Origin of the sequence: Arenicella sp. 4NH20-0111 (genome assembly GCF_040366405.1) — a bacterium.
Lineage (GTDB): Bacteria > Pseudomonadota > Gammaproteobacteria > Arenicellales > Arenicellaceae > Arenicella.
On sequence record NZ_BAABWF010000007.1, the window covers coordinates 172394 to 230064 of the forward strand.

A 57671-nucleotide genomic window follows, 5' to 3' on the forward strand; every position below is an offset into this window, starting at 1 on the left:
CATGCATTGCAACGTGATCAACGATCGGCCTTCAAACGGTACTCAGCTGATCGGGCATGCCCGGTTAGCGATTCGCCTCTGGCTAACACCGACGCCTGCTTGCCGATTGTTTGGGCTCCGGCTTGGGATATTTGAATGATGCTGGTTCGCTTTTGAAAGTCGTAGACTCCTAATGGCGAGGTAAATCTTGCCGTCCCTGACGTGGGCAGAACATGGTTGGGGCCCGCACAATAGTCACCCAAAGATTCCGCGCTGTACGGACCGATAAAGATAGCGCCAGCATTGGTGATTTTTTGCGCCAATAGTTCTGCATTCTCGGTGAAGATCTCCAAGTGCTCAGCCGCGATCACGTCGGCTATTTCGACAACCTCATTGGCGTCTTTTGCAATGATCACCGCGCCATTATTGTTGAGCGATTGAGCAATAATCTCTGCACGCTCCATCGTGGGCAAAAGTTTTTGTATAGAGGCTATTACGCTCCCTGCCACCTTTTCACTTGTGGTTAATAATATAGACTGCGCAATTTCATCATGCTCAGCCTGGGCAAATAAATCCATGGCAACCCAATCCGGGTCGACGGAGTCATCAGCGATCACTAACACTTCAGAAGGACCCGCGATCATATCGATTCCTACGCGGCCAAATACCTGCTTCTTGGCCGTCGCAACGTAGATATTCCCAGGGCCCGTGATCTTGTCCACAGCAGGAATGGTTTCCGTGCCATGGGCAAGCGCAGCGACGGCTTGCGCACCTCCAACCCTAAACACGCGGTCAACGCCAGCAATACTGGCGGCGGCCAGCACCATGTCATTAAATTCACCTTTTGGCGTTGGAGAAGTCATCACCAATTCACCCACACCTGCTACTTTAGCCGGTATGGCGTTCATGATGACTGACGATGGGTACGTAGCCTTGCCACCGGGCACATACAGCCCAACACGTTTGATAGGCGTTACTTTTTGCCCTAGCTTAGTCCCATCCTCTTCCGTGTAACTCCAAGAGTCTTGAAGCTGCTTTTGGTGGTAAATACGCACTCGATTTGCGGCATACTCAAGCGCCTCGCGCTGCGCAACAGGAATCGCGTCCAGAGCTTGCTTAATGCGCCATTGAGGCACCTCTAAACCGCGCGCCTCGGCATCAAAACCGTCAAACTTTTTGGTGTAGTTAAACAGTGCTTCATCACCGTATTTGGCGACACTATTTATTACTTCACTAACAATTTCATCGATGCCTGAAACTTGGTCAGAATCTCGATTCAGCAATTGCTTTAGTAAGGAATCAAAGTCGTCCGATTCAGTGGAGAGAATTTTGGGGAGACCGGTCATTTGAGATTAGTAGAATAATGAATGGTTAATCTGTTTGGGCAACCACTTCTTCAAGCCGATTTACCAAGGGGGAGATTAATTGGTGTTTAACGCGCATCGATGCGGCATTTGCAATCAGACGACAGGAGATATCTGCGATCAATTCTTGTGCAACCAGGTTGTTTGCCTTGAGCGTGCTTCCAGTCTCGACTAGGTCGACGATTTCGTCAGCTAGGCCGACCAATGGTGCCAACTCCATCGCTCCGTACAACTTGATAATTTCGGCTTGAATATGTTTGGACTCATAATACTGTCTGGCCGCCTTAACGTATTTGCTTGCCACTCTAATTCGCTTTTGATCTCGCGGCCGATCAACATCCTGAGCGCGAACTGCCGTCATTAATTGACACTTAGCTATTTTTAAATCAAGCAATTCACACAGACCACCACCTTCGTGCTCCATTAAGCCATCTTTGCCCACGATGCCCAGATCGGCGGCACCAAACTGAACGTAAGTGGGCACATCAGTCGCTCTGATGACGACGCACTGCACATCCTCGCGGTTTGTTGCAAAGATAAGCTTACGACTGGTAAATGGGTCATCCAGCAATTCAATCCCAACTTCTTTTAACAGAGGCAAGGTTTGCTTGAGAATGCGACCTTTAGATAATGCGAGAGTAATCATAATTTCTGCCAACCAATATGGCGAATTTGCGTGGATCTAAATTACTTAACCAGAGCTTGTAAGTCCGGCGAACGATCCCAAACGTGACCTGGTACACGGCGAATATTAGCACCTAATCGTGACAGCTTTTCTTCGATGCTCTCATAGCCACGATCGATGTGATAAATACGGTCTATGACCGTTGGTTTATCCGCTACCAGACCAGCCAACACCAAACTCGCCGAAGCTCGTAAATCGGTTGCCATCACGGGCGCACCACGCAATTTATTGCGCCCTTTTATGAAGGCTGTGTTGCCTTCCAAATCAATTTGGGCACCCATACGCTGCAACTCTTGGACGTGCATAAATCGATTTTCAAAAATATTCTCCACCACTTTGCTGGTGCCGTCTGCAACCGAATTCATGGTTACAAATTGCGCCTGCATATCCGTTGGAAAGGCAGGATGAGGGGCGGTATGGATATCAACCGCCTTTGGTTGATTACCGTGCATGTTTAACTCAATGCTGTCACCGTCAATCGTCAGGTCGGCACCGGCCTCAACAAGCTTGTCCAACACCGCATCCAAAAAGGTTGCGTCGGTGGCTCTGGCTTTCACGCGCCCTCGTGTAACCGCTCCCGCAATAAGATACGTGCCAGTTTCAATTCGATCAGAAATTACCGAATGGCTCGCGTCATGCAAACTATCAACGCCTTCAATGACAAGTTCGGAAGTTCCAGCACCAGACACTTTTGCGCCCATTGCGTTCAAGCAATTAGCCAAATCAACGATTTCAGGTTCACGCGCTGCGTTTTCGATGACGGTTGTTCCTTGAGCCAACGACGCGGCCATCATTAAATTTTCTGTACCGGTTACCGACACCATGTCCATGAAGATTCGTGCGCCCTTTAAACGATCACACGAAGCTTTGATATAACCATCTTCAATAACGACCGTAGCGCCCATTGCCTCAAGCCCTTTAATGTGCAAATTCACGGGTCTCGAGCCAATCGCGCAACCGCCAGGCAAAGACACTTCAGCGTGCCCCATGCGAGCCAATATAGGGCCAAGCACTAAGATGCTGGCACGCATTGTTTTGACTAAATCGTACGGTGCTCTGGTTTCATTAAGCTTGCTACCATCGGCGCAAATATTCATTCGCTCATCCACTTCCAGCTCCACACCAAGATAACCCAAAAGGCTCATGGTCGTAGTGATGTCTTGTAAATGAGGCACATTACTTAACGTAAGCTTGCCATCAACGAGCAATGATGAAATGAGAATCGGCAAAGCAGCATTTTTCGCACCCGAAATAATGACTTCACCATCGAGCGGCCCAGCGCCGGTGACAATTAACTTATCCACGTAATTCCTAATTATGTAATGGCTTAAAACTATGCAGTCAGGGCGTCTTTTAATTCGCCACTTTCGTACATTTCGGTCATGATGTCTGAGCCGCCAATAAATTCGCCCTTCACGTACAGCTGAGGAATGGTTGGCCAATTTGAATAGTCTTTGATGCCTTGACGAACCGCATCGTTACTTAACACATCAACCGTCACAAATTCAGTCTCCAACGATTGAAGAATTTGAACTGCACGTCCAGAAAATCCGCATTGAGGGAAATTAGCATTTCCTTTCATAAACAAAACCACCGCATTATCTACGACCGTTTGTTTAATTTGTTCTTGCATACTGACTTCAGTGGTTTCTGGAGTATTATTTTGTTCACTCATAATTTCACCTTTAAAGGTTTATCAAAACAGCCCTATTCGGATTCTGCTGGTGTTAATGTCTTCATCGAAAGCGCGTGTACTTCGGCTTTCATTTTATCGCCCAAGGCGGCGTAAACGAGTTGATGTCGTTGAATTCGTGACTTACCCTCAAATTCTTCCGCGACAATTACAGCCTCAAAGTGATGGCCGTCGCCGTCGACCGACACTTGAGGGTTTTTAAAGCCTGTTTCAATCCAAGTCTTCAATTGCTCTGGCGTTACCATGGTAATAGCTCTCGGTTAATAGTCGTCGTTGTTAATTAATTCGGTGCCTTGTTTCATGCGCTCAAGCCGCGTAAAACAAGGCCGTGTAGGATACCTGAAAGGATTGTCGCCAGCTAGTTTACGATTGGTAATTTACCCTCCATTTACGGCTTAAGGCTCAATATTCTATGCGTCGCGCAGTTTATATCCCTTACTCAACATACGAACGCATACAATCGTCAACACCAAAGCCGCCGACATCATGATCATTGCACTCAATAATACAGGCTGGTCTGATTGCCCAAAAAAACCATACCGAAAGCCATCGATCATGTAGAAAAATGGGTTGGCGTAAGACATTGCAGCCCAAAAGTCGGGCAATGACTTGATTGAATAGAAAACCCCACTCAAAAAAGTGAGGGGCACTATTAAAAAGCTCTGGAAAGCGGCAATTTGATCAAACTTCTCGGCCCACATTCCAGCAATCAAGCCAAGTGCGCCCATTACGTAGCTACCCAAAAAGGCAAACAACAGAACCACAAACATATTATCTATAGGCACCTTGACGTAAAACCAAGCAACCATGAACACGCCGACGCCCACGGCGAGACCGCGAAGAACCGCCGCGCCGATGTACGCCAGAAACATCTCAAGTGCTGAAAATGGCGGCAACAATACAAATATGATGCTGCCCATCACCTTGGACTGAATAAGGCTTGATGACGTGTTAGCAAACGCATTTTGTATGACGCTCATCATTAACAGACCGGGGATCAAAAAAGCCGCGTAGCTGACGCCCGGAAAAACCTCGACGCGGCCTTCAAGCACGTGCCCAAAAACGGCCAAATACAACAACGCGGTTACCACTGGAGCCAACACCGTTTGCAGCCATACTTTTCGCCAGCGTTTAACTTCCTTCAACAGCAGTGTGTAAGTTGCTATCCAATTCATTTAGCTTCTCCTTCAGATGAGCCCGTCATTCGCACAAAGACATCTTCCAAACTGTCGTTTATAACGCTCACAAACTCTATGTCCACACCAGAATCGCGCAACGTGTCCAAAATTTGCATTACTGAATCGGAATCCCGATTTAACGCTAGCTCCAACTCGCAACCATCGAGCCTAACAACCTTAGACTGAAATTCCTGTGGCAATTCACCAAGCACATCTTTAGATCTAACCATCAATTTGGAACCAAGACCTCTAGCAAGTAAATCCTCTTTGGTTTCAAGTGCAATCACTTCCCCTTTATTGATGATGGCAATTCGATCACATAACTCTTCAGCCTCTTCTAGGTAGTGCGTTGTCAAAACAATGGTATGTCCCTCACGGTGCAGGCGGCGAACAAAGCGCCACATTGACTGACGTAACTCGACGTCAACTCCGGCCGTTGGCTCATCCAAAACGAGCACTTGCGGCTTATGAACCAAGGCTTGAGCGATAAGCACTCTTCGCTTCATACCGCCTGAGAGTTGCCGCATATTGCTGTCGGCTTTGTCGGACAAACCGAGCTGCAACAAAAGCTCATCAATCCACTCACCATTGTTACGGATACCATAGTAACCGGATTGAAATTCAAGGGTTTCGCGGACGGTAAAAAAAGGGTCCATCACAATTTCTTGCGGAACCACCCCCAATGCCTGACGTGCTAGGCGATAATCATCACCCACATCGTGCCCCATGATTGAAAGCTGGCCCGAATCGGTTTTCAACAAGCCTGCCAACGCACTGATCAGCGTCGACTTTCCAGCGCCATTTGGCCCTAACAGACCAAAAAACTCACCTTGCTGAATTTCAAAACTGACATTATTTAAGGCTTGTAAATCGCCGTACCGTTTGCTTACACCGCTTATTTTGATAGCGTCAATCACGACACCCCCTGCTGCTAATTTCTATCTGGGCATGACACACAAACTGGGCCACAACGTGAAAGAGCTTTCCGAAGAAAGCTCCCTAAATAATACTTAAAGGACTGATTCCGCTAAGAAGATTTGCGCCTCAAATCAGCGATCAACCCTTGAATGCCTTTTTGATCCAACACAGGCTTAAAGGTAGACCGGTAATTTCGGACAAAATTAACGCCGGCGACTTCAATGTTAAATGCTCGCCACCTCGTATCTTTACGATTGCTCATGTAAAGATTAATCGGATAAGACTCACCCGCTGCCGACACCAGTTCTGCTTCAACCTTTACGATGTCAGCCCCGGGTTTTAAATTAATCGGCTTGTAATTGACCTTTTCTTTTCCGGTGGCACTCAACAAACCTGAAGCATAGGTGGTTAATATGAAGTCTTTAAACACCTCAGCGAACTCGGCTTTTTGTGCTGCTGTCGAGCTTCGAGCGTAGGTTTTCCCTAGAATTTGATTCGCCATCCGAGACATATGTATTGAAGGAATTAAGGTATCTTCCAACATTTTATACAATTTAGTCTCGTCGGCTTTGTATGCGTCACGGTTGGCCTGAATCTTGGCAACCATGGTATCAACCGTGGATCGAACAACTTGATCAGGCGATTGCATTGCCGAGACCGTAGCCGCTGAGGTCGCGACGAGCGCAACGACCAACACTTGAAACATTGAAAATAGCTTACTTTTCAAAGGCGTAACAACACCGCTAAGGGGTCGTTTAACAATTATCGGATTCATAAATAAGGATCTCCTGGGAGCATGTAACCGCGTATTCTGAGTTCATATTATAGCTGGTGGGCACCATAGCACACCAAGCTGAACCGAAAGTTAATTGAACGTAGTGTCAAAACCTTCTTATTCAAGACCGGTATAATGGTTTTTTCTATTACATTGTTTGAGTTGCATTTTGAGTTCGAAACCAAGACACTAGCCGTTTTCGATGAACCTTATTGGCCAGACGAGCTATAATCTGGCGCTGATTTCAATCTCATTTCACCTAAATAACCACGTCTCTTTCTTCCTATGAGTATATTTGTTGCCGTAGCCTTGGTACTGGTCGGCTTTGTTTTATTAATCTGGAGTGCGGATGTCTTAGTCGACAACGCGTCAGAACTCGCCAGTAACTTAGGCGTCTCCACCTTTCTAATTGGCATTGTCATCGTCGGTTTTGGCACGTCTGCTCCAGAACTGTTTGTGTCAGCAATGGCCGCGATGGAAGATAAAGGGAACTTAGCTCTAGGAAACGCCTTGGGCTCCAACATCACAAATATAGGCCTCGTTCTGGGCGCAGCAGCCGTGGTTGGGTTTCTTAGCGTGGATAAGATCGTAGCAAAACGTGATATTCCAATGGTCATTGTCGCCGGCATAGTCTCAGTCGCGCTGCTAATTGATGGCACTTTGAGTGGAATCGATGGACTAGTGCTGCTGGCGCTCTTGGTTGCTTACCTTGTCTACTCGGCCAAGGCGGCTGGCGGTAGCACAGAAGAAGTGATACCCGAAAAAAGCACGGCCTTGAGTGCCGCTTGGACCATCGGCAGCATTATTGTATTAATGGGAGCCTCTCGAATTTTGGTTGAGGGCGCCGTGACCATTGCGACATTCTTTAATGTTAGTGAGTTGCTTATTGGCCTTACTATTGTGGCTATCGGCACCAGCCTGCCAGAACTCGCGGCCGCCATCGCAGCTGCGAAAAAAGGCGTACACGAAATGATTATCGGCAACATAATCGGTTCCAACGTATTCAACACTCTTGGTGTGCTCGGATTGACTGGCGCTCTAAGAGAAACGGGCATTGATACGGGCGTGCTTTGGCGAGATTTCCCCGTCATGTTCGCATTTACTATTTTCATGCTCATCGTTGGCCTTTATAAGGGCGGCTTTGGTCGACGAGAAGGCATCCTTCTGCTGATTGGTTACTTCAGCTACCTTGGGTTCTTAATAATCAGTGCTACATAAACTGATAAGAACCATTTTAACTCGTGCCACTTATAACTCGTACCACTTACTTCATCTGTTTGGTTTACTAAAATTATGACGAAAACTGAGAAAATGAACGATTTTATCGCTTCGGCCCACAAAGTTCTCCAAGTAGAAGCGGATGCTATCAGCTCGCAAATCAAACACGTCGATCAATCATTTATCGATGCCTGTGAAAAGATTTTAGATTGCGACGGTAGAATCGTGGTTACAGGAATGGGGAAATCAGGGCACATAGCGAACAAAATAGCCGCCACCCTGGCCAGCACCGGCACACCAGCCTTTTTTGTGCACCCAGGTGAAGCAAGTCATGGCGATTTAGGCATGATTACACCGAAAGATTTAGTATTGGCAATCTCCAACTCAGGTGAAACAGCGGAAGTGTTGTCCATTCTACCAATTATTAAACGTATGGGCGTTCCATTAATAGGCCTTGCTAGCGCTCCTGAATCAACACTGGCAAGACTGTCGTCGGTCTATATCAACATACCCGTAACTCAAGAAGCTTGCCCAATGAACTTAGCGCCGACAGCCAGCACCACGGCCACACTGGCAATTGGTGACGCGTTAGCGATTGCGGTGTTAAACGCACGTGACTTTGATGAAAAAGACTTCGCGCGATCACATCCTGGAGGATCCCTTGGCCGCCGCTTACTTCTGTACGTCGAGGACATTATGCACAAGGGCGACAGTATCCCGCTGGTAACAGAATCAGCGACGTTATCCGATGCTTTGGTTGAAATGACCACAAAAGGCCTTGGTATGACCGGCATCATCGACAGCGAAGGCAAATTGAGCGGTATCTATACCGACGGAGATTTACGCCGCACACTTGCTGACCGCGTCAGTGTAGACATTCCAATTACCGAAATCATGACCAAGGCCCCTGTCACCGCTAAAGCAGATATACTGGCTGCCGAACTTGTTACGATCATGAAAGCAAAGCGCATTGGCGCATTGATTGTTACCGACGACGCTGGCGTGGTTGGTGCTCTGAATATGCAGGACCTCTTGAAGGCAGGTGTTTTATGAACCAACTCCCTCCACTTCCCTACGATGTGCCAGACCAAGCGTTCAAAAAAGCCGCCCAAATAAAGCTGGCGCTTTTTGACGTTGATGGTGTCTTAACCGATGGCAAGCTACACTACAGTAAAAAGGGAGAACAATTAAAAGTTTTCCATGCCCTAGATGGTCACGGCCTAAAAATGTTACAAATGGCTGGGATAGATGTAGGGGTAATCTCCGCTCGAAAATCTAAGGCATTGCAAACAAGGCTCAGTGATTTAGGCATTAAACATTGCCACCTTGGAGTGAATGACAAGTTAAGCGTTTTTGAACAATTACGAACAACACTGGGTCTGAAGCCTGAGCACTGCGCTTTTACGGGCGACGATGTAATTGATCTAGCCGTGATGCAAGCCTGTGGCTTGAAATTTTCCGTGGAGAACGGTCATTTTATTGTTAAGCACCTAGCCGATTGGGTGGCCCCGTTACTCGGCGGGAACGGCGCAGTAAGAGCTATCTGCGATGTTCTTTTATACAGCCAAAATAACTACCCATTAGGTTCTAACCAGTTAGGCCAATAAGTGGCACAGCATTTAGCAAACGAAACTAATAAGACGCAATGAAGCAACTCGAAACAATTCTATACATCGCTGTTTTGGGCCTAATAGGTTTGTTTGGCATCTATTTGCAAAGCACCATGCTCGAAGAGGACGTGGTTGAAGAAAACATATCCGAACGTCACGACCCAGACTATTACGTACTTAATTTTATAGCGACAGGCCTCGATAAAAACGGACAACGTCGATATGTGCTGAAGGCCGACCGCATGGTTCATTTTCCTGATGATGACACGGCTGTGTTTGATAACCCTCATGTCATCGAGTACGAAGAGGGCTTAGCCCCCAGACACACCAAAGCCGACTCGGGCTGGATGAATTCCACAGGGGACGAAATACTAATGACAGGAAATGTCGTTGTAACAGCCGAAGCTGACGAACGCGGCCCGGGTGTCACGCTCAAGTCTAACCGAATGCGAATACTGTTAGACAAGTCAAAAAAAGGTGACATTCTTTAGCCATAAGTGACGCCTCGTTCAGCCTACGCTCAGCTACTGTGGTATATTTTGTTGCTGAACATGGGTCAGCTCAAAAGCCACCTAAGCCTCAATACGAAATACAATAAAAATCATGAAATCACTTAAAAATCGATTATTTTCGTCTCGACCTAACCGTTTTCTAGGGTTAATGGCATCAGTGATGGCCTTGCTGATATCGAGTTCGGCTTTGGCACTTAAATCTGACCGCGACCAACCTGCCGATATTGAAGCCGAAGACACCCTATTTGACTTCAAAACAGGAAAACGCACCTTTACTGGCAATGTGATTGTCATACAAGGCACGTTGCGCATCAAAGCCGACAAGGTAGTAGCAAACTACAAAGACGGGGAACTGCAAAATGCCACCGCCTGGGGTAAACCAGCTCGTTTCAAACAGCGCCCAGATGGTAAGCCAGACGATGTTGAAGGCAGGGCTAGAAAAATATACGTCAACTCTCTGGCAAACACTTTGCTACTTACAACAAGAGCAAACCTGACGCAGGGTGGTACCAGCGTAAACGGCGAGTCCATCTTATATAACATGGCCAATGACACACTTAAAGTTCAGGGCTCGGACAATAAGCCTTCAAGTATTGGAACCGGTGGAAAATCTGGTAAAGCACGACCGCAGCGTAAACTTGAAGACCCATTCAAAGATGACCCGCTGCCTAGCACCAAGAAAACCAAAAAGAAGAAATCTAAGAAATCAACTCAGTCAAAGAAAGGCATGACTGACGCAGAAGACGCAGTGGAAGCCACGGTTGAAGACACCGCTCCACCCGTACCTGTTGGGCGCTCACGATTAATCATACAGCCGAAACCAAAGCCTAAACCTGAAGTCGATAGCAAGAAAAAGAACAAAGACGACGATGCTGAAGAAACCACTAACGAAGACGATAGCAAATAACACGAATGAGTATTCTTGAGACCAAAGATCTCTGTAAGAGCTATCGCGGCTTAGAGGTAGTAAAGAAGATCAACATTTCCGTTGAAAGCGGCCAAGTCGTTGGATTACTTGGCCCAAATGGAGCAGGTAAAACGACCAGTTTCTATATGGTGGTGGGCTTAGTCCGTAGCGACAGTGGGCGTATTTCGCTTAACGGCCAGGATATCAGCCACTTACCTATGCACTCTCGCGCAAAGTTGGGCATCGGTTATTTACCTCAAGAGCCATCAATTTTTCGAAAACTCACGGTTGCTGAAAACCTCATGGCGGTGCTTGAAACTGACAAGAGCCTATCGCCTCAGCAACGCGGTTTGCGAGTCGAACAGTTGCTGGAGGAGTTTAACATTGGTCACAAGCGAGACACGCTGGGCATATCATTGTCTGGCGGTGAACGGCGTCGAGCGGAAATCGCACGATGCATCGCACTTAAACCGTATTTCATTTTGCTCGACGAACCATTCGCAGGTATCGACCCTATTTCGGTAGGAGACATTCAGCAAATTATCGACTATTTACGAAACTCAGGCATTGGCATAATCATTACAGACCACAATGTGCGCGAAACCTTAGATATTTGTGACCATTCTTACATCTTGACCGAAGGCAAGGTCTTGACTGAGGGCACTGCCAAACAAATATTAAGTCATCAAGGTGTCCGAGATGTTTACCTAGGATCGAAGTTTAAGATTTAAGTATTGAGAAGTTTTGACACTCGTACACGACAACACCATTAAGAGACTAAAGAAAAACGCCCTACACAAGCACAAACTACTGAGATTTGCATGATTACCAAAATTTGATGGTAAAGAAATCTCGATAAGCATAGAATGATCCCATGATTGTGATGGTTTGCGGCTTGTTTTTTTCTATTCCATACCCAACTTCTTATTATGGAGTTAGTCAAATCAGTACTCACATCACAGACGTCAAATCTCAGCCAAATAGCGCGCATAATGCCCTATTTTCGATGGTGATATGAAGCAGTCCTTGCATCTAAAGCTGTCTCAGCAGCTCACTCTTACGCCGCAGTTGAAGCAATCGCTGAAGCTGCTACAACTCCCATCGCTGGACTTAGAGAATGAGATTCAAATTGCACTGGACAATAACCCCTTATTAGAACGTGTTGAATCCGAAACCATTGAAAATGAGCAAATACAAACGGTCAGCCTTGCGCAAGACAATGGCATTCCGCAGCCAATAGCCGAGTCATCCGATCCTGGCTACGAAATGGAGCGGACAGATAATCTCGCCCCAGAACAGGACTTGTCGGCAAATTGGGATGAATCCTTTGAACCTCAACGGGCCTCACAGGTAGTCAACCACAGTGGCGCCAACGACAGCGAATTCACTCAATTTGCGGTCAAACAAGAATCGCTGTTCGAACACGTTGAATGGCAGGTTAAAATGACCTCTCTTTCTGATAAGGATCAGCTGATTGCAACAACAATTTTACATTGCCTAAATGACGACGGCTATGTAACCGCGGAAACCGAGGATATCGCCAGATTACTTCCTGCTGGAATGGAAATTGAAGCGGATGAGGTAAACGCCGTTTTAAGTCTAATTAAGACACTTGACCCACTCGGCGTCGGGGCAAGAAACCTCCAAGAACGACTATTAATATTACTGAACAGCCTTAACGCCGACGCCGCAGCCCTTGAATTGGCAAAGCAAATAGTAAGCCATCATTTGGATCTGGTTGGTAGCCACAACCTTGCGAAGTTAAAAAAGTCTCTAGGGGTCTCAGGTGATGAACTGTCGCAGTCCCTCGCCTTAATTACGTCACTAAACCCCGTGATTGCACCACAGTTTTCATCCGACAATGAGAATTACGTAATCCCAGACGTGGTCGTTAAGAAGATCGGAGACACTTGGTTAGCACAACTAAACTCTGAAAATCACTCGAAGCTTAGAGTTAATGACACTTACGCTGAGCTACTGCACTCGTCGTCCAAACTGGATAAAGAAGGCAACGACTATATTCAACACAATCTAAATGAAGCGAAAAACTTTATCAAAGGACTAATGAGTCGGTACGACACATTAATTCTTGTTTCACAAGAAATAGTAAAACGCCAGCAACGGTTTTTTGAAGAGGGCGAGACGGGAATGCAACCTATGGTCCTTCACGATATAGCCAATGCACTGGAAATGCATGAATCGACAATATCGCGAGCCACCTCTGGTAAATACCTGCATTCACCTAAGGGGGTTTTCGAACTCAAATACTTTTTTTCGAGCGCCGTCAGCAATACCGACGGCGCCACCTCTAGTTCAACAGCCATTAGGTCACTGATACGAACAATGGTGGAAGCTGAATCAAAAGCAAAACCATTAAGTGACAATAAAATTGCTAAGGAACTGGAGAAACAAGGGCACATTGTTGCCAGACGCACCGTGGCTAAATACCGCGAAAGCATGCAGATAGCACCTTCTAGCCAACGAAAATCGTTGGTGGGTTAATGGTCTCATTGAAAATCACCCTTACCACACGATGAAACCATTCCGCACGCAAGCCGTATTAGACGCACGGCGCCCTAACAATGCGCTAAAGTTAACGACGCAAACCGACTTCCACGCGTCATTTACAGGAGACAACTATGCAGTTAACCATCTCAGGACATCAAATCGATCTAACTGACTCAATGAAACACTATATTGGTGAAAAGATGCAGCGTATTGAACGCCACTTTGATCACGTAAACAGTATCGATGTGGTCCTGCATGTTGAAAAAATTCATCATAAGGCTGAGGCCACGGTTAATGCGAAAGGAATCACCATGCACGCGCACGCGGACTCTGAAAATATGTATGCCACAATTGATACCTTAGCTGATAAACTCGACTCACAAGTGAGAAAACACAAAGAAAAGATCACCAATCACCACCGAGCCGGTGGGGCATTGAAAGATCAGAACTTTGAGTCAGATATTCCGGAATAATCAGCGCTTTCTAAGTTTGCACTGAGAAATTCCCGTTCAAGTAACCACACTAAATCAGTCCACCGCTACTCACGTAGCGGTGGATTTTTTAATCAAATGAATTCAACCAATTTTTTATTCGCCAGCCTCGATAGAGAACGAATCCAAGTTCAAAGCGAGGTCAGTAGTAGCAAACGTCTACTCCAAGCCATGTCACACTTATTGATGACAGGCCTTGATGAAGAAGCTAAAGAAAAAGACGTTTATCACCTTCTCCTAGAACGAGAAAAGATCGGCAATACTGGTGTTGGAAATGGCGTGGCCATCCCTCATTCGCGCTGTGATTTCACTGATGAGGCCGTAGTGGCAATCATGACCATGGAAAACGCAGTCGACTATGATAGCTTGGATAAACAGCCTGTTGACATTGCATTTGGTTTACTCGTACCCACTGAAGCGACGCAAAACCACTTAAATCTGCTGGCAGACATAGCCAAACTTATGTCAAATGATAGTCACAAAAAAACGTTAGCATCAGCAAAAACAAGCGACGAAGTTCTCAACCTTATTAACCACTGGACCACAACCTGACCTTCTCATCATGAGCACACCAAAGTTCTTTATCATCAGTGGTACCTCTGGCTCTGGGAAGACTATTGCCCTACAAGTGTTAGAAGACTTGGGCTTTTACTGCATCGATAACTTACCCGCCTCACTGGTCCCAGAGATGGCCGCACGGGTGTTGGGCAATAACACCAAAGACCATAACTGTGCATTCAGCATTGATTCACGCAACCAGGATATCATTGGTGACTTAGAAGACAGCTTTAATAGTTTGAAAGCGTTCAATATCGAAACAAGGATTATTTTTCTTGATGCAGACGACGACACACTGCTAAAGCGATACAGTGAAACTCGGCGCAAACACCCATTGAGTGACGAAAATACATCACTCAGCGAAGCCATTCATAAAGAACGAGACTTATTAAAGTACCTTCAACGTTCAGCAGATTGCCGTATCGACACAGCCTCGACCACCCCACATGAACTGCGCAAGCTAATCAAAGATGAAACAGCGGTTATTAGCGAACGTGGTTTAACATTGCTGTTTCAATCATTTGGCTTTAAGTACGGCGGCCCCACCGATGCCGATTTCATTTTTGATGTGCGCTGCCTGCCTAACCCTCATTGGCAACCGGAACTTAAGGCATTAACTGGATTGGATAGACCAGTCGCTGACTTTTTGGACACCCAACCGTTGTGTACTGACATGTATCTTGACATAAAGAATTTTGTGGAAACTTGGCTTCCCCACTTCATTCAAGACAATAGAAATTACATTACCGTTGGGATTGGTTGTACTGGCGGCCAGCATAGATCGGTATACCTAACTCAAAAACTCAAGCAACATTTTGCCAACAACGAAGCCATACACACCCTGGCTCGACACCGCGAGATGAGCGTCTAAGAAACATGATTGAAGAACACCTTTCTATTATAAATAAGCTCGGTTTGCACGCGCGCGCGTCCGCAAAATTGGTAAATACGGCCAGTAAGTTTGAAAGCCGCGTCGAAATCGACTTCGCAGGGCAAACCGCCGACGCCAAAAGTATCATGCAAGTCATGATGCTGGCTGCATCGATAGGCAGTAACATGACGGTCCGAACTGATGGCGCTGATGAAACGGCCGCGTTGAAGGCCGTGTCAGATCTAATAAATAACTATTTCGACGAAGAGGAATGATTAGATGCTGAGTGTTTTTGGGTCTGGAATTGGGCGTGGAATTGCAATTGGCAAGGCCTATGTATTGCGTCAAAGCGACATTCAAACACCTCACTATCAGATTGATAAAAAGGACATCACTAAAGAAGCTACCAGACTCAGAAATGCCGTTTTAGACACCAAATCCAAGTACAAAAGTCTACTCAAGAGTTTACCGAGTTCGGCACCTAAAGAAAGTGCGGCATTTATCGATGCTCACATGATGATGTTAAGCGATCCATTGCTCATCGACGAGTCCATTAAAATCATCAAGTCCGAGTTCATCAACGCCGAACACGCCCTTATGCAGCAATCAGGGAATCTGGTCAAAGTTTTCGAACAGATGCAAGACCCCTATTTGAGAGCAAAAAAGACCGACGTTGAGCACGTCACTAACCGCCTTTTACGAAGCTTGATGGGCATTGTTTCGCACAGCTTAGATGAGTTCAATGATGAAGACCTAAAGGGTAAAATTGTCATCAGCAAGGACCTGACTCCCGCTGAAACGATGTTTGTCAAAGAGAGAAAAATTGTTTCGTTTGTTACCGACCTAGGATCGCAAATATCACATACAGCGATCGTTGCACGGAGCCTTAAAATGCCGGCCGTAGTAGGGCTTCATGGCGCAACGAAGTACATCAGTGATGATGACCTGCTGGTGGTTGATGGATTGAGAGGAACCATACTCATCAACCCAAGTGAAGGCGTTTTAAAAGAATACAAACAACGTTTAAGCAAAATCCGACTGCGCGAAAAACAGCTTTCAACATTAACCAAAAAAACCAGTAAAACCGTCGATGGTAAACGCATTCAATTGATGGCTAATGTGGAAACATCTAAAGAGCTTCCGGCGGTTAAAAAATCCAACGCCGCAGGCATAGGGCTGTACCGAACAGAATACTTGTTCATGAACCGCAGCAAAGCTCCCACTGAACAAGAACAGTTCAGAGCATACAAACGAATCGTTACGGCCGTCGAACGACCCGTAATAATCCGCACCTTGGATATCGGGGGTGACAAACGGCTTGATTTTAACTACCCCAATAAGAAATCAAGCGAGTCGCCACTCGGGCTCAGGGCAGTGCGGCTTTGCCTTAACCACGTTGAAGTTTTCAAACCTCAATTGCGGGCAATTCTTAGGGCATCCGCGTTTGGGAAAGTGTCAATTATGATTCCCATGATCAGTAATATTGATGAAGTTGATCAGGTGCTCAGTCTAATTAAGCAGACTAAAGCAGAACTTCGCTCAGAGAATATTGACTACGACAGCCGTGTGAAAGTCGGAGGAATGATTGAGGTGCCAGCCGCCGCAATCATGTCTGATATTTTGGCTAAAAAATTGGATTTTTTATCTATCGGCACCAACGATCTGATTCAGTACACTCTGGCGATAGATCGCGTGGACGATGCCGTAAATTACTTGTACGACCCAATACACCCCGCTGTATTGCAACTGATCAGGCTTGTAATAAAGGCTGGGAACCGAGCACAAATACCTGTTTCGTTATGCGGAGAAATGGCCGGTAATGTGAAATACACGCGATTACTACTGGCGCTGGGCTTACGCAACTTCAGTATGGACGCAAACTATGTTTTGGATGTAAAAGAACAAATCATGGGCGTTAATACCGATGACCTAAAAGGACTGGCCAAAAAAGTCATTTCAGCAAATTCGCCCATCGAAGCCAAAGAACGGCTCGCGGTACTAAACGGGGCAATGCGGGTTAACTAGGTTCGCTGTTTGACCCTAGGCAACCTTGGCGCTTAGTTAACTCATAAAGCACTTACAGTCAGCGTTTTACCACCTGCTTTAGGGGCGTTTCTAAAGGCACTGGGCGTTACGTCCATGTATTTTTTAAAGGCACTATTAAACGATGATTTTGAGCTAAAGCCGCATTCAAAGGCAATGTCCAACACGGTTGTCTCCGGCTTTGCCATCAATAACTCAGAAGCTAACTGGACGCGACGACGGTTGATCATGTCATAAAAGTTGCCGTACTCGCTCTCATTGATTACCTGAGACAGCGCGTGTGGTCCTACGTCAACGTATTCACAGAGTTCGCGCAAACTCAAACTTGCCCGTTGATAAATCTTGTCCTGATCTACCGCGCGATTAAGCTTTTCCACTATTTCTTTATATCGAGCTCTCGAAATGGGGGAATGGCCATACTTCGCTTTTTGCGCACCACCTGCCTCATCATTACCAAACACAGCTTCTCTGAAATGTTCCAAGCCCATTCGTTGAGAATTGATATGCCAAACAATCAGCAAACAAAACCAAACTACCCACGCACTTTGAAAAAGCGAAATCATCATATTCACGAATCCGAATTCATCAAACAAAGCGCAATAAACGACTCTTATCAACGAAATGGCCGCACAAACCAAAACAGCCACCAATAATAGCCGCAGCAGCTCGACCCCTCGGTCTGAAGACGTCGATAAGAGCACTCTATTCTGCGACATCCTTTCCTGCAAAAAGCGTTTACAAGTAGAGTACACCCACCATGTCTGCAGCAGAAAAACGCCGACCGACAATAACATGCTTGTATGCACAATTAACGTGAAGCTCTCTGACAACGTACCACTGGCGAAGGCTAATCTAAGACTCTCATCAACCGTGACAGCTAACGGAATCAGTAAAACCCATCCGATCAATACCAACAGCACGTGGCCTCGGACATTTATCTCCGCTCCTTTCAATCCAATGGATTTGGCGAGCACCAATGCACTTGGCGCCACACACAACGACATCATCATCAGCAATAGCAACCAAAACGATCTGGCGGGAGCAAACGGATTGGTCATCAACCATTCGCAGGCAAACAAACAGGCCAGCAAAGATAAAAAACACACGATGAATGGATAGGAATTTTGGTTCTTATGGGGCACCAGCGCAATGGCCGTAAAACAACATAAACCCACGTTTAGCGCAAACAGTGACAATTGAAATTCGAGCATCATTAAATACCGTCAGAAGTAACAACATGATTCAAGTGCAAACCAACGCCTGAGTAGATCATCTGCAAGCACTTTAAATCCCAAATATTGATCAAAAATAATACACCGCTGACGGCCAGTCATTCGTCCAATCCTATCGGTTTGCACCAATGGTTTTAGGTCTATGTCATGACGGTATGGGCAACCTATGATCTATTTCTACTTCGCTTAATATGATGGTTGACTCTATCGTCTTCACGTTAGGTATGTCGGCCAGTTCACCTTTAATCAACTTTTCATAGTCACGCAGGTCGCGGGCTACCACGCGCAAAACATAATCAAACCTTCCAGCCATGACGAAACACCCTTGAATACGCTCGATACCCCGAATTGATTTTTCAAACAACTCTGCGTTAGCCGTACTATTAAGAGTTAGCTGGACGAACACCAAAGCTGAAATAGCCAGCCCGACTTGATCAAGATCCAAGCGTGTTAAGTATCCGCGAATCATACCTTGGTCTTCAAGACGTCGTACACGCCGCAAACAGGGGGTTGGCGATAAACTGACCTTTTCCGCCAATTCAGCGTTGGTGATTCGAGCATTACCTTGAAGCTCGCTCAAAATTGCTCGATCTACTTTATCCATTACCATAAACTTAATTTAAATATCAAAATTGAAACCTATATTAGCAGAATATATCAATTTAGATTCTGAACATGACTAATTTGGCCAATTACACTCCCAAAGCTCTGTTACAGTTAATTTCGTCAATAACACTAAATCCCTTAAAGATAACGCAATGAGCACAGTCAAAGCTGAAAACTTAGACCACTGGATCCGAAACGGGTTCAGAGATCTAAATACGGATCTCGAAGCGCTTTATAACCAACAACCCAACCCAAACGCGGTTGTTGGCATTGGCCACGAACTCAAGAGGCAGCTTGTCCGCGACGGGACGAAGTTAGTCAGCGACTTATTAAACGAGGGTAACACCGACGAAGGATTCGACAATGGGTTTAATCTCCTAGGAAATGTGGGCTTTTTCATGGCGGCTTGTCGACGCCACGAGGTGTCTGAACTTAATTTACCTGACATTGATGCCGCTTTAAAGAAAGCCGCCGCGCTCTCTCTTCAATTAGGCGCGTCGCTTGGCGTGGTGCCACGTTTCGCCTCGGCGCATTTGGAGACGCATAATCAGGCGATCAACGGTATTAGTAAGTCGTTTACTCATTTAGCCGATGAATCACTTTTTATTGAATACAATACTCGCGGGGTCTTGGCGTTTATCCGAGCCTCCGAGGCGCTGCTTAATATTCTTCCCTTGGGCGTATCGCACCCCATAACGCACGACTTACTGGTTGTTGCTAAAAGAGCTCTGGATGACGTTGTCAAAAACAATCAAGCTTTGTTCGATCAATTAGACACTGATCGGTTTTTCTTCAACATTAGGCCATATTACAAGCCTCACTATGTTGGTTTACGCGAATACAGGGGCGCAAACGCAGGCGATTTTTCTGGAATTAACGTGATCGACTTGCTGCTTGGCCTTTGCAGGGCAGATGACGCTTACTACTCTCAACTTTTAGTGGATAAATTCCTTTTTATGCGACCTGAGGATCAACTGGTTCTTCGTGATTGCATGCGCCGAACGAGCCTCTTAGATGAGTTTCTAGTGAGCCTAAATGAAGGAAAAAGTGATACCGATTGGTATCAACGCAACCTATCGGAGTTCCTAAAGGTTTGTAAAGCACACGGAGATACAGCCATTCAGCACCACACCATGCTTATTGAAAAATTCATTGAAAAACCGGCGGAAAAAGCCTCTCTCACAGACCAGCAAGACCTCACAGCAAGCGGCCCTCCTCTGCCGATCATGCTTAAAGGTCTAAAAAAGCTTTGCGATCTCCGGTCTGCCGCCAACGTGGATGGCTTGAATACACGTCATGATGACCTCATGACCCTGCAACGGAGTATTGAGGAGCGGAACTATGCACGGTAATATTTCCACTCTCTTCCACAAGCCAGCGGATAGTCACTACTTTTTAACCCACTCAATTGGGTTGCAGCCAAAACAAACATCATCCGAACTGCAGAACCAATATTTACATCCTTGGCAAACCGGGTCAGAAGATATTTGGCCACAATGGTTGGAGACTATCGACGCGTTTAAAGCCGCGCTTGCTAAACTCCTGAATACGTCAGCGCATTTACTTTGTCCACAAACTAATGTCTCAAGTGGATTATCGAAAATTGTATCTTCCCTCCCGAAAAAACCGGGAAAGTCAGTGATCGTCGCGAGCGAAACCGACTTCCCTTCTACCGGTTTCGTTTTAAAGCAAGCTGAAAAAATGGGGTATACGCTACGAATTATAAGCAAAGATCAAGACTTACAAAGCCCTGAAGTGTGGTCTGAACACTTGAGAGGCGACACAATCATGGCATTGATAACACACGCCCAATACAGCTCTAATCGCCTAAACCCCATCTCGGAAATAGGATCGCTCTGCCGTGAAAAAGACATTATCAGTGTGGTCGACGCGGCTCAATCGATCGGGATTTCAAACATCGATTTAACGTCATTGAAAATCGATGTTTTACTTGGCTCATCAATCAAATGGTTATGCGGTGGCCCTGGCGCTGGATTCTTATGGGTCAATCAATCCACTTTAGAGCGATTAGAACCGTCAGATGTTGGCTGGTTTTCTCATCTCAATCCATTCGAATTCGATATAAACAGCTTTATCTACGCTGACGATGCATCGCGGTTCTGGGGTGGCACGCCATCAATTGCTCCGTATATCTGCGCAACCACCAGCCTAAATCTACTATTAAAGTTAGGCCTCGACCACATCATCGATCACAATAGGCAGCTCTGCCAAACAATAATGGATAATGTTCCTGCACGCTTCATCGCCAGCCCACTAGACCTTAGCAAGAAAGGTGGCACCGTCGTATTATCACTGCCCGACAGCAACGCGTTTCAAGAGCGCCTATCTAATCGGAAAATTCTGCATGATTGCCGTGAATATGGTGTCCGAGTATCGCCGCATATCTATACCACATCGGCCGATATTGAACGCTTGCTGAATTGCGTTTAGCCAATTTTCTTTCCAAAGCGCTCCCCACAATTCAGGCGAGCGCATTGCCCTAGCGCCCATACTGATAGCCGCATCTGATGCCGCTTAAGCGCCTCCATGGATTGGAGGTAAGCAGATCTCAGAATGTCACCCATGTGAGTATTCAAAATAAAAGACACACAAGTTTGCATTGATATGAGTCAGCGAGTCTAGCATTTAACATCGCGTATCAATTCGGCCACAGTGTTTAACAATTTCCTCCTCGCCTCCTCCCTATACTGCGTGTACCACTTCACCAACACGTGAGAACACTATGAATCAAATGTTACAGACGATCCAAGATGCGCTAGGCCCCGTGGCCTCCAGCACACTTGGGCACGCCTTGATAGGCGTTGCAATTCTGCTTATCGGACTCTTTGTGGTCAAATTGATTACAGGAGTATTCGAAAAACTATTGACTAGCGTTGCGTTTTTCAAAGAACACAACTTGCTAGGACCAATAGTGTCGTTAGCAAGAGCGATACTGACCATCTTTGTACTCATGGCCGTACTTCAACATTTTGGCCTGACGGACGTGTTATCGCCGTTAAAGAATATGGTTGATCAATTCTTAGCCGCGGTACCTCGTATCATCGGTGCGTCAGTCGTCGCCTATGCCGGTTGGGTCATCGCCAAGATTGTTTCTGAACTTGTTGGCGTTGGTCTTTCTCGAGTCGATGAGCAACTTGCCTTGAAGTCAGGCAACGAAGATCTGAAGGTTTCAGGGTTCGGCAGCGCATTTATCTTCGGCGGCATACTATTGCCCATTATCGTAGCGGCGCTCGGTGTTCTTAATATCCCGTCAATCACGGTACCTGCCAGTGGCATGATCAACGAATTAATGGCAGCGGTACCGAACATTGTTGGTGCAGGAATCATCCTACTGGTCACCTATTTCGTTGCCAAATTCGTTGTCTACATGCTCACCGGTTTACTCGACGGAATGGGGGTTAACGAACTGCCATCGAAGATGGGTATAGACAGCCTGTTCTCTGACACATTTACCGCCAATAAACTGGTAGGGTCATCGGTCATGTTCTTTTCAATGTTGACTGCGACAACCGCGGCCATCAACACACTTGGCATCGAAGTTATCTCCAACATCTTCGCCAAAGTACTCGAATTTGGTGGCGGAATCTTGGTCGGTGGCGTGATTTTGGTTATCGGCAACTTCCTCAGTAATCTTGCCCACCAAAAGCTCACTGAATCAGGGAGCGCTGGAATTGCAAACATTGCCAGAGTTGCGATTTTAGGATTGGTACTTGCCATGGGACTAAGATCCATGGGCCTCGCCGATAACATAGTCAATATGGCGTTCGGATTTACCATTGGCGCTGTTGCCGTCGCCACGGCCCTAGCTTTTGGCCTTGGTGGTCGTGATGCCGCTAAGTCGGTGGCCGACAACTGGGCGTCAAAGATCACAAAAAAATAGACTGAAACTCTCGAGCGCGTGCGCAAAATCGGGCGCGCTTGCATTTAAATTTATCTCAATAGGGGAAAAAATATGATTGAACTCATTATTTCATTGGCTAGTGGAGCTTTAGGCGGAAACGTTGCAGGCAAGGTACTAAGCAAGTTTGACCAAGGCACGTTACTCAACTCGATTTTAGGAATTCTAGGGGGCGGCGTTGGCGGCAGCATCCTGTCTTCATTAACCGGCGGCGCAGTGGATGCTGGCAGCGCAGCAAGCATTGGTGGAATATTAAGTAGTATTGCCTCTGGTGGCGTGGGCGGCGGTGTTCTGATCGCAATCGTTGGCGTCATTAGGAACGCCTTAGGAAAATAATAGTTTAAGACCTGAAGCCGTGTTGAGTAGCCTGCGGTTATTCAACACGGTGCTGTTACCCCCCCCTCCTTCGTCTGACTTAAAACTCAGAGTAATTCTTTAACTCGGGTTTTTAGCGCCGGAAGCACCTCTTTATCAAACCAAGGGTTTCGACTAAGCCAACGATTGTTTCGAGGGCTTGGATGTGGGAGCGGCATATTTTCTGGCCAATGGTCTCGCCAACCTTCGACGATGGATGTTAGGGTTTGATTCTTCAAGGTCGGCAAATGCCATTTCATCGCATATTGCCCAATGATTAGCGTCAATTGAATGTTAGGCATCCGCGCTAACACGTCAGTTCGCCATTGATCCGCGCACTCCGCTCTCGGAGCTAAATCGCCCGATCTGCCTTTTCCAGGATAACAAAACCCCATAGGCAAAATCGCGATCTGTTGAGGGTCATAAAACACCTCCTTAGTCACCCCAAGCCAATCCCTTAATCGCTCTCCACTCGGGTCATCAAATGGAATTCCGGTACGATGGACCTTAGACCCTGGTGCTTGACCAGCAATCAAAATTCTTGCGTTCTTTCCTACCTGCAGAACCGGGCGAACACCATGGTCCAATTGATCAGCACAAATATCACATTTTCTCACGCGCTGAAGCAATGCTTGTGTGCTTAAGTTAGCTAGATCGCTCATTACGGACTTCCTCTCTGTATTTTTTCGGTGGCATACCAAACCTACCTTGAAACGCTCGAGTGAACGAGGACGGAGACCGATAACCCGCTAGGTTGGCTACTTGTTGAATCGAACACTGAGTATCGCCCACTAATGCCAGCGCCTTTTGCAAACGCCATTCTGACAAATACAGCATTGGCGACTTACCAACCAACCCTTTAAACCGCTCGGCAAAACGGCTTCTGGACATCGCCACCTCACTGGCCAATGCATCGAGAGACCAGGGATACTCAGGGCTAGAATGGATTAAGCTCAACGCACGCCCTACACTCCGGTCATTTAATGCATGAATAAGCGATTTTTTCGGCCCGTTTTCGTCAATCCCTAGGCGCAACAGCTCAATGAACACCACCTCAGATAATCGCTTGATGGCGGCATTAGATCCAATCGATGATTCATACGTAATCCGACTGATCATCCGTAAAGCATTATCTAACAACGGATTTTGAGCTCGCATACCGGACCGCACCACCACGTAACTTGGGAGTGCGTTTATCAACGGATGTTCAGCTTTCGAGCGAAAGTTAAAGTGTCCGCACACCATCTGGGTGCTGTGATCCTGACGCCCATTTCCGAGCACCAGCACACCCTCACCTCGATAGCCGCTATCCGTCAACACGGTTTCTAATGCGGGCGCTTTTTCTTTAGGGCTGTCCGCAATCACGTGGGAACTCCCATAGGGAATCAGGATTAAATCGCCCGCATTTAACTCAACCTTATGGTGTGAATCGACGCAAATAAAACTTTGACCTTGAATCACAAAATGGAACCTGGCGGCTTGACTGTGCTTTGGCACAGTAACCGCCCACGGCGCTGAAAATTCAGTACGAAAATACAAACTACCTTTGAGGTCAATCGTATCTAAAATATCATCCAATATATCCATCCAGCCCTCAATCCAAACTGTCAGTTAATGAGCCTTTTTCCTATCGCGAGCTCACGCTCGTTGACAAAACGAAGACAACCCTAGCTAGACAACACTTAAACCAGCAAATCGACCAATAAGAAAAATTGCACAAACAATATCCAGTATAAATCACCGCTAAATCAACGTGCTCAGCACGACAGAACACGTAATACCTACTCTAACATTAACCATGTAAAACAGTTTCAAACGCATGAGCATAGCGCTTAAAGTTTAACAAGGTATTGGCGTCTCCAACAGTGGGTAGCATGCACACAGCGTAGTTGACATGCCACCCAGAGGCCTATCGCCAAGCGGCGACTGAATACTTATTGACGAAACACTGGCTCTCTAATTTAAACCAAGATTCGCTTGATTCCGATAGAATGTAAACAATCGATTACTAGAGCTCAGACACAGCCGTGTGTTTGATTTTAGACCAGTTTTTCTCCGCTTTTTGTATGGTTCCGGCCACGTCTTTCTGAAATGCATTAAAAATATCTTCGTTGAGAAAAACGTAAAGCTTGTTATCTATAACTGCCGAAAATTTAGGATCTCCATCGAACTTTTTACCAACCGAGGTACCGTACGTGCAAAAGCCGCCGTATTGAGGAATAAACGCCTCAGGGTTTTTCTTAAATAACTTCGCGTTAGCCTTTGAAGAGAAATAATAGGCCACCCCGTCGTGGACTTCGGTAAATTCGGCACGCCCTAGCGCGCGATTGCCAATGATATTGAACGCCACGGGATCCACACCATGTAAACCCAAAGGCTTTCCAGCGGCCGTTAATCCAGTTGACGCATTGTATTCATCGGCAGCTCCAACTAAAGCAGGAGAACTCGCCAAACTAATCGCAGTGCAAAGTGAGGCTAAATTTTGTTGAAACAATGTCATATTGATACCCTAGAATGTATTTAGTTATATGTTTGCCCAAGTGACAAACACAACTCCATTTTGGTTTTCTTGGGATGTTATGACAATAGCCTGACAGTGAGACCGGATCTAGTGCACGAAACTTGGGACGATACGCATAAATTTGAATTAAAGAACGCTTTTTCTAGAGCTCTCGATAAAGCGACGCTAACCGTTGCTTAACTTTGAAGAGTTCTTTTCCAACCATAATATGGTTTCGATGTATCCAGTAAAACGACGAAGATATTGTGGCGAAAGATCTCGCATCTGAATCAACGATTTTATCGCCAACATCTTAGGGTTATGAGGACCAGGATTTTCCGGGCTATCATTGATCGCTTTGTCGATAATTTGATCAACATTGAAGTACTTCATAGATTCACGAAAATACTTCATTGATTGTAATTCTAGTTGCTCTCCACTTCCGTCTGTTTTCGTCGGCAAATCAAATCCTGAATCTTTCCTAATTTTTAGCTCTTGCTCATCAAGAAGTTCGTCAAACGTAAGGCTTTTATGCGTGCTCTCACTTTTTTCCAAACGCGCATTCATTTGGTTTTTCAGTTGCGCAAGCGCGTGAACGTGTCTCAATCCTTTTCGACGCTCCTCCAGGCGTAAGCCCATCAGCGAAAGCTGATTGAATTTACACTCATCAAACAATATTTTTGCTGACTCCTGATGATCTGGAAAGTCGTCGGCTATCTCTGAGAGGATCTTTTGAGCTGACTTTCGGCAAGTGCTTAAGTCTTCTCTATACGCCTCGATCTTGCATTTTAGTGTTTCAAACTCCACCGATTGAGACGCACTTGAATCCGATTCCAATCGCCTACGCAAACGTGAGATCGCGGCAAACCGAATGGGGGCAAAGTTGTCGGCTGACTGCGAGAGCAAGTCGGTCATAGCTTCATCTAATACGGATATGTTCATTGCCTAATCGACGTCTTAAGATCCCCGTCGGTCAACACAGGTTCGTTGGCGCCCGTTTTGTTTTTTGGTACTGGCGCCATCTCCACACGCCTGTTTCTGGAACGCCCCATTTCATCGGCATTATCTGCTACGGGGCTCTGCGCACCAAAGGCCGCCGCAAACACCATATCAGCCGGCATACCCTCGTCGATCAATGCTCGAGTCACGGTTAATGCCCGTTGCGCTGAGAGCTCCCAATTATCCGAAAACGCGCGATTACTGCCACGTATTGGGCGATCATCAGTGAATCCACTCACCATTAGCATTTGCTCTCTATCTCCTAAAAATACCTGTAAGGGATCAACCAAACTACCCAGCAATGCCAAGCCTTCAGCTTGCAACTGATCGGAGTTAACCGCGAAAAGTACGCTGCCGCTTATGGCGATGCGCCCATTTTCAAGCGTTACGCGGCCGTTCTGAAGAGGGTCTGCCAACGCCTCTTCCAATGCCATTCTGCGCTGCTCTTCGGCTTGTCGCTTTGCGGTTTCAACTTTAAGGGACTGAGCCAGTTCCAGTTGGAAGCCAAGTGCCCAAATTAACAACAGCACAAAAACCCCGACCAAACCAGACATGAGGTCGCCAAAGATTGCCCAAATGGGAGGTGCGTGCGAAGAACCGTCGTCTAAGTCATGCATTAGCCTGCCTCTTTAACCACGGTCTGGACTCGTCGCTGGGCTCGCAAAGCGTCTATTATTTCCTTTTGAGATAATAGATTGTGATCAATGATTTCCCGCGCTTGCGCTACGTAGTACCCTAACTGCTCATCACTTCGGCTACTGGATTTTTCAAGCGACAGTTCAATCCGAGTAAGGTTTTCAATCAGTTGACTGTTAGACTCACTGAACAATTCCACCGCCGCATTAAAGGCATCACCTAACCCTGATATCTCATTGCTACTAACAGCAAAATGGTGCGCTACATCGGCCAGCCTTGAGGTTTCACTCTCCACTTTTTCACCAAACTTGTTGCCGACCTTATCTAACGTCGTCATTGAACGATCTATCAGGGTATCAACCGCTTCACGTTGTCCCGTTGCACTGGCTTCTAAGGTGTCAGAAAGCGCCCCTAGTTGCTGCATCAACGTGGCCCTTTCGGTTAATAATTCATTGTCGCGAGCCAAATTCTTCGTCATTTCACCACGCAGCTTTTCAATGACGTCAGCGGCCGCTTTTGGCGTTTGAGAAGCGGTTTCAATCAATCGACCCAACGGCTCTTCTAGCCCGGCTCCCAACGAGATTAAGTGCTTGGTGACCACCTCTTGCAGCTCACTCAGGCGATCAATAGCGATGTCATTACGCCGGCCTTCATCAGCCCTTAACTCGGCCAGCTCCTCACGAATAGTCACGCCTAATTGAAGAGCACTATCTGACTGTTGCTTAGCCCAATTGTCACTGGTTTTCTCAAAACTACTAATCAAGCCCTGGCTACGCTCCCTGAATTCCACGACCGAGGTATCCACCGAGGACTTAACGGCATCAGTCAGCATCTGCGTGGCCTCACTCTGTGCCACAATATTAGCGTCCAGAGCTTGACGCAAGATGGAGCTGTTGTGTTGAGCTGAATCGGTCAGCGCAGAGAGCTGACTCTCGCCGATCATTTCAAGTTTTGCTTGTGTGGATAGAGCAACATCACTCATATGAGATAACGTTGTTTCGGCCAAAGGTTGAATATTTGAGGATAAAAGCTCTGCGTTCTGCTTTAGGCTTTCCTTTAAGGAGTTTCCGACTAATGAGCTCAATTCTCTATGCGTTTCCAACACCGAAGCTTGGAAGCGCTCTTGGTTTTCAAAAAGACGATCTCCTATCCGATCTCCCATCGCCCCCAGACTTCCGGCAAGATCAGTCAATTGTTGCGCTACCAAAGGCAAGGCTTGGGCTTGGTCTTGAATCGCCTGAAACGCAAGCTTTTGATGGTGGATGCTTGAGAACTGCGCCAACTCACTCACAAGCTTAGTATCTAAGTGTTGACTGGCTTGCAAACGCTCTCTGCGACTAATGGTGGACAACAGGCCCAACATAGCCGACGCCGCCACACCGGCAACCGAGGTACCGAAAGCTAACCCCAATCCTTCAATCGGCGCGGCTAAACCCGCACGTATTGCTTCAAGCTCACTCGTACCTTCCAACGCCACCACCGCGCCCTTTAACGTGTCAACCATACCAATAAAAGTGCCCAGTAAGCCCAGCATCACCAAGAGCCCCACCAAGTATGGGGTTGCAACCGGGCCCGGCAACGGGTTTCGTTGGCCCTCCACGCGAATACGCACTGCATTTTGCAAACTAAGCTCTATGGTCGACAACCAAGTGGCTAGGTCATCCACTGGTTCTTGCAGATTTTGTAAGGCGTTCAATAGTGAGCCCGTTGACCGTCGATAAACAGCAAGCTCCCAGCTGCCAATAACAAACACGCCTCCGATCAGAAGTGTTACGCCAAACCCCAACAAATCAGTGCCCATAAAAAGACGGCCAATCCAAAGAATCGCCAACAATCCCAGCGCGAAAGCGCCTAAAAACAAATACCTAGTCATAATGAGATGTCTACTTGTTCGTTAAGTGCTTCCAGCAGGCCCAACACAGGCTGAAGGCGCACGTCAAATTCAGCGAGCAACAGTTCTCGCATTTCTTGATAAAAAAGATCGAGCCATTGCCCCTTCATGACCCAGTTTTTAGAAATATCGTCATAGTCATTTGCCTTGCCTTCATGGCCAGCCAACAACCGTTTAAATCGGTGTTCAAGCAGTTTGGTGGTGGTGCTGAACAAGTTCCGTGATTCCACTTCAAAGCTCTGTTCGAATAGGCTGTCAAGCTCAGCCAACTGAGCTAGCGACGGCGAAAAACCGGCCAATCCAGCTCGAACGCGCACCCTAAGGTTATCAATATTGGCCGACATTTCGACCTGATGCGCAATGTAGAATCGACGATAGGGCTCATAGGTTTTAAGTACTTCTTCGCGAGTCCCAATCACATTGCTCGGGACCGTCAATTGGCCTTCGATCACTTTTCCATCAAAACTATACGCAATACTCTTCAAACACTTCTCGCGTATATCCAGCACATCGGCTTGTAACGTTTTGACGTTATCAACTGAAGACCCGACCGCACCCTTTGCTAAGTTTCGCAATGCGCCGGCCAGTGTTATCGAACCGGAAAAACCCAAGAGGCTACCTAGGCGATCGGCTAAATTGAACTCTGCTGAATTCAGCTTAGCTTCAGATAACTCGCTTAGCAGCCCCACATAGCGAGATCGCTCAGGCAGTGTCGATGAATGTAATGGAATCATAAAGAAGGGCAAGACCGATAGTTAGCCCGTAAGCTAAATCGCAGTCAGACAGTGACCTGAGGCCAAACTAGACATACTTGAACGCGTAAAATAAGAATGACGCGGGATTATACAAGAATTCAACGCAGGTATTTACCCCCCTACACTCAATACCCTCGGTTAAAGATTGCAAATTTGACTAACACAGCACCAAATCCGGCTCCTTTACGGCCAAACCTGTCAAACCAATAAGATACGAGCGGTTGTCTTGCAGACAACTAACCGCAAATTTCATAGCTAACACCATCGCAATTATTCGATATTTTGAACCTGCTCTCGCATTTGCTCTATCAACACTTTTAAATCAACACTCGCCTTAGTTAGGCGAGGATCATGAGCCTTAGAGCCCAATGTATTCGCTTCTCTATTTAGCTCCTGCATCAAAAAGTCTAAACGTCTACCCGCTGGTTCCGGCTTATCTAAGACGGCCGTCACTTCTTCGACATGCACTTTTAGCCTGTCCAACTCCTCAGCAACGTCGGTTTTTTGTAGAAAAATCACCATCTCCTGCTCGAGGCGGCTAGGGTCTAGCTGATCCTTGATGTCGGCCAACTTTTCATCTAGGCGTGTCCGATAGCCTTGTGCTATCTCTGGCAAAAACTCAACAACCTCTTCGATTACATCGGCAATTCCAGCTAACCGTTGATGAATTAACGCCGCCATTTTGCGCCCTTCTGTACCACGCGCGTGCTTCATACCCTCAAGCGCCTCTCCAAGCACCGCCATCAAACTGCTTTTCATCAACTCAGGAGCAACCTTTTTTGCCTGTAACACGCCAGGCCAGCGCAAAACGTCGACAGCACGTATGGCGGACATTTCGGGTACCGTCTTGCGCATCTGCAACAAAAGAGCATTTAGATTAGAGGCCGCTTCATGATTTGGCTCAAGACCACTGGACTCACTTTCCTTTAAGCGAATAAAAACATCGACGCGCCCGCGAGCCAGTTTTTCACCAATTAACTCTCTAACCGCGCCTTCATGCAGCCGCAATTCTTCTGGCATTCTGGGTGCAACTTCTAAGTAGCGATGATTCACACTGCGAAGTTCGCAGCTCAGTTCCCCAAGTTCAGTTGTCACTGATGCTTGAGCGTAGGCGGTCATACTTTGTGTCATAGTGTATACAAATGCTCGCAATGATTGATGATTTAGCGTGAAGGTCTATAATAACCGAATGAGCTTATTAAAACCCAAAACTCAGAACATTCCTGCCATGCCGTTAAAAGCGGATACAATGGTGGAACATTATAAGATTGGACGAGTCATCGGAGTCGGTGGTTTCAGTGTGGTTTACAGTGCACTAGACACGAAAACCAACACGATTGTAGCCGTCAAGGAATTCTACGCTACTAACTGTATGCGTCGAGCACGTGATGGTTCGTTACATATTTTCCCTAAAGACCAAGAGCACAAATACCATATCGGGCTGAAGCGATTCTTCGATGAAGGATTAACGCTTTCTCAAATTGACCACCCCAATATAGTCAATGTTTCCAATTTTTTCCGCGCCAACAATACCGCCTACCTAGTCATGCGTTACGAAAATGGCAAGGATCTAAGATGGTTTATCAAAAACACCGACTATGTTCCTGATGAGGAATTCATCTTAAGCGTGTTCAGTATGACCTTAGCTGGATTGAAGGAAGTCCACAAAAACAGCTTTTTACATCTGGACATCAAGCCGTCTAATATTTTGTTAAGGGCAAGTGGCGTTCCTTTGATCTTGGATTTAGGGGCGGCTTACAAGTTTCCCTCGGCAGAAAAACATAAGGTTCATACCTTGACGCATGGATACTCAGCGCCTGAGCAGCATGAAAAAACAGATCTCGATCTGTGTTCAGATCTGTACGCAATCGCAATGACAATGAGAGCCTGCATCACACATAAGTCGCCGCCAAGCGCCGTTAAGCGACTAAAAAAAGACACGTTAAGGCCATTGAAAGATACTCACGGCCAGTACTACAGACCCAAACTGATCGAAGCAATAGATCGGGCTAGCAGCTTGGATGCGTCCAAACGCCCTCAGTCAGTGGACGAGTTTGTAGACATCATGACCACACGATAGCAGGACGCAATTAAATGGAAATGCATTATTCCGTCGGACAACAAAGCCACCAAGGTGGCCGGGATTATAATGAGGACAGCACCGCTATTTTTGAGCGTGAAAATGCGGTTCTGTTGGTGGTGGCAGACGGACTGGGTGGCCATGAAGGTGGTGAAGTAGCATCTCAATGCTTTGTTGAGGCGATGGGCGACTCTTTTAAAAAAGCGACGCCAGCTCAACTGGAAAAAGCACAGAGCTTTCTCACTTTATCTATTAACTTTGCGCACCACTCAATTCACCGTAGAGCGGTTGCTCAAGGTCTACCCGTTGAATCACCCAAAACAACCTGTGTCGTTTGCTTGATATACAAAGGCATTGCGCATTGGGCACATTCAGGTGATAGTCGACTTTACTTAATTCGAAGGCGACAATCACGCTTCATTACCGAAGATCATGTTTCACAAAAAGCAGGAAGGAAGGGCAACGCGCCGATCAATCGATGCGTCGGGGGTCTAGAAGCGCCAAGGCCCGAGGTAAGTGAGCCTCGAAAGATGCGAGAAGGTGATGTTTTCTTTTTAGCCACTGACGGTGCTTGGGCTTGTTTTGACCCTGAAGATCTCAGTGAGTACGTCGACCCACAACACCCAAGCTTGGGACTAGACAGTTTGCTACAAACGCTCGAGAACCGAAACAAAGCCCCCAGCGACAACCTGTCGGTGGTGGTGTTATTTTGGGCGGTTAAACAACTAGACAACCCTGAATTTAATGAATTTGATGAGCCAGACACGGTTGAGCTGTTAGACCAATCGATTCAGGCATCGCGAGCAAAAGAAGCGCCAACAACCGAAGCAAAGCCCGGCGAGAAAAAATTCGATATGAAGGACTTAAATGAAGCCATCAATGAAATAGAGAGCTTCATTTCTGACCTTGACGACCAACTTTAAAACCCAAAATTTCAGCAGTTAGAAGGATCATGTAACGCCTTCGCCTGCTCATTGCCCCTCGTGGCAGCTCTAATTAAAATACCAACGGATAACAATGAGTAATAACCAAACTATTTCTCGCCCCAGCGGCCGTGAAACTGACCAATTACGCGACATCAAAATTGAACGAAACTACACGGCTCATGCGGAAGGGTCCGTGTTAATTAGCTGTGGCAATACCAAAGTACTTTGCAACGCCAGCGTGGAAACCAAAGTACCTCATTTTCTAAAGGGCCAAGGGAAAGGCTGGATTACTGCGGAATACGGCATGCTTCCTAGGTCAACCAACTCTCGCATGGGGCGAGAGGCCGCAAGAGGTAAACAATCGGGGCGCACTCAAGAAATTCAGCGCCTGATTGGACGCTCATTACGCGCAGCTGTGGATCTAAAAAAACTCGGCGAACACTCAATCACTCTTGATTGCGATGTTATTCAGGCAGACGGTGGAACTCGGACCGCATCAATTACCGGTGCCTACGTCGCTTTGACGGACGCAATTCAATACATGCTCGATCAAAAATTGATTAAGAAAAACCCTCTGCAAAGGCAAGTCGCGTCGGTATCCGTTGGTATTTACAAAGGAGCACCAGTGCTTGATCTAGATTACCCTGAAGACAGCAATGCAGAGACAGACATGAACGTCATCATGGACGATAATGGCGATTTCATCGAAGTACAGGGCACTGCTGAAGGTGCGCCATTTAGCGGGCAGGAAATGCAAGCTATGCTGATGTTGGCAGAACAAGGAATAGCCCAGCTTATTGATGCTCAAAACGCGGCGCTTGAATCCTGAAAATCACAACGAAAATGAGTAAAAAAATTGTTCTAGCTACCGGCAATGCGGGCAAAGTAGCGGAAATGCAAAGCCAGCTTTCAGAGCTGGGTGTTGACGTAATCCCCCAGAGCCAGTTTGACTTTCCAGAAGCCATCGAAGATGGCTTAAGCTTTGTCGAAAATGCGCTTATTAAAGCCCGGCATGCATGTAAGCATACAGGGCTAGCAGCCATCGCGGATGATTCGGGACTAGAGGTTGACGCTCTGGACGGACAGCCTGGAATATACTCCAGTCGGTACTCAGACGGCCCAACCCCAGCCGACCGAGGAGACGAAGCAAATAACGTAAAATTACTTAATGCACTTGAAAAGCATGGTAATAGATCCGCTCGTTTCCAATGCGTGCTGGTTTACATGCAGCACGAGCTCGACCCGACGCCCATTATCTGCCAAGGAACGTGGAACGGAGAAATTGCGCGAAGCCACCAAGGGAAGAATGGATTTGGTTACGACCCTATATTTTACGTTCCTGAACTATCGTGTCACGCAGCCGAGCTAACGCCTGAACAAAAAAAACAATTCAGTCATCGAGGAAACGCGATGACTGAACTTAAACACAAACTTATATCTTCACTAAGCTTTGATAGTAAAACCCCTTAGATTAAAATTTAACGCCAGCCTTTTTATCGTCAACTTTGTACTGATTTAGAACATTATGAGCCTCAAGTTAACTAAGCATCCGTCTTTTTCCGGCCGTAAAGGCCCCGTTGTTATTCTTGTTGCCGATGGTGTCGGTGTGGCTCCTGACTCGCCCAGTAATGCCGTATCAGAAGCGAATACGCCAACACTTGATATGTTGGCCAACCAAGAGCTGTACACTGAAATCGCGGCACATGGCACGGCGGTCGGACTGCCAAGTGACGACGACATGGGTAACAGCGAGGTAGGACACAACGCGATTGGCGCTGGAAGAATATTTGCGCAGGGTGCAAAGCTTGTTAATCAAGCCTTGGCCAGCGGCGAAGTTTTCGAAACGGATGTTTGGGGAGACGCTATTAAACACGGCAAAGAAAACACCCTTCACTTATTGGGCCTTCATTCAGACGGCAATATACATGCCCACACCAAGCACCTTTATGGCTTGATGAGTAAGGCGGCTGACCAAGGCGTTAAAGAATGCTGTTTACATGTCCTACTCGACGGTCGGGATGTGGACGCTCGCTCCGCCCTGATTTACATTGAGCAGACCGAAGCGCTTATCGATAAAATCAACGAGCAATATGAAGCCAACTTTCGAATCGCTAGTGGCGGCGGTCGAATGGAGATAACGATGGACCGCTACGAAGCTGACTGGGAAATGGTCCGCCGTGGCTACAACTGTCACACTCACGGCGTGGGCACACAGTTTGAATCTGCCGCCGACGCCGTTGAGGCTATGTATGAATCTACAGGCAAAGATGACCAATACCTTCCCGCGTTTGTTATCGGTAAGGACGGCGCACCAGTAGGCAAGATGAAGGACAATGACGCCGTCATTCTGTTCAACTTTAGAGGCGACCGTGCCATTGAAATCTCACTAGCTTACGAACGTGACGATTTCGATAAATTTGATCGATCTGAGTTTGGAGTGCATCCAAGCTTGTTTTACGCAGGAATGCTTCAGTATGATGGCGATGACTTCATTCCCAATCAATACTTGGTTAACCCACCTCAAATAGACCGAACATTAGGCGAATACTTGTGCGCTGATGGGGTTAAATCGTTCGCCATATCAGAAACGCAAAAGTACGGACACGTTACTTATTTTTGGAACGGCAATAGTTCCGGTTACATAGACGAGTCGCTGGAAACTTACATCGAGATTCCATCCGATAATATTGAATTTAACGAAGCGCCAGCGATGAAGGCGCGAGAAATAACTGACGCTACGATTAAATTAATTGAAAGCGGCGAGTATCGATTCGGTCGTCTCAATATCGCCAATGGCGATATGGTGGGACACACAGGAGACTTGGGTGCGGCCATCGAAGCGATGGAGGTCGTGGATGAATGTGTTGCCAAGTTAATCCAAACCATAAAGGAGCATGATGGGATCCTCATCTATACGGCTGATCATGGCAATGCCGACATTATGTACACTGAAAAAAACGGAGTTAGAGTCCCCAAAACCAGCCATACATTAAGTCCTGTACCGCTGGCGATTGTCGACCCAAACTACGCTGGTGAATACCAGCTTGCGCCTCCCACTGACGCAGGTTTAACTCACATCGCCGCAACCACATTAAACTTACTTGGGTATGAAGCACCAGAGGGCTATCAACCCAGTCTAATTAAGTTTTAGCCCGTTAATCGCGGCCGCATAACTCAAATGATCAACTAGATCCTACGTCATGTCCAACAGCACCATTCACAAAGGAAAACTCATATCGGTTCACAAGGAACGCGTTGATCTGCCAAATGACAATCACACGTATTTCGATATCGTCAAACACCCGGGCGGAGCCGTAATAGTGGCAATTGATGAACGAAATCGGCTTTGCCTATTGAAACAATGGCGTCACGCCGTTGGTGAGTTTATTTGGGAATTACCAGCTGGCTGTTTAGAACCTGGAGAGCCGCCACTTGAAACCGCCAAAAGAGAACTGGAGGAAGAGGCGGCAATAAAGGCCGAGTGCTGGCGCGACCTTGGCACCATAATCCCCAGCCCAGGGTTTAGTAATGAAGTACTCTATCTTTTTGAAGCAAAAAAACTGAGCCCAGGCAAACTAAACCTTGATGACGCCGAGCAACTCGAAGCTCATTGGATGGCTATTGATGACGTAAAAGGCATGGCGATGAGAGGTGACATCAAGGACGCCAAAACGCTGGCTGCGTTATTTAAAATAGGCGCTTAAATCAACCACAAAGCAAGAGCAACTCCCGCACCAATCCCAGCGGCGAACCCACCGATAAAAATAAGTCCGCCAAGGCGCGACATTAATGCACTGTCCGAATCTGACCGATTCGTATTATCAAACTCTTCAATGGTAATCAAAAAATCAGACGCGGGCATTTCGAATACAGCCGCATACGAGGCAACCGTTTCGTTTGAAGCAACACCGTCTTTTTCGACTCGCTGAATCGTCCGCATACTGACCCCACACACTTCGGCCAAGTGTTGTTGAGTCCAATTTTTGGAGAGCCTCATGTGCTTCATTTTATTAGAGTCTACTAACATGACCGCTCCAAACTAAAATATCAGGGCTGAAAGCATGCCAACCACCGCACCCAGGCCTAGTGCACCGAAAGCCGCGTGAAATTTTTGTTTTAGAGCAAGTGCCGCGTAAAAAGGGTCGATTTTACGGCCAGCCTCAACACCATTAACCCAGACCGTAACGTCCTGTTTCATCGAGAGAAAGTTAAGTGTCCTAGTGATCACTCGATAATGATTTCCGAGATAACTGAAATCGGAGTCGGTCAGAAACCCAAGGCAATTCGAATGCCGGCTGAATACTTGCTCTCCATCTATGTAAATTCGGCGTTTTAAAATAAAAAAGTCATGAATAAACACGATTTCCGTACCTTCGTGTTCGAAAGCGACACGAGAGATATGAAGGTCATAGCCAATAAATTCTTTAAATGTCATTAGGTAAATACAGTAAGACTTAAGTTAAGCTTATTAGACATGATCTGGAAATAGAGGGTGAGGACACAAAGGTAACACTAAAGAGGAGTTAAACGACAGTTTTATGACACTAGAGAACGTCGCGCGACTAAAGGCGCTCAATAAGGTCATAATTCTTCTTCAAGGCCCCTCGATGTGCATCAATAAACGCCATGCCCTTACTGCCCATTTCATCTCGCAAGCTAGGGTTAGCTAGCAACTCAGCCACAACGTCAGTCAACTCATCAACATCCTTCACCATTTTTCCTGCACCCTCTTTAATCGTCCAGCGACTAATATCTGGAAAATTAAACATGTGCGGACCGAAAACAACCGGCACTCCCAATGCACATGGCTCCAATATGTTCTGCCCGCCCAATGGTTCTAAACTGCCTCCCACGAAAGCGACATCCGAACACGCATACATCAACGTAAGTTCGCCCATCGTGTCCCCTAAATAAACATCCACGTCTGCCGACAACTCGGCCACGTCCTCGGTACGTCTAACACACACAAGCTCACGTCTTTGAATCTTTCGAGCCATGTAATCAAACCGCTCCGGGTGTCTGGGCACCAGTATCAACAAGAGGCTAGGAAACTTTTCTTTTAAAGATTTGTACGCCGCCAAAATCTTACTTTCTTCCCCATCGCGTGTACTCCCTGCGATCCAGATCAGTCTATCTTGACCTAGCTGTCGACGCATGACCTCAGCGGATTCTCGAAGGCTAGGGGCAATATTTACGTCGAATTTAATACTGCCTGTCTCAGCAATTTTTTCAGCAGGAACTCCCAATAGCTGCAAATGCTTTCGATCGTTCTTACCTTGAACTGCAAAGAAATCAACTTGCTCAAGAATGCTTTGCACGAAGTTCGGAAACCTAGCGTAACCAGCGTAAGATCGCTCAGACAAACGAACGTTGGTATAGAATAATTTAGCGCCCGACTGCTTTACCGCCGATATTAAGTTAGGCCAAATTTCGGTCTCCATGACAAGCACGGCCTTCGCGTTGACTGTGGCGACAAATCGCTTAATGGCCCAATTAAGATCATACGGAAAATAACAATGAGACACTTTACCTTGGAGCATCATGTCAACCATGGCCGACCCAGTCGGTGTAGTTGTGGTCACCAATATGTTAATTCCCGGCTTTTCTTTGATCAGCCGTTGAATCAACGGCGCTGACGCTCTCGCTTCACCCACCGAAACAGCATGAACCCATAAATCGTACGGAGCATTTGACCTAACCTCTTCACTGGCCGAGCCAAATCGCTCTGACCAACGAGACCAATAATCAGGATTTTTAAACCCTCGTAAGCACAAGCTTATTAAGCCGAATGGAATGGCCAGGTTCAATAAAGTTCGATAGATATAGATCATCAAACCCAGTCCTTTGGAACGATAAACTCCTCAAGCAAATTTGCTTCTGGTGTACCTTCTTCGGGCTCTGCACGGTACTCCCAAGCCACCTTTGGAGGCATGGACATTAAAATTGACTCTGTTCTTCCGCCCGACTGCAAACCGAATAAAGTACCACGATCATAAACAAGGTTAAATTCGACATACCGCCCCCGCCTAAGCAATTGCCAATCACGCTGAGACTGTTCATACGGGGTTGCTTTACGCCGATTTAAAATAGGCAAGTACGCTTTGAGATAATGATCCCCGACGCTTTGCATTAGCTCAAAACTTGATTCAAACCCAGATTCATTAAGGTCATCGAAAAACAATCCGCCAATGCCTCGTTGCTCTTCACGGTGGGGGAGATAAAAATAATCATCACACCACTTTTTAAATTTTGGGTAAATATCTCCACCAAAAGGCGCACACGCATCTTTCGCAGTCTGATGCCAATGCACCGCATCGGCTTCAAACCCATAGTAGGGCGTCATATCAAAACCACCACCAAACCACCACACAGGCTCTTCGGTGTCCGCTCCGGCAATGAAGAACCGAACATTCATATGAGACGTAGGAGCGAAAGGGTTCAAGGGATGAACGACGAGAGACACCCCCATGGCTTCAAATCGCTTACCCGCAAGCTCAGGACGCTTATTCGTTGCCGCAGGTGGCAGCTTATCCCCAACCACATGAGAAAAATTAACGCCACCTTTCTCAATCACATTGCCGCCAGAAAGCACTCGTGTCCGGCCTCCTCCTGTACCACTGTTGTGTTTCCATTGATCTTCCACAAACTTAACTCCATCAACATCTGATAGAGATTGGCATAGGGAGTCTTGCAATGATTTCAGGTAAGTTGCAACACGATCACGTTGCTTAAGCGTCACGGACATTTTTTAGATTCTATCTCAGGGTGGTACCGGTTATTGCATCACGTATTGTCGACGCGCGTTGCGCGCCCCCAACGGGCAAATCGATTATGTAATCGCATTCTACACCGATATCCTGTTTAACGGTGCTTGCTAATAGATGTTCTTTTTCACCACTTCTGTTGGCACTGGTCGACACAATGGGGTGTCCATATTGAGTCAAAAGAGTCAAGCAGAAGTCGTGTTGAGGAATTCTCATCGCGATGGATTCATGCTTGCCACGAACCATGGGAGAAACGCTCTCGTGTGCAGGCATTACCCACGTATTAGGGCCAGGCCAACTATCCATGATGGCATCGGGGTCTGAGATTTCAGACCAATTGGCGTAGAGCTTGACTTGATCTAAGCTCGCTGCGATCAAAATGACACCCTGCTCTGCTGATCGAGCCTTAATATCCAGTAGCCTTTGAACAGCCGTCTCATCACGAGGATCACACCCTAAACCGAAGCAATATTCAGTCGGATACGCAATGACTCCCCCAGAATCGAGTACACGACATGCGCTATCTAGTTCTCGTTTAATCTTATTTGAAATTTTTAACATCGACTACTATCGTTCACAACCGGGCAAGCACATCATAGGCCACTCGAATAATAATGTGAAACGTCCGAGTACCGATAACCTTAGTCGAGCCCGATCCTCGATCGCAATTTTCCTAAAACGATCGACGAATAAACTATAGAACGCGCTTAAGGAGTATTAATTCCCCAATCGTATTCGTATCGTGTGTCGGAAATGTTCGGAAAAGCAGCGGAAATCTCTTCGGGAACATGTTGCGCGATGTATTGCAGAAGTGAATCGAAATCATCAGCAAAGTCAGTATCGTAAGTCTCAAACAATCCGGACAAGACCAGCTCACTCCCGTTCAAACGCGCTGCGCGATAATGTGACATGTAGTTCTTTTCCAAGGCATTCAAGACTTCTTCGTTATTTTCGCCTTCCAGAATAGTAGCCGATACATCCGGCCCCCCTAAGGAGAAAAAGAACAGCGCAAAATGGATGCGATGGTCTTTGTACATTGGCCTGAGAACACCATTGTGAATGTCATCAAGCGACATCTTTTGTTGGGATATGGTTACCAGCTTTCGCTTCCAAGGTCTGGCCGAAAACACACCAGTTCTAGCATCGCGAATACTCGACACACGATCGTCCTCATAGGCATCGAGCATCATCTTTAGAGTGGCCGCATTATAGATATTTACCCAATAGGCTTTAGCTTGGCCTTCGTTGAGTTGGCGCGGCTCAAGAAGCTGGAGGTAGTCAAGATAACTTTCTAATTTGGTTCGATCAGACGCCGAAACAGCGTTGAAATTAAACCTAGCGATCCCACTTGGATGCTGATCAGAAATGTACGCGGTTAACACTTCTTTAAAAGCACTGTGATCAACATTAATCAAACTTTCAGGTTCAACATCATTCCAAAACTTAATTAATTTCATCGGCACTGCCGCCATGGTGGCAACAGTAAAAAAACTAACTACTCCTAACATGACCAAACTAACAATACTTCGTGTACGAGCCACTATTTTCCACCTCTTTATTAACACAACTCATCGGGGGATGTGTGCGCCAACGCGCCCACCCACAACCGTGTGTACTTCATTCTATTTTTTAACGAGGCTTAATTAGACCAAAAAGACTCAATACCCGAACTAAGTAGTTGACCTAACACTGACACCACTCCCTCTGCACTAGGCCATATTTTTAGCCTATTTAAAGATTCACGTGTTCTGCTTTACCCAATAAATGCAGCGAATACGCTCTGCGCAACCTCTTTTTATTTACCGTACAAACGGTCTATAACCAACCTTACCCGACAATTGTAAGGGGACGCAATACCTATGCGCATATTTTTACTTGATCACGGGGCAAAAGGATCTATTCGCTTGTGGTTTTTGACTAAACATGGGTCGCTCTGCATCTCTCAATCCGCTCTACCAGTGTCGAACTAAAAAATTTGCTGATTAACTTTATGATAAGTAAGTTCCACTTTCCGCCTCCCCAATCCCCGGGTGACTTCAAAACGGACCGACCTTACTCAGCGTTTAAAGACCAGTCATATTGAAAGTAGATTTGTTCAATTGAATCGAGTTGAGTTAATTTATCGGCGTCTAAGAAGTCACTCAAATACTCCAATAGTTCTTCCTCTGTCGCACCAAAGTCCACTCCATACCAATCAAATATACTCGATAACACCAACACATCACCTTCTCTGGACAGACCTCTCGGATGATTGATAAATTGCTGGGCACCCAGTTCCAGCAATTCATCAGTATTCAGTGCGGTAAATACTCTTTCCTGCAGATTCGGACAACCCACACTCGCACAATTCACAGCGAAATGAATTCTCGCGTCCTGCCAAATCGGTCGCAAAATTCGATGCTCTATGTCGTTAAGACTGAGCTCCTGACCGGCGATTGAAATTAATGATTTATCCCACGGGCCAAATAAAGAAGTAAAAAAGCGTATTTTCCTAATTGATTCCACCGGGTACTTGTCAAGTACCACATCAACGGTAAGAGCATTGTACAAATTAATCCAGAATGCCTGCTGCTCAGCACGTCTCAGTTTTCTAGGGTCTAACCGACTCAATCCACTTAGGTAAGTCTTGAGACGTTTTTTGTCCTCAGATGTAACCGCTTTATAGTTGAACCGACTTACGCCATCTTGAGTCTTTGCATTCAAATACCGATCCAAAATAACTTGCCAATCATCATGCTCAACAACAAACAATGACTCGTCATCGTACTCCGCCCAAAAACTCCAAGCTTCCGAGGAAGGCGCGGCCCAACTAACATTGATCAGACACACTAAAACAACACAAAGAAACAATAATTTAAGCCTGGTCACAGCAATTACCCTCGACGCCAGCTATGAAACTTTTCTACCCATTTGAGCAGGCCATGAGGTTGATTCTCTCGCTTCCAAACACCAGCGACAAACTTATTAGACTCGGCCAAGCTAGGATATAAGTGAATCGTTCCCAGTATTTTATTCAGTCCAAGGTTATATTTCATCGCAAGTACGTATTCAGCTATCAGATCACCCGCATGATGACCAACGATGGTCACACCGAGAATCTTATCCTTGCCGCGCGGCGTTATCACCTTGACAAAACCATGAGCCTCTCCGTCAGCAATGGCTCGATCTAGATCATCAATTCCATATTTAGTAACCTGATAATCAAGCTTCTGTTCTTTCGCTTCTCTTTCGCTCATACCCACTCGTGCAACCTCAGGCATGGTAAAGGTCGCCCAAGGAATCACTCGGTAATCTACCTTAAACTTTTTAGCGAAACCGAACAGAGCATTAACTGTCGCAAACCACGCTTGATGCGATGCCGTATGTGTAAATTGATATGGCCCGGTCACGTCTCCACAAGCAAAAATATTCGGCACTTCAGTCCTCAGGTATTCATCGGTTTCTATGGTGCCATTGCGACGCAGCTTAATCCCATGTTTCGCTAAGTCCATTTGGTCCGTATTCGGCTTTCTTCCTACTGCAACAAGCACTTGATCAAACGGAACCTCTACCGCGCCTTGAGGAGACTCGCAATGCAAAATATTTTGTCCTTCTCGCTCCTCAAACTTCACCGCTTTATGTTGCGTCAATACCGAAATTCCTTCGCTCTCAAATTTCTTAGTAATGTGTGTGGCAACATCATCGTCTTCACGACCCATTAATTGGTCCATCATTTCGACAATCGTTACCTCAGAACCGAGTTTAGAAAAAGCTTGGCTCAACTCACACCCTATGGGGCCACCACCTAGCACAACCATTCGCTTTGGCAGGTCTTCGAGATCCCATACATTATCTGACGTTAAGTAGCTCATCGAATCCAACCCGGTGATAGGCGGCACGAAAGGTCTGGCTCCCGTCGAAATGATAATGCTTTTAGTCGTTATTAATCGCTCCCCAACTCGTACCGTATGTGGATCTACGATCTCCCCTTCACCTTGAACACATTCGACACCTAAATCAGTAAAACGTTCAACCGAATCGTGTGGCTCTATTGCCTTGATGACATCCTGCACCCGCTGCATGACTTTTTTAAACACGGGCTTGACTTCAACGGACTCCAAACCAAACTCCTCGGCCCGATGCATGTAATTTGCTATTTTCGCCGACCTCAGAAGCGCCTTACTTGGCACACAGCCAGTGTTTAAACAATCGCCGCCCATTTTTTCTCGTTCTATCAAAACCACTTTTGATTTAACCGCTGCCGCTATTAACGACGCAACAAGCCCACCAGAACCAGCCCCAATCACCACTAAGTTAGCTTCGTATTTCGCCATAATTAACTCTCCTCAACCTGTTTACGCCCACGTAATATATTAAGTATGTATTTAGATGCGATGGGCAGAAGGCCTAACGCCACAAAAGATGCTATCAGCCCTGGTGAGGCGATATCCCCCAGAGAGTCGATTTCCGCTAACTGACTACCAGCATTTACGTAAACGATTGTTCCGGCAACCATGCCCAGCTGGCTAGCCCAGTAAAATGTCCAGGTCTTAATTTTGGTAAGTCCAAGCAAAGAATTGAGCATAACAAACGGAAAAAGAGGCACCAGCCGCAAACCGAACACGTAAAACGCCCCTTCTCGCTCAATACCATCCTGTATCTTAGCTAAACGATCGCCAAATTTAGATTCGACGGCATCACGAAACAAAAAGCGCGACACCAAAAACGCAATCGTTGCACCAATTGAACTTGCAAACGACACAATCACTGAGCCAACAGCGGTTCCAAAAATTGCGCCAGCCAAAACCGTTAATGTCGTTGCCGCAGGCACTGAGGCACCCGTTAACGCAACGTAGCCGAGAAAGAAGACCGCGACAACAAGCAATGGGTTACGTTGATAATACTCATTAAACGTAGCCTGCTGCGCCTTAAAGTAATCTAGAGAGAGATACTGCCCCAACTCAAAAAAGTAAACCGCAGCGGCAATGCCTATGATTAAGGCAATTATGATTATTTTTGCTTTCATACTATTATTCAGATTGTTCTTTTTACTCGCGCAAGCCCGTTGGCGCCATTACTCTAAAGAGTCATGCTTACAAGACCCACACATACTAAAATATATTACCCACCTTTGATAAACCTCTTTCGACGCTACCTCACTAAAGACATCATCGACGCGCATCAGAGACCCTCATGACACTCGGGCTTACTCCAGATTGGCACACTGCCTCACTGCAGAACATTCCTGTACTAAATGACCAGGAATTGCACGTATGGTGCCTACCTCTGAAGATAAATGCCAATCAAAAATCCATCGCACTGAAGATGTTGAGTGATATACAACGAGAGCGATATCACCGTCGGCATATCGCTGGTCAATCGAGCTACCTGGCAGGCAGGTACTATTTATTACAGTTATTAGCAGCATATACCAAGCAAGACCCTGCCGCCGTAAAACTAAGCTACACACGCCTAAACAAGCCTTACCTGAGCTTTCATGAAGGTGGGATTACATTCAACTTCACCGACACAGACAGTGCAGAAGGACCAATCGCCCTATTTGCTTTCTGCCGAGATCGCGAGGTGGGCGTTGATATCGAAGCAATCTCAAGAAAAAGTAATTTTCGCGCTATTGTCAAAAAGAGATTTACGGAATCTGAACAAGCGTTCGTCACAGACAGTTCCGGCAATGTCATACCCGAGCGCTTTTTAGCCATATGGACAAGAAAAGAAGCATCCGGTAAAGCAACCGGGCAAGGGATCAACTTCAAAATGAATTCGAGGGAGCTATTAAGCTTCGACAAAGCTGGCCTTGCTTGCTCAAACCACAATTACTTTGACGAACAGGGGCTTCCTTGGCGCCTGAGCCAACTGAACCTGAAAAGCCAACACATCGGCTGTGTTGTTCACGCTTCGCACGAACCCTTACGACTTCGGGCGTTTGATGAATTGCTAATTTAGATTTTTTGCGCCTACAAGAAACAGCCTCGCAATGACAGGTCACGTAAAAATCATCTACCCCATGTACGATTGACGATGATGTTATCTACCTAAAACTATTAACTAGACGTAACGCAAATGTTACGATAGAACCACACTTCATTAGTAAACACTCCCATGGATTTATTTAACTTTGCCAATGGCCGAGAAGGCTATTACGGTGAGTATGGCGGTACTTTTTTGCCAGAAATACTTCACACCACAATCGAAGAATTAAAAACCGAGTTTCGCAAGGCAAAAGACGACCCAACTTTTTGGAACGACTTTATGGCCCTGATGCAAAGTTATTCGGGGCGCCCAACGCCGGTCACTCATTTAGCTAACTTATCCAAGAAACTCGGCGGCGCGCAAATATACGTAAAGCGTGAGGACCTAAACCACACTGGATCGCATAAGATCAACAATGTGATGGGACAAGGCTTATTAGTCAAACGCATGGGTAAAACCAGAGTCATTGCAGAGACAGGAGCAGGACAGCATGGTTACGCCACGGCCACAATGGCTGCGCGTTTTGGGTTTGAAAGTAAAATATACATGGGAGCCGTGGATGTTGCCCGCCAACGACCAAACGTTTTCTGGATGGAAAACATGGGCTCAGAGGTTGTCGCAGTCCAAGACGGCCAACAAACGCTCAAAGACGCGATTAATGAGTGCTTACGAGACTGGGTCACCAACATGGACAGCACTCACTACGTACTTGGCACGGCGTGTGGCCCCCACCCTTTTCCGGAAATGGTGAGTTGGTTTCAATCGATCATTGGCCGCGAAGCAAGGGAACAAATGATCAGCTCCGCTGGCAAGTTACCCGATCGCGTGTACGCCTGTGTCGGCGGCGGCTCTAATGCCATCGGACTTTTTCAAGGCTTCATGGATGACTTAGACACCCAACTTATAGGCTGTGAGGCTGGCGGTTTTGGACCAGGAAAGGGTAATCATGCCGCAAGACTAGCTTACAAAGACGCATCAGTCGGTGTGGCGCAAGGGATGAAAACGTATTTCTTACAAAACGACGATGGCAATATGCTACACACCCACTCCGTAGCTGCAGGTCTCGACTATATTGGGGTTAATCCAGTTTTGGTGCATTTGTGGGAACAGAATAGGGTTCGATTTGAAGCGGTCACTGATGCCCAAGTTACCGAAGCTCTCAAGCTCGCAATGCGCACAGAAGGGGTCATTCCAGCACTGGAAAGTTCGCATGGTTTCGCTCAGGCGATTGCAGAGGCTGAACAAATGTCTAAAGATGAGGTCATCCTAATTAATATGAGCGGCCGCGGCGACAAAGACATTTTCACCATTGCTGACGCACTCGGCGATGAACACTGGAAGACATTCATTCGACAAAAGGCAGACGAATATGGCCCTGAATAACTACATATCTGAACGTAAAAAAGCGCTTTCCGACAGCAAGCGACAAGCCCTGATAATGACCCACGTGGTCTGTGGCTACCCGTCATTTGAAGATAATTGGAAAGAACTTGAGATTATGGACGAGTTTGGGGTCGATTTAGTCGAACTGCAATTCCCATTCTCTGAACCGTCGGCCGACGGTCCGTTATTTGTCAAAGCTAATCAAGCCGCTGTAGAAAGCGGCGTGCACGTGCAAGATTGCTTTGACTTTATGGCAAAAGTAAGCAAACGCTTTTCATTCAAAGTTGTCATGATGGGCTACTTCAACACGGTATTCAAAACTGGACAACGCGCGTTTCTTGAACGTTTAAAAGAAGCGGGAGGTCATGGATTTATTGTTCCTGACTTGCCCATCGAAGAGGCCACCGAGTTGCATGATATTGCTCGCGAGCTTGATCTGTCGCCAATTGTTTTAATGACACCCACAAACAGCGACGCCAGGCTAGCCGAATTAGCGCAATCGGCTGACGGGTTTGTATACACAGTAGCCAGAAAAGGCGTCACTGGCAGTAACACCGACATGAACCAAGAAGTGGCCAGTTTTATCCAACGTTGCAAACGGTTTACGAACATTCCATTGGCCGTGGGGTTTGGCGTTAGCAAGTCTAAAGATGTGGATTTCATCGGCCAACATGCCGACATCGCGGTTATTGGAACTGCGGCGTTAAAGGCCTGGGAATCTGGTAAGGAAACCGCATTGAGAGAATTCTTCGAACAATTGCTACCAGCCGCTTAGACAATTTGGCGAAAGAATGCCACGAAAATAAACATCCTTTATGAACACCGTATCGAGTTTAGATCGGACTCGGTACGATGTTCATTAACGTAAAATTGCACTTAAATATCGACCTGCTTATTTTGCGCTCATCTTGATTTTTCAATCAACAAACAGCAATACAGAAACGATTGTTGCATCCCGCCTAACCCACCCCTCAAATCTTGCAAAGCCCAGCAACTCAGGCAGAATCGATGAAAACGTCCCTTCATAGCGCCAGTTGTAACACTTGATCACAATTACAGGATGGAAATTTCACATTCGACTTGCCATACTGTCGCTTGCTTCGCGGCAGGCCGAGGTTACCTCTGTCGAAGTCACGAAGCCAGCCCATAGATAATATTATGGGTCGGTAGGGGGCAACACTTTAGGCAACACCATTTCTTTTTCACCTAGAAAATTCCCCAAGGATGTTTCGACTACCGACTTAATTTTTAACGGAGGATCGGAAGAATAGATGCGAGATAGTAAATTTTTATGCATTGGCTTACTGCCATTTTTACTGTGCTCTCTTTTGCTTTTGGCGTTAACGATGGCGTTCAAATGGCGCGAAATTGAACGTGAAGTAGCTGAGTCGACTAGGTCAAGCCTCGGCGATGCTGGTCATGATTGGGCAAAAGTTGAAACATTTAATCGTGGACGTAACGTTCTACTCACCGGGGTAGCACCGAGCGAAATAGCTAAGGCTGACGCTCTCTCAATCGCTGAAAATGCTTACGGCGTTAGGTCAGCGTCGTATGCTGGTGAAATTGCCACAAACACAACCACCAGAACGACTGGCGAAAGCACAAACAAACTCTCCGATGAATCAACCTCTACTCTCATCGCTGAGGAGTCTAAAACTAACTTAGCGCCCGCTGAGCTGGACATTCTATCTGACGGCAGCAAAGTGACACTGACCGGAAGGTTAGCAACCCAGCGCGAAGCCGACACTCTAATCGCCCACGCAACACGAGTGTTCGGAGCAGGAAACGTGGCCAACAACCTTACCGTTGCTGAATCTACTGAACCGCTAACTGATATTCTCTTCCTGCAGTCCCTCAAATTTGAAGGCGATCAATCTTCCAATATTGTGGCGTCATTAAACGACGATCAACTGACTCTGACTGGCGCAGTGCCAAATCCAGCACTGAGCCAATCCATAGAACAATCTGCCGCTAGCAAATTCAACGGAAAAATCAGCAATCAACTCGTGGTATCTGTCCCGATCATCGAACGAGACGTTTGCCAAGACAAAGTAAATGAGGTCCTAGCAAAGGGAAAGATCAATTTCCAGACTGCGAAGGCCGACATATCAATCGACAGTTATGAGTTACTGAATCGAGTGTATGACGTCGCGAGAGGTTGCCCTAACGCCTCGTTTGAGATTGCCGGCCACACTGACAATACCGGCAATTTTGATTTCAATATGACACTCAGCAAACAAAGGGCACAATCAGTATTAGATTATTTAGTCGAGAAAGGCCTCTCAAGTTCTCGTTTGAACGCGGCTGGCTATGGCCCAGAGAGGCCCGTGGCAGACAATTCAACTGATGAAGGCCGAGCTAAAAACAGGCGAATTGAACTTAAATTAAGTAACTAACATACACAAGTAACTAAGAAAATTAGATACGGAGAACAATCATGGAATATTTACTTTTAGAAATCTGGATCTTTCTGGCACTCGCGTTTTTCCTAGGCATGTTCGTGCAATGGTTTTTTTGTTGCCGAAGAAAAGAATCTGAAACGCCGAAATACGAAGAAAACTCCAGTATTGATGTCACCGGCAAAGCTGAAGATTTGACAGCACTGGCGCTGACTGAGAGCGCAGAAGCCAACGAAACAGTTGAGTCTGCAATCAGCATTTCCAATGACTGGCGACCCATGGGGTTCAGTAGCGCCCCTGAAAGTGTGGACGATATTAAACGCATTAAGGGTATAGGCGCGGTGATAGAGAAAACTCTTAATGAACTGGGTATTTATCAGTTTTCTCAAATAGCCGAATGGACTGAGGACAATATCAGTTGGGTTGAGAATTCACTGGCCTTTCCAGGTAGAATTGCACGCGAAAACTGGATAGAACAAGCAAGAACTCTCGCCGATGGCGGCACAACCGACTTTGCAAAAAGAGTCGATAAAGGCGACGTAGAATACTAGCCTTAAGAACCAATAACCCCGCGTCCCAGCGGCATGTGTTGTTACTCAACACATGCCGCTTTTTTGTTGTCTTCACCTATTTAGTGACGTACCGTCAAAACAACCATGACTACCTGCCAATTGCTTTCTATGTCCGTACGCACAATCTGAGCCTTTCCTTCGTCAAAATCGAAAAAAATGATCAAGATTGCGTAATTTTAAGAAACTTTTTGAGAATTTACTTGATTATGGATTCAGCATTCAGTTAGACTTAAGTCTGAGCATTGGAGTTGCGTAGCAGCTATGGCCCCTACCCAACCCAATACCCAACCATGGTTATTACGTAACTTCAATTGCTCCTATTCCTACCTCAAATGGATTTTCAGCTCCCTACAGCCGAAGACCGCAGTACCAAAAAAGCCGCCCATCCTACCTAACGGCGCTATAAAGAAAAATAATTTATTTTATAATTCAACAACTTAGATGATCTAAGTTGTTTTTCTTTATTCCATAATTTAATCTCAAGGAACGACTCCCTCTCCCGTTGTTCTAGAGTAATCGATTATCCCCAAAGGAAAAAACATTCTGTTTCAGGCCAACAAATCCATCAGACTTTAGTCTGATGGATTTAGCAAAGGGCCGTCGTTTTAACCGACTGTGTAACCATTAGGGTTTTTACGTTGCCAATTCCATTGATCACGCATAATTTCACTAATTCCACGTTTCGCATGCCAACCCAATTCTCGATGGCATAACTCAGGATCAGCGTAACTGCTCGCTATGTCGCCAGACCTTCGCGGTTCTATCGAATAAGGAATCTCACAATTGCTCGCCTTTTCGAACGCGCGAATCATCTCCAAAACAGAATACCCGCCTCCAGTACCAACATTGTAAGCCCGACAACCATGATTAGGCTTAAAACTCTTCACGGCTTCAATATGAGCCTCAGCTAGATCCATTACGTGAATGTAGTCTCTAACCCCAGTACCATCTGGCGTATCGTAATCACCACCCCAAACGCTTAATTTTTCCAAACGTCCTACGGCAACTTGAGCGATAAAGGGCATCAAGTTATTCGGAATCCCATTAGGCTCCTCGCCAATCAACCCCGATTCGTGAGCCCCAACTGGGTTGAAATAGCGAAGCAATGTGAACTCCCAGCGCTCATCCGCAGCCGCCAAATCTCGAAGCATTGTTTCAACTGTCAATTTACTTTGACCGTAAGGATTAGTCGCACTCAGAGCAAAGCCTTCTTTAATTGGCACGCTGACAGGATCCCCGTAAACAGTTGCAGACGAACTAAACACAAGGCGTCGACAATCATAGCGGTCCATCGCCTTCAAGAGCTGAATAGAGCCTTCTACATTGTTACTGTAGTAGCGCATTGGTTTCTCCACCGATTCGCCCACTGCTTTCAATCCGGCAAAATGCACAACAGCCTCAAAACGATGCTTCGCAAACAATTCGTTTAACGTATTTTCACTGCGAATATCACCACGAATGAATTCTGCTCTAGCACCACTAATTGACTCAATTCGATCCAAAACTAAATCGCTACTATTATCCAGGTTATCGATAATAACTGGGGTGTAGCCAGCCTCTATCAGTGATACCACTGTGTGGCTACCAATGAACCCGGTGCCGCCTGTCACTAGAATTTTCTTCATCAAGATTAAAAACTGCCTAACTCTATGGGTTGGGTTAACTTGGACTGAGTTTAAGTATTGCCTATACTCCCCGACTGCTATATCGTCCAAGCTTAATAATTAGGGTTGATCATCTCAGAAATAGAATCGCTTTTGTAGGTCTAAATTTGGATGAGACCTGCGAAATAAAAAATATCAAAACCGTAAAACATCGTCACGTTTACTGTTGAAATTAGAGTCATCGGTCACTAACACATAAATACACACGAATTTAAGAATGTATCAGCTCTATCGAGACAGACCTAGATTTATACTGGCGATCGTCCTAGCCAACATCGCTCTCTCGTTGTGGAGCATTTCGCTTGACTCCATAGTAAACAACGACGGGATAACCTACTTAACCATGGCGGAGCTGTTCGCTAATGGAGACTGGCAAACAGCTCAAGGCTACTATAACTGGCCCTTTTACCCACTCTTTATCGCCGGCATATCGAAGGTCTTTTTTATCGATGTATCGAGCGCGGCATACGCATTAAATACGTTTTTAGCCACTTCAATGACGTTAGCGTTTATCGCCATAGTAGGAGAGCTATCTAATAACGACCGAAAAATTCTAGTTATTGCAGCAATTGTTATTCTGCTATTCCCGAGCATAACTAAATACAGACCCTACATCATCCGCGATTTCGGGTACCTGAGCTGCTACCTATGGTCTTTGTATTTCATCTTCAGATTTTGCAATAGCCTCCATAAAAAGCATTTAATCGGCTGGATTTTGGCTGCTGGCTTAAGTTGCCTATTTAGGTTCGAAGGAATCGTATTGCTCCTTGTAGCGCCTTACTTTTTACTCGTTTTTTCTGCCAAGAAGATTCCTCATCGAAAAAAAATACTGACCTCTCTTTCAGTCACGCTCATTGCTTTCTCAGCGGTAGTGATCTCGTGGTACCTGAAAAACAAATACGCGGCTAATATTCAAATAGCGCAACAATCAGGTCAAGATATTAACAACGTGTTTGAATTATTTTTAAATAATATAAACCAGCAGTTTAATAACCACCGCAGCGGTCTATTTGCCTATCTTACTGCGGCTTCAAACAATGTAGGTGGCGTGCTGTATGACCTCGTTCGACGTATGGCGGTGTTCTATTTTTTCATCTGCCTCTTTGCCTATTATAAAGGCTATGGGTTACACAATCGCTTAATCAAGAGAGTTTGGCTAGTCTACTTATTCACAAACTTTTTTGTTCTAGTCGGGTTTAGCTACATTAACAACCTATTGGTAAGTCGATACAGCATGGCTACCGCGCTTACCTTGCTCCTACTGGCCCCGTTTGCTCTTGAGAAACTGTTAACGCAAATGAAGAGCTTTACTAAATCAGGTCGTATTGCGAGCGCGTTTTTAATTGTATTATTGATCTATGTCTCCATTGATGGGCTTAACGTCAGAACCAAAAAGGCTCATTTTCGCACGGCAGGAGATTGGCTAAACGCCAACCTGCATAAAGGTGAGACCGTATTCAGCAACGACCGTCTGCTTGTGTTCTACGCCAAACAAGGCCCAAAGAGCAACTTTATTGACCAGTTTACAAACCCACAACTTTGGTCTCACATCAAAACAGGCGCTATCCGACGATACGATTACATCGCCTTGTCGCTGACGCCCAACAGTAAGCTCGAAGATGATTTTAGGCAAACGCTCTGGTACCACTTTGGTCGCCCGGTAAACATCATTGAAGGCCGCAAGGGGCGTACTGTTTTTATTTACCGAACAGCAAAAAACTAACAAACTCTCGCAGACTTTAAACACCGGCTAACATAATGACATGAGCAGTAATTCTAGGCGCAGATTCATACAAGGCCTTGGCCTTTCAGCCATAGCCGCTGGCAGCATTTACAGTTGCCGTCGAGGAATTCGATACCCAACGCTTGGACTAGAACCCAACGCGCTAGCGAGCACGTTCGTCAACAGGGGAGGCAGCATTGAGGTGGATAGCGCGGATGTCATTGAAACAACGCAAACTAACAATGATAGACTAACGTTTCGAGCTTTCTCAGCGGAACCAAGGCTTAAGGTTACTGCTAAAGAAGACGGCCAAGCTTTTATCGAATTAGGCAACGTCGCAACAGACGCCTCTCTCTCATGGGACGGATCTCAAAATGACATTGAAGAACGTGTATCTGGGATTCGACGCAGTCTAACCATTTCAATGAAAAAAGGCGACGTGCAGCAACTTAGCTGGAAATTGCCCTATGAGTCAGACTTCACCTTTGCGTCCATTGGAGACTCCGGAGGAGACAAAGAATTAGCTTGGTGTATCCAACGAGCACACGAATTAGGTGCGAAATTCTTACTTCACTTAGGCGACTTTAATTACCAACCGGGTGACTATCAACGATCCATTGACCTTTTCAATAACAGCCCTATTCCTTGTTACGTTAGCATTGGCAATCACGACTTTCATGAGAATGGAGCGATCTATCAACAATTCTTAGAACAGATCGGACCGCTAAACCACTCTTTCACTATTGGTAAAACGCGCTTTCTAAACTTAGATACAGCCGCCAACACGCTTCCATATTCGTCGGGATTACGAGGCAAATTAGTCAAAGAAATTCAAGCTCAGAATAGCCTAGTAACTGACACAGTATCATTTACTCACCGCCCGTTACACGATCCATTACACAATAGCACGCACGACATCGGCAGTGAAGGCGAGCGAGATTGGCTAATTAGCGCTCTAAAAATGACGGGTTCCTCAACATTGCTCAGTGGTCATATCCACATTTACGACCGCACGGAGTTTCACGGGATCGACAATATTATTGCCGGTCAAGGGCTCGGGCATCAGGACCTGATCACGCGTTCAGACTACTCCAAAATCGTCATTGGTCGAGTGTCCAACGACGGCTCAGTTAACTATACAGCCGAACCATTGAGCATGCCGATGGAACTACATTGCCACCCTCGCTCTCAACCGGTAATTGACAGCTTACGACAATCGAATAGCGCCGATGAATACGAAGAGCTGCTAAACATGATAGAAACATCTTGTGCGAGCACACAAACAACGAGTTAGTATTCCTGAACCTGGCTAGGTCGCAAACTCAAGCCAACAGCGTTGTGCCTCCTCAACCACAATGGCATGCCTAGTCGCCAACGCGCTCTGATCATGATCATACCCCCCGCCAATCACCGTTGCGATTGGAATACCTTGTGATAGCGCGGTTTCTAACACTAAGGATTCTCGAGCTCGCAACCCCGACAGACTTATATTTAGCAACCCCAGAGGGTCATGTTCGTAGACATCCACGCCAGCATCGTAAAGGATTAGATCAGGATCAGATTCTGAAATGGCTTTATCCAGTGTCTTCTTCACCACCATTAAATACGCTGTATCACTTAACCCTTCAGCAACGCCCACATCAATATCACTGCGCTGCTTTCTTGCAGGGAAGTTTTTTTCGCAGTGAATGGAGCATGTGGTAATCGAAGGCTCATTGTTCAATATCGCAGCGGTACCGTCACCCTGGTGCACATCACAGTCGAAAATCAATATTCGTTTGGCCTTCCCTTGCGCCAAAATTGTTTTGCTGGCGACAGCAAGATCATTAAGTATGCAATAACCCGAAGCGAAGTCGTAATGAGCATGATGAGTCCCTCCGGCCAAGTGACAGGCCACACCATATTTAAGTGCTAACTGAGCCGTCAATAACGTCCCATTAGGGGAAATTAACGTTCGCGTGACTAATTCATTAGACCAAGGCAAACCAAGTCGACGTATCTCTTTTGGCGAAAGAGCTCCGGATATAAAGCGTTCTAAGTAAGCTGCGCTATGCGCTAGACCGAGCACATCTGAGCGCGCTTTACCGGGTCGAATAAGGTTACTTGAATTCACTATCCCTTTGTGTCGCAAAAACTCGACCAACAAACGAAACTTTTGCATAGGAAAGCGATGTTTTTGTGGAAACGGGTAACTGTATAATGGACTTGAGACGAGCGGCAGCATGAAAGTGGACAATTAGGAACTAGACAGCTCGCATCTTACGTTAATTCATCACCTTTTATGTGGTATCACTGAATTGTTACTCAATGGCAAAAAGCAAATATGGAACTTGTCCGACTTGCAATCGGCGCACGCATCTTACTTTTCACCACCTAATTCCTCGTAAAGTACATAAGCGCACGCACTTTAAAAAGAAGTTTTCCAAAGATCAGCTGAACCAAGGTGTCAACCTGTGCAGAACGTGCCATAGCGGGATCCACACACGGTTTAGTGAAATCACCCTCGCCAAGGACCTCAATACCCTAACGGCCCTACAAAAAAACGAAGAATGTATTAAGTTCTTTAGCTGGGTCTCCAAACAACGTATCCGTTAGACACAACCTATACAGGCCTTAATGTAAGGTTCTTGAGCCTCAACGTCCAATAAAACAACAGTATGTCACACACTATCGAAATGCATGAAGAATTCAGGTGCAGTCGCTCACCCATTGACGTCTTCACATACATAACGGATTTTTCGAGAATAGATGAATGGGACCAAACCATAAGCTCAGCGCAAAAAAGAAGCCCAGGCGCAATCACGCTCGGCACCCAGTTTTCTCTCATTTACACGCTCGGCCCTAAACGAATTCCCATCGAGTATGAAATCACGAAATTTGAACCAAATCATAGTGCTGTGCTAGTGGGTAAGGCTAAGAACTTTACAGCAACAGACACGATCCGAATTACGCCTATGGAGCAAGGCTGTCATGTTTCTTGGCAGGCGGTAGTTCAGTTCACCGGCGCTTCATCGAGCTTCGCGCCTCTCGTTAAAAAGAAAATAATAACGTCGGGCAGACAAACTATTCGCAACCTTGCAAACGCTCTTGAGGATAATTATCCACTGCCGAGACTCAGCATTTTAAAGTCGATTGCCGATACTCTTGTCATACCTGGTGTAGCCACGTTCACTAAATATGGCTATACCTTTTCTAAGAAAAACTGGAATCCAGTCACCAACAACGTGCAAGGCCAGCACATGGTGATCACCGGAGCCACCTCCGGTTTAGGGCTTGTAACCGCTTACGCCTTAGCCCACAGAGGAGCCACACTGACCTTAGTGGCAAGAGACAAGTTGAAAGCTGAATCGGTGAAGTCTGAAATCGTAAAACAGACAGGCAACGGCAACATCAATCTTGAAATCGCGGATTTGTCAGAAATTGGCCAGACCATAGACTTAGCGAAGCGGCTCAATTCCTCAGGCACCCCAATTGATGTTCTCATCAACAACGCAGGTGCGTTGCTAAATCGACGTTTAGAAAACTCCGAAGGCATCGAAACTTCGTTTTCGTTGCTGCTCTTAAGCCCTGTTATATTGACGGAACTGCTGAAACCCTTATTGGGCAAACGGAACGTTAGTCGAGTAATCAATGTTTCATCTGGCGGCATGTACGCTAAGGGCATAGAGCTCGACAACCTAGAATCGACTCAAGGCAGCTATTCAGGAGCGGCAGCGTATGCTCGAAGCAAAAGAGGCCTTGTGTTGGCTGGCCAATATTGGGCTAAACATTGGAGCAAAGACAGCATTATCGTTCACAATATGCATCCGGGTTGGGCGCAAACACCTGGCGTAGAGAAGAGCTTACCTGAATTCAATAAAAAGATGCAGCGCACCTTACGCACTCCTGAGCAAGGCGCAGACACCATAATATGGCTTGCCTGTGCCAGTGAAGTGGTTAAAAAAAGTGGCTTATTCTGGTTAGACCGGCAACCCCACTCCATTCATCTGAC

At 46.3% G+C, this 57671-nt stretch carries 59 protein-coding genes (1 of these 59 cut by a window edge); 30 read left to right on the forward strand and 29 right to left on the reverse strand.

What is annotated here, in order from left to right; all coding sequences use genetic code 11:
• Positions 1-17 precede the first annotated feature (17 nt).
• The 8 genes from hisD to ABWW54_RS14850 all read right to left on the reverse strand — a co-directional run bounded on the left by hisD (position 18) and on the right by ABWW54_RS14850 (position 6592).
• Positions 18-1325 carry a histidinol dehydrogenase gene (hisD, locus tag ABWW54_RS14815; RefSeq protein WP_353413314.1) on the reverse strand — a complete coding sequence of 436 codons (1308 nt, stop codon included), beginning with the start codon at positions 1323-1325 and terminating at the stop codon, positions 18-20.
• A 25-nt stretch (positions 1326-1350) separates the two neighbouring features.
• A complete protein-coding gene (gene hisG / locus ABWW54_RS14820) occupies positions 1351-1989 on the reverse strand; it encodes an ATP phosphoribosyltransferase (protein ID WP_353413316.1) in 639 nt (212 codons plus the stop codon).
• A gap of 41 nt (positions 1990-2030) precedes the next feature.
• Positions 2031-3332 (reverse strand): UDP-N-acetylglucosamine 1-carboxyvinyltransferase, encoded by a 1302-nt coding sequence (murA, locus tag ABWW54_RS14825; protein WP_353413318.1) that lies wholly within the window; start codon positions 3330-3332, stop codon positions 2031-2033.
• Positions 3333-3361: 29 nt separating this feature from the next.
• The gene (grxD, locus tag ABWW54_RS14830; RefSeq protein WP_353413319.1) at positions 3362-3703 is read right to left on the reverse strand and encodes a Grx4 family monothiol glutaredoxin; all 342 of its coding nucleotides are present in this window, start codon (positions 3701-3703) and stop codon (positions 3362-3364) included.
• A 32-nt stretch (positions 3704-3735) separates the two neighbouring features.
• Positions 3736-3966 carry a BolA family protein gene (locus ABWW54_RS14835; RefSeq protein ID WP_353413321.1) on the reverse strand — a complete coding sequence of 77 codons (231 nt, stop codon included), beginning with the start codon at positions 3964-3966 and terminating at the stop codon, positions 3736-3738.
• A gap of 165 nt (positions 3967-4131) precedes the next feature.
• Positions 4132-4896 (reverse strand): ABC transporter permease, encoded by a 765-nt coding sequence (locus tag ABWW54_RS14840; RefSeq protein ID WP_353413323.1) that lies wholly within the window; start codon positions 4894-4896, stop codon positions 4132-4134.
• A complete protein-coding gene (locus ABWW54_RS14845; RefSeq protein ID WP_353413492.1) occupies positions 4893-5813 on the reverse strand; it encodes an ABC transporter ATP-binding protein in 921 nt (306 codons plus the stop codon). Before ABWW54_RS14845 ends, ABWW54_RS14840 begins: the two co-directional genes overlap by 4 nt.
• A 113-nt stretch (positions 5814-5926) precedes the next feature.
• Entirely contained in the window at positions 5927-6592 is a 666-nt protein-coding gene (locus ABWW54_RS14850) for an MlaC/ttg2D family ABC transporter substrate-binding protein (RefSeq protein ID WP_353413324.1), read from the reverse strand.
• 285 nt (positions 6593-6877) lie between these two features.
• Between ABWW54_RS14850 and ABWW54_RS14855 the strand changes: the two genes are divergently transcribed.
• From ABWW54_RS14855 to ptsP, 12 genes are all read left to right on the forward strand, one after another.
• Positions 6878-7810 (forward strand): calcium/sodium antiporter, encoded by a 933-nt coding sequence (locus ABWW54_RS14855; protein WP_353413326.1) that lies wholly within the window; start codon positions 6878-6880, stop codon positions 7808-7810.
• Positions 7811-7885: 75 nt separating this feature from the next.
• Positions 7886-8863: a KpsF/GutQ family sugar-phosphate isomerase gene (locus ABWW54_RS14860; RefSeq protein ID WP_353413327.1), complete on the forward strand. Its 978-nt coding sequence runs from the start codon at positions 7886-7888 to the stop codon at positions 8861-8863.
• The gene (locus ABWW54_RS14865) at positions 8860-9417 is read left to right on the forward strand and encodes a KdsC family phosphatase (RefSeq protein ID WP_353413329.1); all 558 of its coding nucleotides are present in this window, start codon (positions 8860-8862) and stop codon (positions 9415-9417) included. Before ABWW54_RS14860 ends, ABWW54_RS14865 begins: the two co-directional genes overlap by 4 nt.
• 38 nt (positions 9418-9455) lie before the next feature.
• Positions 9456-9911, forward strand: a complete 456-nt coding sequence (gene lptC / locus ABWW54_RS14870; RefSeq protein WP_353413331.1) for an LPS export ABC transporter periplasmic protein LptC — start codon at positions 9456-9458, stop codon at positions 9909-9911.
• A 112-nt stretch (positions 9912-10023) separates the two neighbouring features.
• Positions 10024-10839 carry a lipopolysaccharide transport periplasmic protein LptA gene (gene lptA, locus ABWW54_RS14875; RefSeq protein WP_353413333.1) on the forward strand — a complete coding sequence of 272 codons (816 nt, stop codon included), beginning with the start codon at positions 10024-10026 and terminating at the stop codon, positions 10837-10839.
• A gap of 5 nt (positions 10840-10844) precedes the next feature.
• On the forward strand, positions 10845-11570 hold the full coding sequence (lptB, locus tag ABWW54_RS14880; RefSeq protein WP_353413335.1) for an LPS export ABC transporter ATP-binding protein: 726 nt from the start codon (positions 10845-10847) through the stop codon (positions 11568-11570).
• A gap of 283 nt (positions 11571-11853) precedes the next feature.
• Entirely contained in the window at positions 11854-13341 is a 1488-nt protein-coding gene (locus tag ABWW54_RS14885) for an RNA polymerase factor sigma-54 (protein ID WP_353413337.1), read from the forward strand.
• Between the two features lie 137 nt (positions 13342-13478).
• Complete coding sequence (gene hpf, locus ABWW54_RS14890; RefSeq protein WP_353413338.1) at positions 13479-13820, forward strand: ribosome hibernation-promoting factor, HPF/YfiA family; 342 nt, start codon at positions 13479-13481, stop codon at positions 13818-13820.
• A 96-nt stretch (positions 13821-13916) separates the two neighbouring features.
• A complete protein-coding gene (locus ABWW54_RS14895) occupies positions 13917-14390 on the forward strand; it encodes a PTS sugar transporter subunit IIA (RefSeq protein ID WP_353413340.1) in 474 nt (157 codons plus the stop codon).
• A gap of 10 nt (positions 14391-14400) precedes the next feature.
• Positions 14401-15267, forward strand: a complete 867-nt coding sequence (rapZ, locus tag ABWW54_RS14900) for an RNase adapter RapZ (protein WP_353413342.1) — start codon at positions 14401-14403, stop codon at positions 15265-15267.
• 5 nt (positions 15268-15272) lie between these two features.
• On the forward strand, positions 15273-15542 hold the full coding sequence (locus ABWW54_RS14905) for an HPr family phosphocarrier protein (RefSeq protein ID WP_353413343.1): 270 nt from the start codon (positions 15273-15275) through the stop codon (positions 15540-15542).
• A gap of 4 nt (positions 15543-15546) precedes the next feature.
• The gene (ptsP, locus tag ABWW54_RS14910) at positions 15547-17292 is read left to right on the forward strand and encodes a phosphoenolpyruvate--protein phosphotransferase (RefSeq protein WP_353413345.1); all 1746 of its coding nucleotides are present in this window, start codon (positions 15547-15549) and stop codon (positions 17290-17292) included.
• Between the two features lie 41 nt (positions 17293-17333).
• Here ptsP and ABWW54_RS14915 read toward each other — a convergent pair whose 3' ends face one another.
• Positions 17334-18524 carry a helix-turn-helix transcriptional regulator gene (locus tag ABWW54_RS14915; protein ID WP_353413347.1) on the reverse strand — a complete coding sequence of 397 codons (1191 nt, stop codon included), beginning with the start codon at positions 18522-18524 and terminating at the stop codon, positions 17334-17336.
• A 163-nt stretch (positions 18525-18687) separates the two neighbouring features.
• Positions 18688-19146 (reverse strand): Lrp/AsnC family transcriptional regulator, encoded by a 459-nt coding sequence (locus ABWW54_RS14920; protein WP_353413349.1) that lies wholly within the window; start codon positions 19144-19146, stop codon positions 18688-18690.
• A 154-nt stretch (positions 19147-19300) separates the two neighbouring features.
• On the opposite strand from ABWW54_RS14920, the gene ABWW54_RS14925 reads away from it, so the two are divergent.
• The 4 genes from ABWW54_RS14925 (at position 19301) to ABWW54_RS14940 (ending at position 23403) form a co-directional block, all read left to right on the forward strand.
• Positions 19301-20500 carry a PrnB family protein gene (locus ABWW54_RS14925; protein WP_353413350.1) on the forward strand — a complete coding sequence of 400 codons (1200 nt, stop codon included), beginning with the start codon at positions 19301-19303 and terminating at the stop codon, positions 20498-20500.
• Complete coding sequence (locus ABWW54_RS14930; RefSeq protein WP_353413351.1) at positions 20490-21599, forward strand: aminotransferase class V-fold PLP-dependent enzyme; 1110 nt, start codon at positions 20490-20492, stop codon at positions 21597-21599. The genes ABWW54_RS14925 and ABWW54_RS14930 overlap by 11 nt, the downstream gene beginning before the upstream one ends.
• Before the next feature lie 292 nt (positions 21600-21891).
• Positions 21892-23049 carry a mechanosensitive ion channel gene (locus ABWW54_RS14935; protein ID WP_353413353.1) on the forward strand — a complete coding sequence of 386 codons (1158 nt, stop codon included), beginning with the start codon at positions 21892-21894 and terminating at the stop codon, positions 23047-23049.
• A gap of 72 nt (positions 23050-23121) precedes the next feature.
• A complete protein-coding gene (locus ABWW54_RS14940) occupies positions 23122-23403 on the forward strand; it encodes a hypothetical protein (protein ID WP_353413355.1) in 282 nt (93 codons plus the stop codon).
• 86 nt (positions 23404-23489) lie between these two features.
• Here ABWW54_RS14940 and ABWW54_RS14945 read toward each other — a convergent pair whose 3' ends face one another.
• The 8 genes from ABWW54_RS14945 to ABWW54_RS14980 form a co-directional block, all read right to left on the reverse strand.
• A complete protein-coding gene (locus tag ABWW54_RS14945) occupies positions 23490-24083 on the reverse strand; it encodes a uracil-DNA glycosylase family protein (RefSeq protein WP_353413357.1) in 594 nt (197 codons plus the stop codon).
• A complete protein-coding gene (locus ABWW54_RS14950; protein ID WP_353413359.1) occupies positions 24067-25008 on the reverse strand; it encodes an AraC family transcriptional regulator in 942 nt (313 codons plus the stop codon). Before ABWW54_RS14950 ends, ABWW54_RS14945 begins: the two co-directional genes overlap by 17 nt.
• 421 nt (positions 25009-25429) lie before the next feature.
• Entirely contained in the window at positions 25430-25921 is a 492-nt protein-coding gene (locus ABWW54_RS14955; protein ID WP_353413361.1) for a YHS domain-containing (seleno)protein, read from the reverse strand.
• Positions 25922-26107: 186 nt separating this feature from the next.
• Entirely contained in the window at positions 26108-26863 is a 756-nt protein-coding gene (locus ABWW54_RS14960; RefSeq protein WP_353413363.1) for a DUF2894 domain-containing protein, read from the reverse strand.
• On the reverse strand, positions 26860-27537 hold the full coding sequence (locus ABWW54_RS14965; protein WP_353413365.1) for an OmpA family protein: 678 nt from the start codon (positions 27535-27537) through the stop codon (positions 26860-26862). Before ABWW54_RS14965 ends, ABWW54_RS14960 begins: the two co-directional genes overlap by 4 nt.
• Positions 27537-29429, reverse strand: coding sequence for a hypothetical protein (locus ABWW54_RS14970; protein WP_353413367.1), 1893 nt, complete (start codon positions 29427-29429; stop codon positions 27537-27539). The genes ABWW54_RS14965 and ABWW54_RS14970 overlap by 1 nt, the downstream gene beginning before the upstream one ends.
• The gene (locus tag ABWW54_RS14975; RefSeq protein WP_353413369.1) at positions 29426-30181 is read right to left on the reverse strand and encodes a DUF3348 family protein; all 756 of its coding nucleotides are present in this window, start codon (positions 30179-30181) and stop codon (positions 29426-29428) included. Before ABWW54_RS14975 ends, ABWW54_RS14970 begins: the two co-directional genes overlap by 4 nt.
• A gap of 291 nt (positions 30182-30472) precedes the next feature.
• Positions 30473-31333, reverse strand: coding sequence for a YicC/YloC family endoribonuclease (locus ABWW54_RS14980; protein WP_353413371.1), 861 nt, complete (start codon positions 31331-31333; stop codon positions 30473-30475).
• Positions 31334-31391: 58 nt separating this feature from the next.
• Between ABWW54_RS14980 and ABWW54_RS14985 the strand changes: the two genes are divergently transcribed.
• From ABWW54_RS14985 to ABWW54_RS15010, 6 genes are all read left to right on the forward strand, one after another.
• Positions 31392-32282 (forward strand): serine/threonine protein kinase, encoded by an 891-nt coding sequence (locus ABWW54_RS14985; protein ID WP_353413373.1) that lies wholly within the window; start codon positions 31392-31394, stop codon positions 32280-32282.
• Positions 32283-32296: 14 nt separating this feature from the next.
• Positions 32297-33205: a PP2C family protein-serine/threonine phosphatase gene (locus tag ABWW54_RS14990; protein ID WP_353413375.1), complete on the forward strand. Its 909-nt coding sequence runs from the start codon at positions 32297-32299 to the stop codon at positions 33203-33205.
• A gap of 94 nt (positions 33206-33299) precedes the next feature.
• Positions 33300-34037 carry a ribonuclease PH gene (gene rph / locus ABWW54_RS14995; RefSeq protein WP_353413377.1) on the forward strand — a complete coding sequence of 246 codons (738 nt, stop codon included), beginning with the start codon at positions 33300-33302 and terminating at the stop codon, positions 34035-34037.
• Between the two features lie 14 nt (positions 34038-34051).
• Positions 34052-34678 (forward strand): RdgB/HAM1 family non-canonical purine NTP pyrophosphatase, encoded by a 627-nt coding sequence (gene rdgB, locus ABWW54_RS15000; protein ID WP_353413379.1) that lies wholly within the window; start codon positions 34052-34054, stop codon positions 34676-34678.
• A 55-nt stretch (positions 34679-34733) separates the two neighbouring features.
• Complete coding sequence (gene gpmI / locus ABWW54_RS15005; RefSeq protein ID WP_353413381.1) at positions 34734-36359, forward strand: 2,3-bisphosphoglycerate-independent phosphoglycerate mutase; 1626 nt, start codon at positions 34734-34736, stop codon at positions 36357-36359.
• A 49-nt stretch (positions 36360-36408) separates the two neighbouring features.
• Positions 36409-36912, forward strand: coding sequence for an NUDIX hydrolase (locus tag ABWW54_RS15010; protein ID WP_353413383.1), 504 nt, complete (start codon positions 36409-36411; stop codon positions 36910-36912).
• Here the strand turns inward: ABWW54_RS15010 and ABWW54_RS15015 are convergent.
• The 9 genes from ABWW54_RS15015 to ABWW54_RS15055 form a co-directional block, all read right to left on the reverse strand.
• Positions 36909-37235 carry a helix-turn-helix transcriptional regulator gene (locus ABWW54_RS15015; RefSeq protein WP_353413385.1) on the reverse strand — a complete coding sequence of 109 codons (327 nt, stop codon included), beginning with the start codon at positions 37233-37235 and terminating at the stop codon, positions 36909-36911. The two genes, ABWW54_RS15010 and ABWW54_RS15015, sit on opposite strands and share 4 nt — an antisense overlap.
• 12 nt (positions 37236-37247) lie before the next feature.
• Positions 37248-37643, reverse strand: a complete 396-nt coding sequence (locus tag ABWW54_RS15020; RefSeq protein ID WP_353413387.1) for a hypothetical protein — start codon at positions 37641-37643, stop codon at positions 37248-37250.
• Positions 37644-37770: 127 nt separating this feature from the next.
• Positions 37771-39039 (reverse strand): lipid IV(A) 3-deoxy-D-manno-octulosonic acid transferase, encoded by a 1269-nt coding sequence (gene waaA / locus ABWW54_RS15025; RefSeq protein ID WP_353413389.1) that lies wholly within the window; start codon positions 39037-39039, stop codon positions 37771-37773.
• On the reverse strand, positions 39039-39953 hold the full coding sequence (gene hemF / locus ABWW54_RS15030) for an oxygen-dependent coproporphyrinogen oxidase (RefSeq protein ID WP_353413391.1): 915 nt from the start codon (positions 39951-39953) through the stop codon (positions 39039-39041). Before hemF ends, waaA begins: the two co-directional genes overlap by 1 nt.
• Positions 39954-39963: 10 nt before the next feature.
• Positions 39964-40533, reverse strand: a complete 570-nt coding sequence (gene tsaC, locus ABWW54_RS15035; protein ID WP_353413393.1) for an L-threonylcarbamoyladenylate synthase type 1 TsaC — start codon at positions 40531-40533, stop codon at positions 39964-39966.
• Between the two features lie 146 nt (positions 40534-40679).
• On the reverse strand, positions 40680-41429 hold the full coding sequence (locus tag ABWW54_RS15040) for a DUF547 domain-containing protein (RefSeq protein ID WP_353413395.1): 750 nt from the start codon (positions 41427-41429) through the stop codon (positions 40680-40682).
• Positions 41430-42024: 595 nt separating this feature from the next.
• Positions 42025-42840 carry a DUF547 domain-containing protein gene (locus ABWW54_RS15045; protein WP_353413397.1) on the reverse strand — a complete coding sequence of 272 codons (816 nt, stop codon included), beginning with the start codon at positions 42838-42840 and terminating at the stop codon, positions 42025-42027.
• 5 nt (positions 42841-42845) lie between these two features.
• A complete protein-coding gene (gene lpdA / locus ABWW54_RS15050) occupies positions 42846-44285 on the reverse strand; it encodes a dihydrolipoyl dehydrogenase (RefSeq protein WP_353413399.1) in 1440 nt (479 codons plus the stop codon).
• A 2-nt stretch (positions 44286-44287) separates the two neighbouring features.
• Positions 44288-44977, reverse strand: coding sequence for a TVP38/TMEM64 family protein (locus ABWW54_RS15055; RefSeq protein ID WP_353413401.1), 690 nt, complete (start codon positions 44975-44977; stop codon positions 44288-44290).
• Between the two features lie 167 nt (positions 44978-45144).
• Between ABWW54_RS15055 and ABWW54_RS15060 the strand changes: the two genes are divergently transcribed.
• The 5 genes from ABWW54_RS15060 (at position 45145) to ABWW54_RS15080 (ending at position 50272) form a co-directional block, all read left to right on the forward strand.
• Positions 45145-45912, forward strand: coding sequence for a 4'-phosphopantetheinyl transferase family protein (locus ABWW54_RS15060; protein ID WP_353413403.1), 768 nt, complete (start codon positions 45145-45147; stop codon positions 45910-45912).
• Between the two features lie 156 nt (positions 45913-46068).
• The gene (gene trpB, locus ABWW54_RS15065) at positions 46069-47322 is read left to right on the forward strand and encodes a tryptophan synthase subunit beta (RefSeq protein ID WP_353413405.1); all 1254 of its coding nucleotides are present in this window, start codon (positions 46069-46071) and stop codon (positions 47320-47322) included.
• Positions 47309-48097 (forward strand): tryptophan synthase subunit alpha, encoded by a 789-nt coding sequence (gene trpA / locus ABWW54_RS15070; RefSeq protein WP_353413407.1) that lies wholly within the window; start codon positions 47309-47311, stop codon positions 48095-48097. Before trpB ends, trpA begins: the two co-directional genes overlap by 14 nt.
• 496 nt (positions 48098-48593) lie before the next feature.
• The gene (locus ABWW54_RS15075; protein ID WP_353413409.1) at positions 48594-49718 is read left to right on the forward strand and encodes an OmpA family protein; all 1125 of its coding nucleotides are present in this window, start codon (positions 48594-48596) and stop codon (positions 49716-49718) included.
• A gap of 41 nt (positions 49719-49759) precedes the next feature.
• Positions 49760-50272 (forward strand): helix-hairpin-helix domain-containing protein, encoded by a 513-nt coding sequence (locus tag ABWW54_RS15080; RefSeq protein WP_353413411.1) that lies wholly within the window; start codon positions 49760-49762, stop codon positions 50270-50272.
• 626 nt (positions 50273-50898) lie between these two features.
• On the opposite strand, the gene galE is transcribed toward ABWW54_RS15080, so the two are convergent.
• Positions 50899-51918 (reverse strand): UDP-glucose 4-epimerase GalE, encoded by a 1020-nt coding sequence (gene galE, locus ABWW54_RS15085; protein ID WP_353413413.1) that lies wholly within the window; start codon positions 51916-51918, stop codon positions 50899-50901.
• 256 nt (positions 51919-52174) lie between these two features.
• Between galE and ABWW54_RS15090 the strand changes: the two genes are divergently transcribed.
• The gene (locus ABWW54_RS15090) at positions 52175-53680 is read left to right on the forward strand and encodes an ArnT family glycosyltransferase (protein WP_353413415.1); all 1506 of its coding nucleotides are present in this window, start codon (positions 52175-52177) and stop codon (positions 53678-53680) included.
• A 40-nt stretch (positions 53681-53720) separates the two neighbouring features.
• On the forward strand, positions 53721-54974 hold the full coding sequence (locus tag ABWW54_RS15095) for a metallophosphoesterase family protein (RefSeq protein ID WP_353413417.1): 1254 nt from the start codon (positions 53721-53723) through the stop codon (positions 54972-54974).
• Positions 54975-54989: 15 nt separating this feature from the next.
• Here the strand turns inward: ABWW54_RS15095 and ABWW54_RS15100 are convergent, their stop codons facing one another.
• Positions 54990-55841: a histone deacetylase family protein gene (locus ABWW54_RS15100; RefSeq protein WP_353413418.1), complete on the reverse strand. Its 852-nt coding sequence runs from the start codon at positions 55839-55841 to the stop codon at positions 54990-54992.
• A gap of 496 nt (positions 55842-56337) precedes the next feature.
• Between ABWW54_RS15100 and ABWW54_RS15105 the strand changes: the two genes are divergently transcribed.
• Positions 56338-57671, forward strand: partial view of an SDR family NAD(P)-dependent oxidoreductase gene (locus tag ABWW54_RS15105; protein ID WP_353413420.1) — the 5' portion only. The gene runs 124 nt beyond the window's last position; only the first 1334 of its 1458 coding nucleotides appear in the window; the start codon lies at positions 56338-56340; its stop codon lies beyond the right edge, outside the window.

What these genes read in the sequence shown, in the direction of transcription:
- hisD (WP_353413314.1), bottom strand. Translation starts at nt 1,325, where the DNA reads ATGACCGGTCTCCCCAAAATTCTCTCCACTGAATCGGACGACTTTGAT.
- hisG (WP_353413316.1), bottom strand. Translation starts at nt 1,989, where the DNA reads ATGATTACTCTCGCATTATCTAAAGGTCGCATTCTCAAGCAAACCTTG.
- grxD (WP_353413319.1), bottom strand. Translation starts at nt 3,703, where the DNA reads ATGAGTGAACAAAATAATACTCCAGAAACCACTGAAGTCAGTATGCAA.
- ABWW54_RS14835 (WP_353413321.1), bottom strand. Translation starts at nt 3,966, where the DNA reads ATGGTAACGCCAGAGCAATTGAAGACTTGGATTGAAACAGGCTTTAAA.
- ABWW54_RS14840 (WP_353413323.1), bottom strand. Translation starts at nt 4,896, where the DNA reads ATGAATTGGATAGCAACTTACACACTGCTGTTGAAGGAAGTTAAACGC.
- ABWW54_RS14850 (WP_353413324.1), bottom strand. Translation starts at nt 6,592, where the DNA reads ATGAATCCGATAATTGTTAAACGACCCCTTAGCGGTGTTGTTACGCCT.
- ABWW54_RS14855 (WP_353413326.1), top strand. Translation starts at nt 6,878, where the DNA reads ATGAGTATATTTGTTGCCGTAGCCTTGGTACTGGTCGGCTTTGTTTTA.
- ABWW54_RS14860 (WP_353413327.1), top strand. Translation starts at nt 7,886, where the DNA reads ATGACGAAAACTGAGAAAATGAACGATTTTATCGCTTCGGCCCACAAA.
- ABWW54_RS14865 (WP_353413329.1), top strand. Translation starts at nt 8,860, where the DNA reads ATGAACCAACTCCCTCCACTTCCCTACGATGTGCCAGACCAAGCGTTC.
- lptC (WP_353413331.1), top strand. Translation starts at nt 9,456, where the DNA reads ATGAAGCAACTCGAAACAATTCTATACATCGCTGTTTTGGGCCTAATA.
- lptA (WP_353413333.1), top strand. Translation starts at nt 10,024, where the DNA reads ATGAAATCACTTAAAAATCGATTATTTTCGTCTCGACCTAACCGTTTT.
- lptB (WP_353413335.1), top strand. Translation starts at nt 10,845, where the DNA reads ATGAGTATTCTTGAGACCAAAGATCTCTGTAAGAGCTATCGCGGCTTA.
- ABWW54_RS14885 (WP_353413337.1), top strand. Translation starts at nt 11,854, where the DNA reads ATGAAGCAGTCCTTGCATCTAAAGCTGTCTCAGCAGCTCACTCTTACG.
- hpf (WP_353413338.1), top strand. Translation starts at nt 13,479, where the DNA reads ATGCAGTTAACCATCTCAGGACATCAAATCGATCTAACTGACTCAATG.
- ABWW54_RS14895 (WP_353413340.1), top strand. Translation starts at nt 13,917, where the DNA reads ATGAATTCAACCAATTTTTTATTCGCCAGCCTCGATAGAGAACGAATC.
- rapZ (WP_353413342.1), top strand. Translation starts at nt 14,401, where the DNA reads ATGAGCACACCAAAGTTCTTTATCATCAGTGGTACCTCTGGCTCTGGG.
- ABWW54_RS14905 (WP_353413343.1), top strand. Translation starts at nt 15,273, where the DNA reads ATGATTGAAGAACACCTTTCTATTATAAATAAGCTCGGTTTGCACGCG.
- ptsP (WP_353413345.1), top strand. Translation starts at nt 15,547, where the DNA reads ATGCTGAGTGTTTTTGGGTCTGGAATTGGGCGTGGAATTGCAATTGGC.
- ABWW54_RS14915 (WP_353413347.1), bottom strand. Translation starts at nt 18,524, where the DNA reads ATGATGCTCGAATTTCAATTGTCACTGTTTGCGCTAAACGTGGGTTTA.
- ABWW54_RS14920 (WP_353413349.1), bottom strand. Translation starts at nt 19,146, where the DNA reads ATGGATAAAGTAGATCGAGCAATTTTGAGCGAGCTTCAAGGTAATGCT.
- ABWW54_RS14925 (WP_353413350.1), top strand. Translation starts at nt 19,301, where the DNA reads ATGAGCACAGTCAAAGCTGAAAACTTAGACCACTGGATCCGAAACGGG.
- ABWW54_RS14930 (WP_353413351.1), top strand. Translation starts at nt 20,490, where the DNA reads ATGCACGGTAATATTTCCACTCTCTTCCACAAGCCAGCGGATAGTCAC.
- ABWW54_RS14935 (WP_353413353.1), top strand. Translation starts at nt 21,892, where the DNA reads ATGAATCAAATGTTACAGACGATCCAAGATGCGCTAGGCCCCGTGGCC.
- ABWW54_RS14940 (WP_353413355.1), top strand. Translation starts at nt 23,122, where the DNA reads ATGATTGAACTCATTATTTCATTGGCTAGTGGAGCTTTAGGCGGAAAC.
- ABWW54_RS14945 (WP_353413357.1), bottom strand. Translation starts at nt 24,083, where the DNA reads ATGAGCGATCTAGCTAACTTAAGCACACAAGCATTGCTTCAGCGCGTG.
- ABWW54_RS14950 (WP_353413359.1), bottom strand. Translation starts at nt 25,008, where the DNA reads ATGGATATATTGGATGATATTTTAGATACGATTGACCTCAAAGGTAGT.
- ABWW54_RS14955 (WP_353413361.1), bottom strand. Translation starts at nt 25,921, where the DNA reads ATGACATTGTTTCAACAAAATTTAGCCTCACTTTGCACTGCGATTAGT.
- ABWW54_RS14960 (WP_353413363.1), bottom strand. Translation starts at nt 26,863, where the DNA reads ATGAACATATCCGTATTAGATGAAGCTATGACCGACTTGCTCTCGCAG.
- ABWW54_RS14965 (WP_353413365.1), bottom strand. Translation starts at nt 27,537, where the DNA reads ATGCATGACTTAGACGACGGTTCTTCGCACGCACCTCCCATTTGGGCA.
- ABWW54_RS14970 (WP_353413367.1), bottom strand. Translation starts at nt 29,429, where the DNA reads ATGACTAGGTATTTGTTTTTAGGCGCTTTCGCGCTGGGATTGTTGGCG.
- ABWW54_RS14975 (WP_353413369.1), bottom strand. Translation starts at nt 30,181, where the DNA reads ATGATTCCATTACATTCATCGACACTGCCTGAGCGATCTCGCTATGTG.
- ABWW54_RS14980 (WP_353413371.1), bottom strand. Translation starts at nt 31,333, where the DNA reads ATGACACAAAGTATGACCGCCTACGCTCAAGCATCAGTGACAACTGAA.
- ABWW54_RS14985 (WP_353413373.1), top strand. Translation starts at nt 31,392, where the DNA reads ATGAGCTTATTAAAACCCAAAACTCAGAACATTCCTGCCATGCCGTTA.
- ABWW54_RS14990 (WP_353413375.1), top strand. Translation starts at nt 32,297, where the DNA reads ATGGAAATGCATTATTCCGTCGGACAACAAAGCCACCAAGGTGGCCGG.
- rph (WP_353413377.1), top strand. Translation starts at nt 33,300, where the DNA reads ATGAGTAATAACCAAACTATTTCTCGCCCCAGCGGCCGTGAAACTGAC.
- rdgB (WP_353413379.1), top strand. Translation starts at nt 34,052, where the DNA reads ATGAGTAAAAAAATTGTTCTAGCTACCGGCAATGCGGGCAAAGTAGCG.
- gpmI (WP_353413381.1), top strand. Translation starts at nt 34,734, where the DNA reads ATGAGCCTCAAGTTAACTAAGCATCCGTCTTTTTCCGGCCGTAAAGGC.
- ABWW54_RS15010 (WP_353413383.1), top strand. Translation starts at nt 36,409, where the DNA reads ATGTCCAACAGCACCATTCACAAAGGAAAACTCATATCGGTTCACAAG.
- ABWW54_RS15015 (WP_353413385.1), bottom strand. Translation starts at nt 37,235, where the DNA reads ATGTTAGTAGACTCTAATAAAATGAAGCACATGAGGCTCTCCAAAAAT.
- ABWW54_RS15020 (WP_353413387.1), bottom strand. Translation starts at nt 37,643, where the DNA reads ATGACATTTAAAGAATTTATTGGCTATGACCTTCATATCTCTCGTGTC.
- waaA (WP_353413389.1), bottom strand. Translation starts at nt 39,039, where the DNA reads ATGATCTATATCTATCGAACTTTATTGAACCTGGCCATTCCATTCGGC.
- hemF (WP_353413391.1), bottom strand. Translation starts at nt 39,953, where the DNA reads ATGTCCGTGACGCTTAAGCAACGTGATCGTGTTGCAACTTACCTGAAA.
- tsaC (WP_353413393.1), bottom strand. Translation starts at nt 40,533, where the DNA reads ATGTTAAAAATTTCAAATAAGATTAAACGAGAACTAGATAGCGCATGT.
- ABWW54_RS15040 (WP_353413395.1), bottom strand. Translation starts at nt 41,429, where the DNA reads ATGAAATTAATTAAGTTTTGGAATGATGTTGAACCTGAAAGTTTGATT.
- lpdA (WP_353413399.1), bottom strand. Translation starts at nt 44,285, where the DNA reads ATGGCGAAATACGAAGCTAACTTAGTGGTGATTGGGGCTGGTTCTGGT.
- ABWW54_RS15055 (WP_353413401.1), bottom strand. Translation starts at nt 44,977, where the DNA reads ATGAAAGCAAAAATAATCATAATTGCCTTAATCATAGGCATTGCCGCT.
- ABWW54_RS15060 (WP_353413403.1), top strand. Translation starts at nt 45,145, where the DNA reads ATGACACTCGGGCTTACTCCAGATTGGCACACTGCCTCACTGCAGAAC.
- trpB (WP_353413405.1), top strand. Translation starts at nt 46,069, where the DNA reads ATGGATTTATTTAACTTTGCCAATGGCCGAGAAGGCTATTACGGTGAG.
- trpA (WP_353413407.1), top strand. Translation starts at nt 47,309, where the DNA reads ATGGCCCTGAATAACTACATATCTGAACGTAAAAAAGCGCTTTCCGAC.
- ABWW54_RS15075 (WP_353413409.1), top strand. Translation starts at nt 48,594, where the DNA reads ATGCGAGATAGTAAATTTTTATGCATTGGCTTACTGCCATTTTTACTG.
- ABWW54_RS15080 (WP_353413411.1), top strand. Translation starts at nt 49,760, where the DNA reads ATGGAATATTTACTTTTAGAAATCTGGATCTTTCTGGCACTCGCGTTT.
- galE (WP_353413413.1), bottom strand. Translation starts at nt 51,918, where the DNA reads ATGAAGAAAATTCTAGTGACAGGCGGCACCGGGTTCATTGGTAGCCAC.
- ABWW54_RS15090 (WP_353413415.1), top strand. Translation starts at nt 52,175, where the DNA reads ATGTATCAGCTCTATCGAGACAGACCTAGATTTATACTGGCGATCGTC.
- ABWW54_RS15095 (WP_353413417.1), top strand. Translation starts at nt 53,721, where the DNA reads ATGAGCAGTAATTCTAGGCGCAGATTCATACAAGGCCTTGGCCTTTCA.
- ABWW54_RS15100 (WP_353413418.1), bottom strand. Translation starts at nt 55,841, where the DNA reads ATGCAAAAGTTTCGTTTGTTGGTCGAGTTTTTGCGACACAAAGGGATA.